We start from the raw sequence: 57,671 nt of genomic DNA on the forward strand, positions 1-57,671 counted from the left end.
CGTGGGCTCGGAGATGTGTATAAGAGACAGCCCCCCGCGCCAGCGCGCCTGGTCTTCATAGGTGCGCGGATACCCTTGGCCGGGACGGGTTTCGACGTTGTTGAACCAGACGTACTCGGTGCCCGCGCGATTTGTCCAAGCCTGCTTGCAGGTCACCGAACAGGTGTGGCAGCCGATGCACTTGTCGAGGTTCATCACCATCGCCAGCTGTGCCATGACTTTCATCAGTAGGTCACCTCTTGGGAGCGCCGACGTACTACCGCCACCTCGTCACGCTGCTTCCCGGTTGGGCCCAGGTAGTTGAACGCGAACGCGTTCTGCGCATAGCCGCCCGCCAGGTGACTGGGCTTGATCAGCAGCCGGGTCAGCGAATTGTGGATCCCACCGCGACGCCCGGTGGTCTCGGTCAGCGGTGTGTCGATGGTGCGCTCCTGGGCGTGGTAGACGAATACGACGCCGTCGGGCAGCCGGTGGCTGACGATCGCTCGGCACACCACCACCCCGTTGCGGTTGACCGCCTCCACCCAATCGTTGTCGCGCACACCGATTTCCGCCGCGTCGCCAATGCTCATCCACATGGTGGGTCCGCCCCGGGACAACGAGAGCATGAGCAGGTTGTCCTGATACTCCGAGTGGATCGACCACTTCGAGTATGGCGTCAGATACCGCACCGTCAGCACGGCGCCGTCAGCCCCCAGCCCCGGCTCACCGAAAAACCGCGACATGTCCAGCGGCGGACGGTAGATCGGCAGCTGCTCGCCGAGCTCTTCGACCCAGTCGTGGTCCAGGTAGAAGTGCATCCGGCCGGTCAGCGTGTGAAACGGCTTGAGTTCCTCGATGTTCACCGTGAACGGGGCATATCGGCGCCCGCCGGTCTCGCTGCCGGACCACTCCGGGCTGGTGATCACCGGCACCGGGCGAGCCTGTGCGTCGGCATAGGTGATGCGGCGTTCCTCGCTGCCTTCGGCCAGCTGCGCCAACCTGCGCCCGGTCCGTCGTTCCAGTTCATGAAATCCGTTGACCGCGAGCCGGCCATTGCTCGTTCCCGACAGCGCCAGGATCACGTCGGCCATCCGCTCGGCGGTGGTGATCGCCGGCCGGCCGGCCGCGGGCCCGGAGTTCAGCACCCCGAATTTGGCCGCGAGCTCGTCGACTTCGCGATCCGGCAAGACGGTGATGCCCTTGGTGGTCAGCCCCAGCCGTTCGGTCAGCGGCCCCAGCGTGGCCCACTTCTCGGCAATGGCGGCGTAGTCCCGCTCGACCACCGCGATGGTACCCATCGTCTTACCCGGCTTGGGCCGCTCTCCTACTGTGCGCCAGTCATATTCGACGCCCGACGGATACGCCATCGCGCCGGGTGTGTCGTGCGCAAGCGCGCCGAGCACGATATCGGTGCGGGTGCCGAGGTGTTTGGCCGCCAGCGTCGAGAAGGCGCTCGCGATCGCCCCGAACGCCTCGTAGTCCGAGCGGGTCTCCCACGGCGGATCGATGGCGGGGCTGAACGCGTGCACATACGGGTGCATGTCGGTGCTCGACAGGTCGGCCTTCTCGTACCAGGTGGCGGCCGGCAGCACCACGTCGGACAGCAACGTGGTGGACGTCATCCGGAAGTCGATCGACATCAACAGGTCGAGCTTGCCTTCACCGATATCGTCGCGCCAGACGATGTCGTTGGGCCGCAACGCTTCTGGCGTCGGCGTTGCCTGCAGGTTCGACGTCGTGCCGAGCAGGTGCGCCAGGAAGTACTCGTTGCCTTTGCTCGACGAGCCGAGCAGGTTGGCACGCCACACGTTGAGCACTCGCGGCCAGTTCGCCGGGTGGTCGGGATCGGCGAGCGCCGGCTTGAGCGCGCCCGTCGCGAGTTGTTCGGCCACGTAGTCCGCGATGTCGCGGCCGGCCGCACGCGCCTCGTCGGCGACGTCCAGGCTGGAGCGGTTGAACTGCGGGTAGAACGGTGTCCAGCCCATCGCGACCGCGGAGGCCAGCACGTCCATGGTGTGCTTGCCGGTGAACCGGCCGCGGCCGGCCGGGCTTGCCAGCGCGTCGGCTCGGTAGCCGTCGTAGCGCCATTGGTCGGTGTGCACGTACCAGTACGACGTGCCCGCCATCTGCCGCGGCGGCCGCGACCAGTCGGTGGCCATCGCCATCGTCGCCCAACCCGTGACCGGGCGGCACTTTTCCTGACCGACATAGTGGGCCCACCCGCCGCCGTTGCGGCCCATCGACCCGGTGAGCAGCAACAACGCCAGCACGGCCCGGTAGGTGGCGTCGCCGTGGAACCACTGACAGATGCCGGCACCCATGATGATCATCGACCGGCCACCGGATTCCTCTGCGTTGCGGGCGAATTCGCGTGCCACGCGAATAACCTGGTCTGCCGATACCCCGGTGATCGGTTCCTGCCAGGCCGGCGTGTACGGGTATGCCGCATCGTCGTAATCAGTGGGCCAGTCTCCCGGCAGCCCGGGCCGGGCCACCCCGTATTGGGCCAGCATCAGGTCGAACACCGTGCAGGTCAGGTTCTCGCCAATGCGGCGCACCGGGACGCCGCGTGTCATCGACTCGCCGCGGCCGTCGGCAGTGTCGAAGCGGGGCAGGATGATTCGCGCGGATTCGCCGGCGCTGCGGTGAGCGACGGTGAGGGCCGGCACGATGTCGCCGAGGTCGAGGTTCCACTTGCCCACGCCGTCGTCGCCGTACCGGAAGCCCAGCGAACCGTGCGGGACCGCGGCCCGGTCCGTGGCGCCGTCCAGCAAGACCGGTCTGAACGCCGCATTCTCGACATCGTGGCCCAGGTCGGCGGCGGTGAGGACCTTGCCCGGCACCAAGTCGTCACCCCGGCTTTCCAGCTTGACCAGAAACGGCAGGTCGGTGAACCGGCGCACATAATCGACGAAGAACGGAATCCGTTGCTTGACAAAGCATTCCGAGAGAATTACGTGTCCCATCGCCATCGCCAGCGCGCCGTCGGTGCCGGCCGCGCACGGCAGCCACTCGTCGGCGAACTTGGTGTTGTCGGCGTAGTCGGGGCTGACGGTGACCACCTTGGTGCCGCGGTAACGCACCTCGGCCATCCAGTGCGCATCCGGCGTGCGGGTGACCGGCACGTTCGAACCCCACATCATCAGGTACGCGGCGTCCCACCAGTCACCGGACTCCGGCACGTCGGTCTGGTCGCCGAACACCTGCGGCGCCGCCACCGGCAGGTCGGCGTACCAGTCGTAGAACGACGTCATCGCCCCGCCGATCAACTCCACGAAACGGGAACCGGCCGCGTGGCTGACCATCGACATCGCCGGGATCGGTGAGAAGCCGGCAACCCGGTCCGGGCCGTAGGTCTTGATGGTGTACACGTGCGCCGCGGCGATCATCTCGGTGGCCTCGGCCCACGTGACTCGCACCAGCCCGCCTTTGCCCCGCGCCCGCTGGTATCGGCGGCGCCGGTCTGGGCCGGACACCACGTCGGCCCACGCCAGCACCGGATCGATCAAGCGCGCCTTGGCTTCCCGGTACATTTCGACGAGCACGCCGCGGGCATACGGGTAACGCACCCGCGTCGGCGAATAGGTGTACCACGAGAACGCGGCACCGCGCGGACAGCCGCGCGGTTCGTATTCGGGGCGGTCGGGGCCGACGGACGGATAGTCGGTCTCCTGGTTCTCCCAGGTGATGATCCCGTCCTTCACGTAGATCTTCCACGAGCAGGACCCGGTGCAGTTGACGCCGTGGGTGGAGCGCACCACTTTGTCGTGGCTCCACCGGTCGCGGTAGAAGACATCACCTTCTCGCCCGCCCTGCCGGGTGACAGTGCGCAGGTCCTCGGAGAACTTCCCCGGCGTGAAGAACCTTCCGCAGCGCTCGAGCAGTTCTTCGATCCGGCCCCCGGGTGGGCTGCTCACGCGGTCGCCTTCCGGCGTTCGGCCGCGGGTTCGGTCGCGTGCAGTCTTAGCGCCGTGTATGCCAGCGCCACCAGCGCGGTCGCGACCAACAGCAGCAGCCCGACGGTGTAGTCGTTCTCGACAGGGTCGTAGGTCGCGCCCATCACCAACGGCGGGAAGTAGCCGCCCAGACCGCCCGCGGCGGCGACGATGCCGGTGATCGTGCCGACAGACTGGGCGGGTGAGCGGCGGGCGACCCAGGCGATCACGCCGCCGGTGCCGGCCCCCAGGAAGATCGCCAGTGTGATGAACGTCAGCGCCGAGAACACGTCCGGCGGTGGCTTGAACGCCGCGATGAACGCCAGCGCCGCGGTACCGGCCAGCGACCCGAGGACGACGTACTTGGGCGCGATGCGGTCGGCGAGCGCGCCGCCGAACGGCCGGGCCAGCACGGCAGCCACCGCGAAGCCGGCCGTGCGGGCGCCCGCGTCGACCGCGGAGAAACCGTAGATGGTCTTGATATAGGTGGGCAGGTAGTTGGCGAACGCGACGAAACCACCGAACACGATGGCGTACAGGAACGACATCTTCCAGGTCACCCGCAGCTTCGCGGCGGCGATCAGCTTCGGTAGCACCGGGCCGGTGTTCGGTGTGAAGTCCGGCGAGTTGCGCATGACCAGCACACACGCCGCGGCGGTGAGCGCCAGCACGACGGCGATGATGAGGTGGGTATTGAACAGACGAACCAGCGCAGGAATCGTGGTGTGAAGAACGCGGACAAGGCGGTGCCCACCATGCCCATGCCGAACACCCCAGTGGCGAACCCACGGCGGGCGGGCGGGTACCACGCGTTGACGAACGAGATCCCGACGGCAAAAACCGTGCCCGCGATCCCGAGGAAAAACCCGAACACCAACAGCAACGGGTAGGAACCCGACTTCCCGGCAAGACCCACGGCCAGCACCGGCGCGATCGACGCCAGCGAGATCGCAATGAACATCGCGCGGCCGCCGAACCGGTCGGTCAACGAGCCGATGACGATCCGACCCAGTGCCCCGACCAGAATGGGTGTCGCCACGAGCAGCGAGGCTTGCGCGCTCGACAGCCGCAACTGCTCGGCGTAGGTCGTTGATAGCGCCCGATCATGTTCCATGCCCAGAAGTTGACGGTCGAGACCCAGGTCGCCAGGGCCAAGTTCGCGTCCTGCCGTGCGCCGGTATCCGGCGCATTCGCCGTAGTCACCGTTTCACCCAATCACCTCATCAACGGGTTCGAAACCAAACCGAAGTAATCGGCGGGCCGGCCGCGGCCCGGTACATATTGTGCTAGGCGCCGGCCCGCACCGCGGACACGAACAGGTTCCGCGGCGCGCTGTCTTGGACCTCCGTCGGCGGGTTGCGGTCGTAGCCGGCCATCAACTGCGCCGACGGCGTCACCGTCACCTCCCAGCCGTGGCGGCGCAGCCAGTCGCCGACGTCGTCGCGCTCCTCGAAGTACCACAGCTCGTCGGTGCTGGGCACCTCGCGCTGCGGGTCGACCTTGGCCATCAGTGCCCGGACGCGGTCCATCCGCTCGCGCCGCTTGGCGCGGAACGCGGGGTCCAGAAAGTCGGGTCCGAGCGCCTCGACAGCGATCCGGCTGCCGATGACGGCGAGGCCCTGAACGCGATTGAACAGCAGATCCTGGGCAACTGCCGGCAAATACGGCATGAGCCCCTCGGCTGACCATGCGCTCGGCGCCGACGCGTCGAAACCGGCCTGCTGCAACGCCTTCGGCCAGCCTTGGCGCAGGTCCACCGGGACGCCGACTCGACGGCAGGTCGGCTCGGCCCCGTGCTCGCGTAGCGTCGCCGTTTTGAACTCCAGCACCTTGGGCTGGTCGAGTTCGTAGACCGTGGTGCCGTCGGGCCACGGCAACCGCCAGCACCGCGAGTCCAGGCCGGCCGCCAGAATCACCGCCTGACCGATGCCCGCTCGGGTCGCGTCCCGGAAGAAGGTGTCGAAAAACGCTGTGCGGCAAGCCATATAGTTGGTCATTGCCTGCATCCGCAGCGACACCTCGGGCTCGGCTTCGAGGACTTCGGCGGGCAGCTGCGACCCCGAATACCAGTTCCACACGCCGTCGCCGGCCGCGTCGAGGAAAATCCGCGCGAACGGATCGCTGATCAGCGGATTCTCGCTCACGGTTTCGGCCGCACGCGCCGCCGCCACGCCCAGCGCCGTCGCGCCCACGCTCTCGGTGATCTCCCAGCTGTCGTTATCGGTTCTGGCGGTTCTGGCCATGCTCGCTTCCTCCCGTCAACACCGACCCTACGTGCCGGTACCCGAGCCGTCGGTCCGGGTCGGGGCACACCGGTTGGCCGTGTGTCAGCAGGCCGTCGGTATGAGGGCCGCGACGTCGCTGTGCAAATGCGCCAGTCCGCTATCGAGAGTCGCCAATTGCCCGTTGCGGCTTCGGGCCAGCTGAGCCAGGTAAGCATCGGTCACCTGTCGGTGGCCGACCACGCCTCCGATCTCGACATCGGCGAAAGAGACGCTGTCGGGCCAGAACTCGTGGCGCGTTGCGGTTTCGACGGCGCTGACCACCTCCCGCGCCGCTGCCGCGGATTGGCCCGTCCGCAGCAAGAATCGAACCAGACTTCCCTGCGTGATGGGGCACGTCGCGAAGCCGGCGTCACGCGTGGACAGCCATGCCGCGGCGGCGTCGTGATGCACGTGCTCGGCGACCACCAGTGCGATCAGCACGTTCGCGTCCAGCAGCGCGATCACGCCTCATCCTCCAACGAGCGCACGTCCTCGGAGGTCACGACTTTGCCGACGCTCACCAGTGGCAACCCGGTCCTGGGATCGGTGGAGATCGCGGCGGTACGGCCGGCTACCAGGCCGCGTCGCATGAGGTCGGCAACGGTTTCACTTAAGGTGCGGCGAGTGTCCCGGGCGATAGCCAGCGCCTGTTTGTGCAGGTCGTCGGGGAGATCAATGGTGGTACGCACACCGAAGCCTACATCATTGCATCACGATGCCGTAATGTAGCCGGCTCCGAGCCGACCAACAACCCGAAGTAGGCCGGCAGGGTTCTCGCGGCGCGGCTCGCCGGCGCATAGGGTGGTCGCCATGGCTGATGCCCTCGCCGGGTCCGAGACCCTGGCAAGAATCCTGACCCAACACGGCCCGTTGGACGCCGACGACATCGCAGCGCGGCTACAGGACGGCGGCGTGGCCGATCCGGATGCCGTGCTGGATCAGGTTCTCGACGAAATAGAGTGTCCGGCAAGGCAATTGGTCGACGAAAGGTGGGTATGGCTGCCGGCCGTGCTGACCGGCCGGGTGTTCACACACCGGGTCGGCGCAGCCGAGCTGGCCCACGACCTGCTCACGGTGACCCCGGATCTGGACCCCATCACCGAGCTCTGCGAGCACGCGCAGTACCGGCGACTCGCCGACGGTTCGCCGGCGCAAGTCATGCTGGCCGAGTTCGATGACACGCTGCTCGAACAGCGAGACATTCCCGACGAGGCGGTCGACCCGCACGAGGCGCTGCTCCTGGCGCCGGGCACATTGGGCGCGTTGAGGGTGGCCGAGGGCGACCTGGTCGGGATACGGCTGACCGACCAGGGTCTCACGGTCGAGCGGGTCTCCGATGCTGGGCCGGGCGGCGAAGTGGGCGCCCGGCTGGCCGCGACGCTCGACCCCGAGGAGCCGCACTATTTCGATGCCGCGGTGTGGACGGTGTGCGCCGAGAACCCGCAGCTGTTCACCGACCCTGTGCCGCCGCTGTCCGAGATCGTCGACGACTATGGTCTCGAGCGCCGCGGCGAATGGCTTGCAACACGCGGATTCGATTTCGACGCTTGGCAATTCGATCAGGGTTGCGCGGCGCTAGCCGAGCGGCATGACCTCGACGCCGAGGACGCGTTCGCGCTGTTCACGCTGATCAGGTTCTACGACCGGATATCTCTGCTGATCGCGGCCGCCGCCGAGGAGGAGTCACCAGAGGAAGTGGTAGCCGCAGCCGTCGGTAGCTTGACGACGCCCGAGTTCGACAACCTCGCCGGTCTTGTCGGGAAGGTAGGGGTCGCGCTCGCCGAACCGCTACTGGCTGAGCTGCTGGTGGCCGAGACGGTCGGCACCGAAAGCGTCGGGGTGGTGGCGCTGGGTTTGTTCGCCGAGGTGCTGGAGTCGACGGTGCCCCGTCCGGCGCGGGTGGCGTGTCGGTGGCTGCGTGCGGTGGCGCTGGAGCGCATCGGCGACATCGAGGCCGCCGAACGCGAACTCCTGGCCGCCGAGTCGATGGATCCGGATTGGCCGTTGCCGTTGTTCGATCTGGCTCGCATCGCCTCCGACCGCGGTGACGTCGAGCGCGGTTTGGCGTTGCTGCGCCGCGCCGGCGCCGAGCCGGACTACCCGCTGGTGGAGCTGCTGGAGCAGTACCGGGCCGAGCCGCGCCGTGACGTCGGCCGAAATGACTTGTGCTGGTGCGGGTCTGGGCGCAAGTACAAGAAATGCCATCTCGGGCGGGAACAGCTGCCGCTGGACGACCGGGCACGCTGGCTGTACGCGAAGGCCATCCAGCATGCGCTGGTGAGCGGCTGGAACGACCTGTTGATCGACGTGGCCGACGAACGCTCCCGCTATGCCGGCGATGATCTCGACGTGCTGACTGCTGCCCTGGGTGATCCGCTGGTGATCGACGCGGTGCTGTTCGAGGGCGGGGCGTTCGAGGAGTTCCTCGAGATCCGCGGGTCGCTGCTGCCCGACGACGAGCGGCTGCTGGCGCAGCAGTGGCTGTTGGTCCAGCGGTCGGTGTTCGAGGTGGAGCGGGTGCAACGCGGCCACAGCGTCACCGTGCGCGACCTGCGCAGCGGCGACACCCACGAGGTGCGGGAGCAGGCGGCTAGCCGCCAGCTCAAGCCGGGACAGCTGGTGTGCGCGCGAGTGCTGCCCGCCGGGGAGACCATGCGATTTTTCGGCGGCGTGGAACCGGTCGCGCTGCACGAGCGCGACCCGCTGATCGAACTGCTGGACACCGAACCCGACGCGGTGACGCTGGTGGCGTACCTGAGCCGCCGGTTCGCGCCGCCGGCGCTGACCAACACCGACGGTGATCCGCTGGCCATCTGTGAGGCCGTCGTGCGCGTCGGCGACCGGGCCGCGATCCAGGCCGCACTCGACGACACCTACCAGCGCGTCGAGGACGAACAGCCGCCGCGCTGGCACGAACATGTCACCGACGATGGGACGCAGCGGATCCGCGCGACCCTGGTGCTCGACGGCGACACGCTGCGGGTAGAGACCAATAGCGAAAGGCGGATGGACCGGGTGCTGGCCGCGGTGGCCGCCCTGGACCCGACGATGAGCGTGCAGGAGGACTCGCGTCGCGCGGTGCGTGATATCCGCGAGCTGGCCGAGTTCGCCAAGCAGCTGCCGGCTACCGAGGAAAGGGCGCCCGATGGGCCCGAGGTGGCCGCGGCTCTCGAGGAGTTCGTTCGCGACTACGAAACCAAATGGCTCGACAGGCCCCTCCCCGCGCTCGAGGGTCGCACCCCGCGGCAGGCCGCCGACGACCCCACCCGACGCGGCGACCTGATCAAACTCCTCGACAGCTTCCCCGCCGCGGCAGGTGCCGGCGCCATGGACGTCAACCGGCTGCGCGCCGCGTTGGGACTGTAGTTCGGGCGGCGTGAGGGCATGTTTCTGCAGAACGGGCCGCGATTCCGGCGGAAACAGCCGCCGGGCGGCGCATGATGGAAGGGTGCGGATTGGAGTCGGCTTCTCCACCGCGCCAGATGCGCGGAAGGCGGCGGTAGCGGCGGCAACGCAGGCATGCGACGAGCTCGCCGATGATGCGCCGTCGCTGGCGGTGCTGCTCGGATCGCGGTCGCACTCCGACCAGGCGGCCGACGTCCTCAACGCGGTGCAGGGGATCGTCGGGTCACCACCGCTGATCGGCTGTGTCGCCCAGGCGGTTGTCGCCGGCCGGCGTGAAATCGAGGACTCGCCCGCAGTGGCGGTGTGGCTGGCGTCGGGCCTGGCCGCCGAAACATTCCAGCTGGACTTCGTCCGCGCCGGCTCGGGTGGACTGCTCACCGGTTACCGGTTCGACCGGACCGCACACGATCTGCACCTGCTGCTGCCCGACCCGTACACCTTCCCGTCGAGTCTGCTCATCGAGCACCTCAACAGCGACCTGCCGGGGACGACCGTGGTGGGCGGTCTGGCCAGTGGTGGACGCGGCCCGGGCGGCACCCGCCTGTTCCGCGACGGCGGCGTGTTCAGCTCCGGGCTGGTCGGGGTGCGCCTGCCCGGTGTGCACGGGATACCAATCGTGTCGCAGGGCTGCCGGCCGATCGGCCGTCCCTACATCGTCACCGGCGCGGACGGGGCGGTGATCACCGAGCTCGGCGGGCGCCCGCCGTTGGTGCGCCTGCGAGAGATCGTCGAGGAGCTGCCGCTGCATGAGCAGGAACTGGTGAGCCGTGGCCTGCAGATCGGCATCGTGGTCGACGAGCACCTGGCGGCTCCGGGGCAGGGCGACTTCTTGATCCGCGGACTGCTGGGCGCCGACCCTTCGACCGGGGCCATCGAGATCGGCGATGTTGTCGAGGTCGGCACCACCGTGCAGTTCCAGGTCCGCGACGCGGCGTCGGCGGATAAGGACCTGCACCTGGCCGTGGAGCGGGCGGCAGCCGAGCTGGGCGGGCGTCCGGCGGGTGCGTTGCTGTTCACCTGCAACGGGCGGGGGCGGCGGATGTTCGGGGTGGCCGACCATGACGCGTCGACGATCGAGGACCTACTGGGCGGGATTCCGTTGGCCGGGTTCTTCGCCGCCGGGGAGATCGGCCCGGTTTTCGGGCGCAACGCGCTGCACGGCTACACGGCCTCGTTGGCGCTGTTCGTCGACTGAGCTGAGCGGGTGTGGGTCACTTTTGTCACATCTGTCACGGACTGCGGGGCACTATGCGTTGTGCCCGGCTATGAGCGACTTTTCAGCGACAGGCCGGCGCTGGGTGCCGTCGGGCTCATTCCGGCAGCGCGGATCGGACGCCGGTATGCCCAAAGTCGTTGCCTTTCCATAACAGTGGCTCACGTAGGTCGGTGGCCAGTGCATTGGCCGCTACCCTTGCCGAAATCTGCGTAGGCCTGACGCGCAAGCCGGACCTGGCGTTCGGTCACCGGTTCCACCACGAACCCGGCTTCGTCGAGCAGCTCGTCCAAACCTCTGCTGATGATCGGGTCACGTAGCGAATCCAGGACGATCCCGCATTCGAGATAGCTTGCCGCAGAAAGCTTTCTCACGTCGGCGGCGGCTATGGCGGTGGCGTAGCGGGCGGCGTCGTCTTCTTCGGTGAGGATCGCAATGATCGCCGCTGGATATCGGCTTATGTCGTCGTGGATGTGAATTGTGGTGTACCTGGGTGGCGCCCGGCTTCGCTGCCGTGTGCCCGCCCGGTTGCTAGGTACGTCGCAGGGCGCGCGGTGGCGCATGTGCATAGCGGACGGATCCGCATCGCCTGTAGGGACAAATCCGCAACGTCCTAGTGGACGGATCCGCAACAGATGACTGGACAGATCCGCAGCGTATCCTGTCCACATGTCCGTCGTCGACCGCGCGATCGTACCCACGGTGCTGGCCGCGCTGGCCGACACGCCGGTCGTCGTCGTCAATGGCGCACGCCAAGTCGGGAAGACGACCCTTGTTGCGCGACTTGACTACCCGGGGTCAAGCCAGGTCGTCTCCCTCGACGACGCCGCCAACCGCGATGCTGCTCGCCACGATCCGCGCGCATTCGTCTCCCGGCCGGTCGACACATTGGTGATCGACGAGGCACAACTGGAACCGGGACTGTTCCGGGCGATCAAGGCCGAGGTTGATCACGATCGCCGACCCGGACGCTTCCTGCTTACCGGTTCGGCACGGCTGCTTTCTGCCCCCGACATGGCCGACGCGCTGGTCGGCCGAGTCGAGATCATCGAACTCTGGCCGTTCTCGCAAGGTGAACTCGCCGGATTCGCCGACAACTTCGTCGATCTGCTGTTCGGCGCGCCACGTGAACTGATCCGCAGCTCCGATATGCGGCGCGCCGATCTGGTCGAACGCGTCGCCACCGGAGGCTTCCCAGAGATCGTTGCTCGCGCGCCGTCGAGACGGCGCGCGTGGTTCGACAACTATCTGACTACGGCGGCGCAGTCGGTCATCCGCGAGCTCTCGGCAATTGAGCGGCTTGCCGAAGTTCCACGATTACTTCGGCTCTGCGCGGCGCGGACTGGTGCCGAACTCAACGTCAGCGCGCTGGCGAACGAAATGTCGATTCCGGCCCGCACTACCGACGGCTATCTGGCCTTGCTGGAAGCGGCCTTCCTCATCCATCGGGTGCCGGCCTGGTCGACCAACCTGACCCGCAAGGTCATCCGCAGACCGAAGCTGGTCTTGTCGGACAGTGGCCTGGCATGTCACCTGCTCGGGGCTACCAGCGCCACGCTGGATCGCCCAGGTGGTCCGCTCGGCCCTCTCCTAGAGACGTTCGTGGCCAACGAGATTCGCAAGCAGCTCACCTGGTCCGACGAGCCGGCCACACTGTGGCATTTTCGCGACCGCGGCGGCGCCGAGGTCGATTTGGTGCTCGAACACCCCGACGGCCGGATCTGCGGCATCGAAGTCAAGGCGACCAGCACCCCACGAGCGGAGGATCTTCGCGGTCTGCGCTATCTGGCCGACAGGTTCGGCGATCGTTTTCAGTTCGGCGTCCTGCTCACCGCGGCACCGGAAGCCACGCCGTTCGGCCCCAACCTTGCGGCGCTACCGGTTAATAGGCTCTGGGCGTCTAGGTGAGGCTCGATGCCCTCGATAACCCGGGCGCATTACGCGAGCCCGGCGCTAGCCCTGTTGTATAGCGGTTGCCGCAACACCGAAGAAAGCCTCGCGATGAGATCTTCGCGAACACCAACGAAGGAAATCTAGCCGTGACCGGTGCGGTCAGGTCCAGGGTTTCGATACGCGCTGCGGGGGCTGGCTGTCCAGCGCTCGCATTAGGCGGTACGGGTGGCAGCCGTTGCCGAGTTGGATGTCGATCCGGCCGTAGGCATCCAGCAGGTCCAATGTGGTTGGCTCCGACACGCACGTGCACAACGGCAAAGCGGCCCAGCGACCACGGCCTCGATACGCTCGGCTAGCCTGTGGGGCTGGGCGGACGGACGTTTATCGGGCCAAACGTTGCGGACACCGCGAACATCCATCCCGTGTCGCACCGTAAGCGGTCGCCAGAGGTGACGAACACTACCGCACGCGTGACTTCGTTGGCGCCCACGCGCATAGCCCGAAGCGATGACCTACGAAAAAGTGACCAACGAACACACTATGTCGTACGTCACAAGTATGGTCACCTCCGTATCAGTACCAGCTTCCTTACGGGAGGTGTCATGGACGCGTTCGGTGTCCTTGACGAAGTCCTGAACGACTACGAGTCCTTCGTCAAGGGCTTCCTTGACATCAAGGACGACAAGATCCGGGCCAAGGTCGAGGGCGACATCGACGACGGTCTGCTATGGCCCGAGCCCTGGTTGGCCCTCAACCCCGCTTTCGAGCCGGGCGGGTCGGTCAGCGACCTGGTCGAACGGGGTGTACTGCATCCTCAGGCTACGGAGATCTTCCGCATCAAGGCCGAGGACGACGCGATCGGCCGAAAGATCACCTTCCACCGTCACCAGACCGACGCCTTCGAGATCGCAAACCGCGGCGAATCGTACGTGCTGACCACGGGCACAGGGTCGGGGAAGTCCATGTCCTACAACGTGCCGATCGTGGACCGGGTGCTGCGGGAGGGATCGGGCAGGGGTGTGCGAGCCATCGTCGTATACCCGATGAACGCGCTGGCCAATAGTCAGCGCAACGAGCTGGAGAAGTTCCTCGGCACGACCAACCAGAAGGTGACATTCGCGCGCTACACCGGGCAGGAGACGTCGAGCGAGCGAGAGACAATCCTGCAGTCTCCACCGGACATCTTGCTGACCAACTACGTCATGCTCGAGCTGATGCTGACCCGTCCGCGTGAGCGCAAGGCACTGATCGCCAGCGCTGAGAACCTGTCGTTCCTCGTCCTCGATGAGCTGCACACCTACCGTGGCCGCCAGGGCGCCGATGTCGCGATGCTGCTGCGCCGGCTCCGCGGCGCGATCGGCGGCAAGAAGCTCCAGTGCATCGGCACCAGCGCCACCCTGGCCGGGCCGGGCGCCAAGGCCGAACAGCGCCAACAGGTCGCCGAACTGGCGACCCGAATCTTCGGTATCGAGATCCCCGCCACCAACATCGTCGGGGAGACCCTCCGGCGAGCGACGTCAGGGCATGCCGACGCAGCTGCGCTCACCGCACGGCTTGCGGCACCGACCCCCACCACTTGGGAAGATTTGCGTACTGACCCGTTGGCCGTATGGGCCGAGGAGGAGTTCGGTCTTCGCGAAGACGACGAGGGAAAACTCAGCCGGCGGCCACCGAGCAAGTTGAGCGAGGCCGCGGCAAAGCTGCACACCGAGACGGGCGTCGACGAGCAGGTGTGCCGCGACAAGCTCCGGGCCCTGCTGCTGGCGGGCTCGCAGGCCCGCGATCCCCAGGGGCGCTCACTCTTCGCGTTCAAGCTGCATCAATTCATCGGCAAAGGCGACACCGTCTACACAACACTGGAGCCACCCGAAACCCGCTATCTCACAACGCAGTACCAGCGAAGCGCGCCGCAGCGCCCGTCGGGTCAGCCGCTATTCCCGCTAGCCTTCTGCCGCGAATGCGGGCAAGAGTTCTTGGTGGTCAACTTCGACCGCAGCCGCCAGAACTTCAGCCCACGCGTCCTGAACGCAGGCGTTGATGACCCGCCTGATGCGACCGGGTTGCTCTACATCACTGAAAATCCGTGGCCGGACCCCACCGACCCAACGCTTCTTGAGCTGGTGCCCGACGACTGGGTGGTCTCGGCCGGTACGGTCCAAGTTCTTGATTCCGCCCGCCTCAACAAGCTCCCCGTATCACTGCGGGTCGATCCGTTCGGCACCATCACCGACGACGGGATGCCGGTGGCCTTCTTCGAACGACTCGACTTCTGCCCCGCCTGCAAGACGAGCTACGAGAGTACTCGGCAATCCGAGTTCTCCCGAGTGGCCAGCCTGGGTACCGAAGGCCGCGCCAGCGCGGTGACGGTCCTTTCGCAGTCCGTCGTGCGGGCCCTGCGCGAAGACGTGGAACTCGACGGCGAAGCACGAAAATTCTTGGCGTTCAGCGACAATCGCCAGGACGCTAGCCTGCAGGCCGGACACTTCAACGACTTCGTCATCGTCGCGTTGATCCGGTCAGCTCTCTATCGCGCGGCTGTCAACCACAACGGCGAGCCACTCACCGACGAGAACCTCGGGCCCAAGGTGCTCGCCGCGCTCGGCGGCAGCAACCTCAAACTGTTCGCCCGCGACGAGGACATCGCCGAAGAACTGGTGCCGCGCAAGAAGATTTCCCGCGCACTGCGCGACGTCGTCACCTACCGCCTATGGGCAGACCTCAAACGCGGATGGCGCATCACCATGCCCAACCTGGAGCAGACCGGCCAATTGTGTCTGGATTACTTCGGTTTGGACCAACTCGCCCAGGACGACACGAAATGGTCCGCTCACGGTGCTCCATTGGCGGACGCAGATCCTAAGATCCGCCGGCAGTCGATGCATGTGCTGCTCGACGAATTGCGCCGAAACCTGTGCATCGAAACCGAGTTCCTCAGCGAGGAGAAGTTCGACGCGATCAGGCGCCAGCCGGGAATGGATCAAAGATCCGTGGGCGATCGCCGATGAGGCCGGAACCTATAGTGGCACCGCGTATCCCGGCGGTCGGCCCAAGAACGTCACGGGCATAGGCGCCGACCTTTACTTGTCGGGCCTTGGTGCTTACGGGCGCTGGCTACGGCGTCCTGGCCGATTCCCCGCGTATGGCCAGAAGCTGAAAGTGGCGGACGCAGACACCACGATCGAGCAGCTACTCGAAACGATGGCCAGCGCCGGCATCTTGGTTCGGGTCAAACTGCCGAGGCGGCGCACCGGTTACCGCATCCATGCCAGCCTGATCGAATGGCGCGCCGGGACCGGTGAGCATCGCGTGCCGGATCCGATTCGCGGCAACCAGACGCAGGGCCGCGTCAACCCGTACTTCCGCCAACTGTATTCCGAGACCGCAAAAGCGTTGGTGGGCTTGGAAGCGCGCGAGCACACCGCGCAGGTCGAACCGGCGCAGCCAGGATATGGTCGCCGGCGCGGTCGCACCGCCAAGGCTGGAGCTGGGTAACCAAGATTTGGTCCGGGCACACGCGCACGCCATCTGGCTGGTGCAGTGCGAGCTCGACCTCAAGGCCAGCATGATCGACCTGCTTGACATCGACCAACCCGGCGAACCGCTGCGCCCGGAGGTCCAGGCTCGCATCACGTCCAAGGCAAACCGCGCGACGGCCATCGACGCGATCACCGCCGTCCTTACCGCCACCAGCGAGGTCACGTCGGCGCCGTGGTTGGACCGATACCTGGGTCGCCGACACCGTCGACCGCGCCCCGGCACGCTTTGACCGAGCCGCCGACCGATGGCGCGGCCTGTACCGGGAGGCACAGGCCGAATTGGACAGCGCCAGTGCAATTCTCAAGACGATCGGGGCTTCGGAAGCATCGAAACACCGAGCCCGGGCCAGGATTTCCGAAGCACGCGCCGCGCTGGACCTCCTCAAAGGACAGGTCGACGACGTAGTTCAGGGCGACTTCTACACCTACCGGTATTTCGCCTCCGAAGGCTTCCTGCCCGGCTACTCGTTCCCGCGGCTTCCGCTGTCGGCGTTCATTCCGGCGGAACGACGGACCCGCAACGGCGAAGGCGATTTCATCCAGCGCCCGCGGTTCTTGGCCATCAGCGAGTTCGGGCCGGACGCGTTCATCTATCACGAAGGCGCGCGCTACCAAGTCGATCGGGTCAGCCTCCCCGCCCGTGCCGACGGCACGGGTGTCAACGTCACCGAGATCAAGCGCTGCGACCGATGCGGCTACCTCCACGAGTGCAACACACCGACCAACGTGGAGTTCTGCCAGCATTGCGGCAGCGGGTCCCTGGACACGATGAGCGAGATGATGCGGTTGCTCGCCGTCAAGACGCGCCGACGGGACCGGATCAGCGCCGACGAAGAAGCGTCAACGCGCCGGCCACGAAATCGTCACCACCCTGCGGTTCGTCCCGCACGGGGTGCGAGCCGGTCGACTCACCAGCAGCATCACCGTTGACGGTCAGGAACTCGGCACCATGACCTACGGCGACACCGCGCTGATCCGACGGATGAACGTCGGCCTGCGCCGCCGCAAGAACAAGGACGTACGCGGCCACGTGCTCGACACCGTGGAGGGCCGGTGGTGCGCCGAATCGGAGCTGGCCAACAACGTGCACGGCGAGGCGCCCCGCTACATCCGCGTCATCCCCTACGTCGAAGACCATCGCAACGCCCTTGTGCTGCACCTGGATCCATCCATCGGCCTTGAGCAGCGCATGGCCGCCATGTACGCCCTCAAGCGCGCCATCGAAGCGGTGTACCAGCTGGAGAGCAGCGAGCTTGCCGTCGAACCGTTGCCCGGCAACACCGGCGATCACGGGTGGTCACGGCTGCTGTTCTTTGAAGCCGCCGAAGGCGGAGCCGGCGTGCTGCGGCGGGTCGCGACCGAGGACGGGCAACTGCGCGACGTGGCGCGGAAGGCGCTGGAGATTCTCCATTTCGACCCCGGCACCGGGCAAGATCAACGCCGGGCACCGTATGCGGTCGAAGACTGTGCGCAAGCGTGTTATGACTGCCTGCTGTCCTACGCCAATCAGTGGGACCACCAACAGCTCGATCGTCATTGCGTGAAAGACTGCTGCAACGCCTCACGTCGGCCGTCGTGGCGGTCGACGCGGGTGGCGAGGAACGCGCCGAGAAACTGGAGCGTCTGAAGAAAGCCTGCGACAGCGATCTGGAGCGGCACTTCCTGGATCTGTTAGAACAGCAAGGGTATCGGCTGCCCGACGACGCACAGCGGATCGTCGACGGCTACTACGTCCGGCCCGACTTTGCCTACCACACCGGAGGAATGGACGTCGCCGTGTTCATCGACGGCCCCGTCCACAACTCCGAGTATCAACAGCAAAAAGACGAACACGCGCGGGCGAAGCTCGAAGACGAGGCCGGCTGGCTGGTTTTGCGGTTCAAGCACACCGACGCCGACGACGGTTGGCTCCAGGCGTTCGCCGAACAGGTGGACGTGTTCGGACCGGGGAAGTTGCACGCATGACCCTCACTGACTATCCGGCCGGCAGCCTCGTCAACGCCCGCGGACGGGACTGGCTGGTATTGCCGGGCTCGCCCTCTGGAGCACTCCTGGTGCGTCCGCTCGGTGGACACGAGGACGAAACCACCGTGCTGCTGCCCGATGTCGACGAGTTCGCGGCGGCACGATTCGAACCTCCTACGGTCGAGGATCGCGGCGACGCCAGCCGGGCCCGCCTGCTGCGGGATGCGCTGCGGCTGTCGTTCCGCGCCAGCGGAGGCCCCTTCAGATCGTTTGCGGGACTGGCGGTGATACCCCGCAACTATCAGCTGGTGCCGCTGATGATGGCGGCCGCCCAGGACACCAGGCGGCTGCTGATCGCCGACGGGGTGGGCATCGGCAAGACGGTCGAGGCCGGGCTGATCGCCGCCGAGCTGCTGGCCACCGGCGACGTACAGCGCATGGTGGTGTTGTGCTCTCCGCAGCTGGCACCGCAGTGGCAGTCAGAGCTGCGCCACAAGTTCGGCATCACCGCCCAACTGCTTTTGCCGTCGACGGTGAACCGGCTGACGCGCAGCGTCCCGTTCAGCTCCAACGTCTATCAGCACTATCCGCATCTGGTGATCGTCGACGAGGCTCACACCTGTGTGCCACACGCGGGCACGGCCAAGTCCGCTCAAACGCAGCTGCGCTATGCGTTGTTGCGCAAACTTGTCGACGATCCCGGCCGCCATTTGCTCCTGTTGACCGCGACCCCGCACAGCGGCGACGACACCGCGTGGCAGTCGCTGATCGGCCTGCTGGACCGCCGCCTGGCGGACCTGCCCACCGACCTGTCCGGACGCGATCGCGAGGACGACCGGAAGCTGCTGGCCAGGTTCATGATTCAGCGCCAAGGCGCCGACATCCGCGACTATCTGGACGAGGACACCCCGTTCCCCAAACGCGAGACCACCGAAACCACCTACAAGCTCACGCCGGCCTACCGCGCATTTCGACGACGTCATGGACTACGTGCGCGGACAAGTCACCGACCCCAAACTCAGCGCCGTCCGGCAACGGGTGCGCTGGTGGTCGGCGATCGCGCTGCTGCGCTGCCTGGCCTCCAGCCCCGCCGCGGCCGAGCAAACGCTGCTCAACCGCTCCGCGGTCGCCGCGGTCGACGACGAAGACGAGGTGGACGTGTTCGCCGAACCCCGGGTCCTCGACTCCGACCTCGATGACACCCTCGAAGGAGAAGACATCACCGTCGGCGCCGACACCGCCGAAACCGACTCACCTGTTGCGCCTGCACGTCGGCGGCTCCGCGAACTGGCGCAGGCCGCGGCGGCGCTCAAGGGTGTGCGATCCGACGCCAAGCTCAAGCGCCTCATTCCGCTGATCAAGGAACTACTCGCCGAGGGCTACCACCCGATTGTCTTCTGCCGCTTCATCCCCACCGCCGACCAGCCTGCAGTGGACCGGGCCGTCGTCGATGGCGATGACCGCCGCCGCCATCCCTTATGTGGACTGGCTCACCATCACCGCCGAGCAAGCTGGACACACCGCCGCGCAGGCAACCGCCGCGGCGATGGCCTTCGAGCAGGCCTTCGCGATGACGGTGCCCCCACCGCTGATCGCCGCCAACCGCGCCCAACTGCTCGCGCTCATCGCCACCAACTTCTTCGGCCAGAACACCGCCGCGATCGCCACCACCGAAGCCCAATACCTGCAGATGTGGGCCCAAGACGCCACCGCAATGGATGACTACACCGTCGCCTCGGCCGCAGCATGGAAACTGACCCCATTCACCTCCCCACAACCCAACACCAACCCGGCGGGCTCTGCGCTCAACACGCCGCGGTCACCCACGCCATCACCAAAGCCCCCGACAACAAAGGCAATTGGATCGGAAAGCTGCTCGAAGACATCGGAGCGGCGTTGACCGCAGTCGGCCTGCCCGAAATCGGGTTGCCGCTCTACGAATTAGGCGTATTCGTCAACACGTTGAAGCTACCCAAGATCCTCAAAGACGACTTCACCGCCCTCGATGCCCTGTTCGCCTGGTACTCAACGATGGGCTCGGTGACCGGCGTCAGTGGCATGACTAACGGGATCATCAATACCGAGAAGAGCCTCGGCTTGATTTCCGGTGTGGCACAACCGGTGGCAGAAACCGTACCCAAAGTCGCTCCGGCCCTGCTGGCCCCTCTGAACTCCATCGCCAAATCACTATCCGGTGCAACAATGCGTGCCGGTGGCGTCCTGGGCGGTCAAGTGTCGGCCACCGCGCGCAGCGCGGGTTCGATCGACCAACTGTCGGTGCCCCCCTCCTGGGCCACACCCCAGGCCACCGTCGCCGCCAAGACATTCCAGGCCGCCACCCCCCTAACCACACTGCCAACCAGCGACGCCGCACCCGCGGCGATGCCCGGCCTACCCGGAATGCCCTCAGCCGCAACAGGGCGCGGCGGCGTCGTACCCCGATACGGACTCAAAATGACCGTAATGTCACGCCCACTGTCCGGAGGCTAGCCGCCGGCCGCTTGCTCTCGATACCGGTGAGACGGTTGTGACGCCACGCCAGGTCAGCTCAGCAATCACCACTACGGCGGCACCACGGCTGCGGCGCAGCGCCCTGGGCAGGAACCCCGCCGGGCCATTCGTTACCGGCAAGAGCCGACATTGGCCGGTACATCCGCAATGGTTAAGTTGTCGACAGGACAGGCACGACCAGCACGACAAGCACGGCGGACAGCGCGGCGCGAAACCAGATCCGAAGGATCGTCGGAAACAGTATGCGAGTTGACGGGCGCGACATCACCGTTTCCGGCAGCTTGCTGCCCCCGGTAATCCGGCGCACCAACGACATCATCCGGCTCACCCTGGCGGCGGTCTTTCTGCCCGCGGTGATCGCGAGCTCACTGTTCACCCGCCCCCAGTGGATCGCGCTGGAGAAATCCATCTCCGAGATCGTCGGCGTCCTGTCCCCCGCCCAGTCCGATCTGGTGTACCTGCTCTACGGCATCGCGATTCTGGCGTTGCCGTTCATGATCCTCATCGGTCTGATCGTGTCCCGGCAATGGAAGTTGCTAGGTGCATATGCGGCCGCGGCGTTCATGGCCTTTCTGCCGTTGTCGATCAACAGCAACCGCATCGCGGCACCACGTTGGCATTTCGACCTGTCCGACAAGCTCACCACGCTGCCCGCCCAGTTCCTCGACGACCCACGCTGGATCGCGATGCTCGCGGCGGTGCTCACCGTCTCGGGCCCGTGGCTACCGGCCCGCTGGCGCCATTGGTGGTGGGCGCTGCTGCTGGCCTTCGTGCCGATCCATCTCGTCATCAGCGCCATCGTCCCGGCCCGGTCGTTACTGGGGCTGGCGGTGGGATGGTTCGTCGGCGCGCTGGTGGTCCTGGTCGTCGGCACCCCCGCGCTCGAGGTGCCGCTGGACGGCGCGGTCCGCGCGCTGGCCAGGCGCGGATTTGTGGCCTCCATGCTCACGGTCGTGCGTCCGGGCGGACCCGGGCCACTGGTGCTGTCGGCCACCTCGACCGATCCCGAGTCCCGGGCAGCGGTCGAGTTGTACGGCCCGCATCAACGCAGCGGCGGTGCGCTGCGACAACTGTGGTGGAAGCTGCGGCTACGCGGCTCCGAGACCGCACCCTTACAACCTTCCATGCGCCGCGCCGTCGAGCACCGCGCCCTGATGGCCATCGCCATCGGACAAGCGGGTGTGGCCAATACGTCGACGATCGCGTTGTCCGACCTGGAACGCGGCTGGACCTTGTATGCGCACCAGCCCGTTCGCGGGATCCCCCTCGACGAGTGGACAAGCCGGACTCCGGTTGCCCAGGTGTGGAAATCGCTGCGCATTCTGCACGACCATCAGATCTCCCACGGAGACCTGCGCTGCAACGCGATCACGGTTGACGAGGGCACCGTGCTGTTCGGCGGGTTCGGCGCCGCCGAATACGGGGCCACCGACGCCCAACTGCAATCCGACATCGCCCAGCTCCTGGTGACGACGACGGCGCTGTACGACGCACAGTCCACGGTGACGGCGGCGATCGACGCCTTCGGCGCCGACACCATCCTGACGGCCTCCCGCCGGCTCACCAAATCCGCAGTGCCCAAACGGATCCGCGAATCGGTAGCCAACGCCAAGACCGTCATCGCCAACGCCCGCTCGGAGGTGATGCGCCAAACCGGCGCCGATCAAATCGAAACCCAGACCATCACCCGGTTCAGCCGCAGCCAATTCATCCAACTGGTGCTGATCGGCGCGCTGGTCTATGTCGCATACCCGTTCATCAGCACCGTGCCGACCTTCTTCTCTCAGCTCAAACATGCCAACTGGTCGTGGGCGCTGCTCGGCCTGGCGGTGTCGGCGCTGACCTATGTGGGCGCGGCGGCGGCATTGTGGACCTGCGCCGACGGCCAGGTGAGCTTCGTGAAGCTGTCGATTGTCCAGGTGGCCAACACCTTTGCCGCAACCACCACGCCCGCCGGCGTGGGCGGGCTCGCGCTCAGCACCCGCTTCCTGCAGAAGAGCGGCCTGACCGCACTGCGCGCCACCGCGGCGGTGGCGCTGCAGCAATCGGTCCAGGTGATCGTCCACCTGGCGTTGCTGATCTTGTTCAGCGCCGTCGCGGGCACGTCGGCGGACCTCTCCCACTTCGTCCCGACCGCCACCGTGCTGTATCTGATCGGCGGTGTGGCGCTGGGCATTATCGGCACGTTTCTGTTCGTGCCCAATCTGCGACGGTGGCTCTCGACGGAAGTGCGTCCCAAACTCAAGGAAGTGTCGAGCGACCTGGCCGCGCTCGCCCGCGAACCGCGACGCTTAGCGGTAATCCTCTTAGGTTGTGCCGGAACAACTCTCGGTGCGGCGTTGGCGTTGTGGGCCAGCATCGAAGCCTTCGGCGGCGGGACGACCTTCGTCACCGTCACCGTGGTGACCATGGTCGGGGGGACGCTCGCCTCAGCCGCGCCCACTCCGGGCGGCGTCGGCGCCGTCGAGGCGGCGCTGATCGGTGGGCTGGCCGCCTTCGGGGTTCCGGCGGCCATCGGAGTCCCCTCGGTGCTGCTCTATCGGGTGCTCACCTGCTGGTTCCCGGTGTTTCTCGGCTGGCCGATCATGCGCTGGCTCACCAAGAACGAGATGATCTGAGCGACCCGCACCCGACCCAGGGCCCGGCCCGCCAGGCAGACGACCAGCCAGATCGTGACGAGGTGCTTTGTCCGGGTGATCGATCCATGGTCGCACGCCTCCGCAACGGCGGCTTGCCTATTCGGACGACGACTCCGTATCCATGACCACGACGAGCACCACCGAACCCCGGTTGCTTTCACCCACCGTGGTGGTCAGATACACCAAGTAGTACTCCTCGGGCACCGCCTGCGACACCGTGATCGCCACGTTCACCGATGCCGAGCCATCGTCGGCGAATCGCCCGGATGTCGGCGCCATGGTGATCCCGCCGACTGTGGACATGCCGGTGATCGTGTAGTCGCCGGCGCCGTCGATCATCCGCTGCGCGTCGAGCGTGACGGCCCCCGTGGTCCCCGGCGCGATCGTGACGACGGGCCGCGGAACATTGACCGTCACCGCCGAACTGCCGGCACCGAACGACGGCGGCGCGGAGGACGGGGCGGTGCCCCAGACCTTGTCGGGCTTGGCCGCGAGCGAGAATGCGACGGCACCGCCGGTGCGGATGATCGACTCCGGCAGAAACGTCTTGTCGGTGGGCCGTCCGTCGATGGTCAGGCCACTGATGTACTTCATCCGGCCGGGCGCGGATGCGCCGGGCGCGGAGATCCGGATGGATTTGCCTGCCGGAAGCGCGATTACGGCACGATCGAACAACGGTGTGTTCACGGTGAGGATCGAGGTGCCGGGAGTGCTCGGATACAGTCCGAGTGCCGCCCAGACGTACCAACTGGACATCGCACCGAGATCGTCGTTGCCCGGCGCCCCGTCGGGCGTGGCCGAGAACAGCCCGCGCACCCGGTCGACGGTGCGCTGGGTCTTCCACGGTTGTCCGAGATAGTTGTACAGCCACGGCACCGCGAAACCCGGCTCGTTGCCGGCCCACAGATAAGGCTGGTTGGGGCCCACGTTGAGCTTCTTGGTGAAGCGATCGAGCCGGTCGGCCACCGCCTTGCGGCCACCCAGGGCGGTCACCAGGCCGGCGACGTTGTGCGGCACCCACCAGAGGTATTGCTCGGCGTTGCCCTCGTCGAATCCGTCCTGACCGAAGCCATCCGGTGTTTCCACAAACCCCGGTCCGTAGCGGAAGAACCCGGTCGCGCTGCGCGGCGAGATATAGCGGGTGCTGGGGTTGAAGAGGTTCTGCCAGTATTGGGCCCGGCTCTGGAATTCGGCGGCGGTGGCGGTGTCGCCGAGCGCCGCGGCGAACCGGGAGATGGTGAAGTCGTCGACCGACCATTCCAGCGTGATCGAAGCCCCGGCAATCCGGCCGTCGGTGCGAAACTCCGCCGTCTGGGGCCCGTAACCCAGCTGCAGGTAGGTGGCGATTCCCGGGCGCTCCACATAGCCGCCCAGCCCGGCACCGCCCTCAGTCGCGCCCCGCACCATATAGCGAAGCGCCGTGTCGACGTCAAAGTCCTTGCCGCCGAACATATATAAGTTTACGATCAGCGGCACCGCGTTGTCCCCCGTCATCATGCCGGTTGCCGAATTCGCTAGGGCCCAGCGCGGATACGACCCGCTCTGCTCGGCATCGTTGACCAGCGATTGCGCCATGTCGCCGGCGCGCTCCGGGAAGAGCAGGCCCTGCAGGGGAGCCAGACTGCGGTAGGTGTCCCAGTCGGAGAAGTTGGCATATTGGGTATGTCCTTGGGTAACAGTGTGGATCAGACCGTCGAACCCGAGGTAGCGACCGTCCGCGTCGTTGAATGTGTTGGGGTGCAACAGTGACCGGTAGAGGCAGCTGTAAAAGGTCGTCACCTCACCGGGATCCCGCCCGGCCACTGCGATGCGGGACAGGGCGTTGTTCCATTCGGTCGCGGCGGCCGCGCGAACGTCGTCGAAGCTTGCGCCACCCTCGGCGGCGAGGTTTGCCCGGGCTCCGTCGATGCTCACGTAGGAGATCGCGGTCCGCACTTCGAGCACCGAGCCGGCCGGAAACTCCAGGTACCCCCCGCTGTACCGAGACTGCGCCCGGCGGGCACCGGCGTACACCGCATAGCCGTCCCAGGTGCCGTAGGAGGTGAACGGCCTGCTGAACTGCATGGCGAAGTACACCGTGTAGGTGTTTTTCCTGCCGCAGAAGCCTCCGCTGGTGGCCCAACCGGTGATGGTGGTGTTGTCCTCACCGATCTCGATGGCCGCGCGGGAGTTTCCGGCGAGTGAAGCGCCCGAGCGCACCCGAAACGACGCCGGACGGCCATCGCGAGGGTAGCTGAACCGGCCGAAGCCGGTGCGGGTGGTGGCGGTGAGTTCGGCGGTCACCCCGGTCGCGGGGAACCGCACCGTGTAATAGCCGGGCACCCCGACCTCGGTGTCGTCGTGCGCGATCCGCTCCGCGGCCCGCCAGGGCTGCGCGCCGATTGCGGTCGTAGTCGGCAACATCGAAATGTCGCCGAAGGCAGCACAACCCACCGAGGCGTGGGTCATGCTGAACCCGGTGGAACGCGAATTCTGGTACTGGTAGCCGGCGTAAGTGTAGGTGGTGTCCGGTGAGTACTGCACCATGCCGAACGGCACCGACGCGCCGGGGAAATTGTTGATCTCCCCGACGATCTCGCCGCCGGAACCGGTGCCGACGAGCGTGTCGACGTGGTCGACCGGATTGGCGACGAAGGCCGGTTCACCGTCGTAGGCCGTGGGCGTAGCCGCAAGCAACGGCACGAAAAGGCCCAGCACCGCGACAAGTGCCACCAGGGCCCGCATCGACCTCCGTGACCGCATAGCTGTCTCTTACTGCACGCAATGCCCTCCCGTGGCAGTTTCGAGGCGATTGACACCGACAACCGGCCGCAGACTTCCACCGGTGCAACCGGTATGCGTCAAAGTCGTGCAGTGATACCGGCTGCGTTGCGCGCGGGTTCGGCTAGTCTCAGTGCCGACGTCGCCGGTGCAGGTACCGGGACCAAGATTCGGGAGATGCAACATATGAAGCACCTGACCGCGATAGTCGCAGTCGCAACCGTGAGCCTGGCACTGACCGGTTGCGGCTCAAAGACCGAAACCAAGACCTCCACGTCGACGACGTCGACGACGAGTTCCACGTCGACAACATCCGCGTCCTCGACCAGCTCATCACCGGGAGCGCAGGCCAAGAAGACCATCGCCGACTATGTCACCGAGAACCACATCAGCGAAACCCCGGTCCATCTCGGTGATCCCGGCTCACCGACCATCAATTTGCCGATGCCCAACGGTTGGCAGACAGCCAACGACAGCAGCACCTCCTACGGCGCCATCGTCTACAGTCAGCCGGCCGACCCCAAGGACCCGCCCACAATCTCGGCGCTCGTCTCCAAACTCACCGGCAACGTGGACCCGGCGAAGATCATCGAGTATGCCCCCGGCGAGCTGCAGAACCTGCCCGGATACCAGGGTTCAGGTAACGGGTCCGCGTCCACGCTCAGCGGCTTCAATGCCTGGCAGCTGGGCGGCACCTACGTGCGGGACGGCAAGACCCGCGCCGTCGCGCAGAAGACGGTGGTGATCCCCAGTCAGGATGGCGTGTACGTGCTTCAGCTCAACGCCGACTCACTGGAAAGCGAGCAGGGCCCGTTGATGGATGCGACCAACGTCATCGACGAGCAGACCACCATCACGCAGTAGCACAGGCAACTTGGGCCAGCGGATGGTCAACCGCGGTGGCAACCGGTGCCGATGTATTACCGGGGTCGCGACATGACCCTTACCCATAAAGGCATGCGTATCAGCGAAAGCGATTGGGCCATTTTCCTCCAGCACGCCGACGCGACGCTGAAGAGATGTGAAGTCCCGCAAGCCGAGTACGACAAACTCGTCGCGTTCGTCCAGAGCACAAAAGGGGAAATCGTCGAAGTGTGAACCCAGGCTCAGCGACACCGACCGCGCTGGATAGCGGGCCAGGGAATACCTCACGTTTTCCGCCCGTATCGCCGGCACGCCATTAAGCTGACTGTCGCCTTGATGACCGTCAGGCGACCGCGGTAATGAATCGACGGGAGGCAGAAATGTCATTTATGCTCGCGACGCCGGAGATGGTAACCACGGCAGCACAAGATTTGACGGCCGTGCATTGAGGTTCCCCCCAAACCGTAGAGGCATCGACAATGAGGAGCACGATGCCAGAGAAGCGGATGAAGTACGACCGGGAGTTCCGTGAGGGGGCTGTCCGGATCGTCGAGGAGACGGGGAAACCGATCGCTCAGGTCGCGCGCGACCTGGGTGTCAACGAGGGGACGCTGGGTAACTGGGTCGCCCAGGCCCGCGCCAAGCGCGACGGCGACGGTGAGTTGAGCGGCGATGATGTCGCCGAGCTCAAGCGGCTGCGTGCCGAGGTCGCTGAATTGAGGATGGAGCGTGATGTCCTCAAGCGATGCGTGGTCCTGTGGGTGAAGGAGGCGACGGCACGATCGGGATGGTCAGCCCCATCAACTACGAGAACGCTGCGGCCACCAACCGGGAAGCCGCATAGAGGAAACCTCCACGATTTGGGGGGAACCACACATTCCACATTGGGCGAGGCGAGCGCGGCCGCTGCCGGCCCGACGACAGCATTGGTGGCTGCGGCCGAGGACGAGGTATCGACCGGGATTGCGGCGCTGTTCGGCGCCTTCGGCCAGGAATATCAATTGCTCAGCTCCCAAGCGCAGGCATTCCATGAGCAGTTCGTCAACTTGTTAAACGCGAGCGCCGTTGCCTACCAAAGCGCCGAAGCCGCCAACGCAGGGCAAATTCTGCTAACCGCGGTGAATGCGCCCGCCGAGGCACTACTCGGGCAGCCATTGATCGCAGCCGGCACCGGAGCGGCCGTCAGCCAGAACGCGGGCTCATCCGCTGCCGCCGCATCCAGCATCACCGGCTCGCTCATCGCCGACACCGCCACCAACCTGCAACGCATCGGCAATACCTGGGCTAACAAGACGGCACCTACCCTGCTGCAGGCGGTCACCCATTACCCGCAGCTGATCTCCACGTCGCTGGCGACCGGAAACCCGCTGCCATTGCTGGCCATACCCGTACAGCTCGCCCAGAGCAGCACCGCGGTGTATCAGGCATTCAGCAGCCCGGTATCGCTGTCGACGGCGTCTTTCAGTCCGTCGGGCCTGTCACTCGGGTTCAATCTCGGGCTGCCGGAACTCCTGGCACTCAACGCTTTAGGCGCACCGGTCAACGCAGCGATGGCGGGCGGAACAAGCGCCACATCATTTATGGGCGCTTTGTCCACCGGGAACGTCGCGGGAGCGGCAACCGCACTCCTCAGTGCTCCCAACAACATCGTCGACGCCTTCCTCAATGGCCACCAGGAGCTATCGATGCAGCTACTCCTGCCAGGACTGACCGTGACGGCCGACATTCCGGTTAGCGGGCTTCTCGGTCCGCTCGAACCGTTCACCGCGACGGCGACGCTGCCCGGTCTTCCGCTACTCAATGCACTGACCATCACCGGACCACCCCTCGGCGGTCTCGTTTCTACCCTGGTGGAATATGTGCCGGAACTGCTTGTGACGACACTGGTTCCCTAAGTCGCTGCCGCGCCACCGGAGCCAGCCACCCGGCGGCGGAGTGCCACCTGACATCGGTCCAGGCAAACTCCCACTACGAACCCGCATGCCCTACGGTTATGACATGACAGAACAGTCGTACGCGGTGGACGTCGGACACCCGCCTTCGGCCCTACTTCGGGCCGTCAACCCGATCCTTGGCTTCCTCCTGGGCACTCCGCTGGCGGGCCCGATGCGCAAACAGCTGATGGTGCTGAACTTCACGGGGCGAAAGACCGGACGGCAGTTTTCACTTCCGTTGAGCGCCCACGTGATCGACAACGAGCTGTACGCGTTGACTGGCGCCGGGTGGAAGCAGAACTTCCGCGGTGGCGCCCCCGCGCAGGTCGTCTACGACGGTAAGAAGACCGCCATGCGGGGCGAACTCATCCGGGACCGCGAGGTGGTAACCGATCTTTTCCTGCGCTGCGCCCAGTCCTATGGCCCCAAGCGGGCCCAACGGATGATGGGGCTGAAATTCCGCGACCCGCGGATCCCGACCCCCGAGGAGTTCGCCGAGGCGGTCGACCGGTTGAAGCTCGTCGCCGTCAAATTGACCCCGGCCAGCTAGTACCGAACCGGTTGTGCGCCAGAGCCTTCGGCGTCCCTTCGCCGTCGATTCATCCGGCATCGGCAGACAGCCGGTCGAGGAGTCTTTCGACCAGGCGGACCAGCCGCGCATGATGTGAACCGGCCCAATAGATCCGGCCGCAATCCAGGCAGCGGTTGAATTCCTGGTAGTAGCGGCGGGTCAGCGGTTCGAGACGGTCCAGCACCTCGTCCTTGGAAACCGCGACCAGCCTGCCGTTGCATCGCACACATCGGGTGAACGGCGCCAGCCGTTGTCGCAAGTCCAGTCGCCGGATGACCTCGAGCGTCTGCTCCTCGGGATTCTGGGAGTGGACGAACAACCCATGGGTGACGGCACGGCGCTTCAACAGACCGCGGTCGCGAGTCAACAGGATCCGCTGCTGCGCCACGCTGACGTCAACCAGCGTCGGGTCATCGGCGGCGCTTGACCACCACACGTCCAACCCGAGCAGTCGAAGCAGCCGCGCCAGCCGGCCGAGATTCACGTCGACGACGAACCGCGGATTACGCAACGGCACGGGACGCAGCCGGGTCGTCGACTCGATGTCGAGCGCTTCGAACATCGGGTAGGCGGCAATGCGGTCGCCCGAGGCCGGGCGGTGGCTGAAATCCGCGGGGTAACCGTTCACCAGGATGAGGTCCACCTCGGTATGCGGAATTCCCATCGCTTCCAGGACATCCTTGACCGTCTGGTGGCTACGGAACGGTCGGCGCACGGTCAGACCGCGCGACTCCGGGTCGACGAAGTCGTTGAGCTCGGCATAGGCCCGCACATCCACGTAACCGACCACTCCTCATGTTCTACCGTGCGGCGGTGCCCGGCCGGACGGCTTGCGCATCACCGTGTTGGTCGGTACACCGAAGTGCGGTGTTCCGATTGACTGTGGGCGGCGGTGGTTCGGCGTGGTCGCTGATGTGGTGATGGTGCTGCTGGGCGGCGACGTCATGCTCGGCCGTGGTGTCGATCAGATCCTGGCGCACCCCGGCCACCCGGAATTGCGTGAACGGTACCTGCGGGATGCGACGGGGTATGTCCGCCTGGCCGAGCGGGTGAACGGGCCGATTCCGCGTCCCGTCGATTGGCAGTGGCCGTGGGGTGAGGTGCTGGATGTCCTCGACGACGTCGGCACCGACGTCCGCGTGGTCAACCTGGAGACGACGATCACCACCGGCAGCGAATTCGCAGACCACAAGCCGGTGTGTTACCGGATGCATCCGGACAACGTGGCGGCGCTGACGGCGTTGCGACCGGACGCGTGCGCGCTGGCCAACAACCACATTCTCGACTTCGGCTACCAGGGGCTGACCGACACCGTCGCGGCCCTCGCCGCGGCCGGCATCGGGGGCGCCGGGGCGGGCCCCGACCTGCCGACCGCCCGCCGCCCGGCGGTGGTCACGGTCGGCGACCGGCACCGGGTGATCATCGGCTCGGTCGCCACCACATCCAGCGGAGTCCCCGAATCCTGGGCCGCGCAACACAACCGGCCCGGTGTCTGGCTGGTTCGTGATCCGTCGCAACGCGAGGCCGCCGACGACGTCGCGGCACAGGTGCTGGCCGGCAAAGGCGAGGGCAAAGGCGATGGTGTCACCGTCGTCTCGGTGCACTGGGGATCCAATTGGGGCTACGAGGTAGCACCGGCTGAAATCGCGTTCGCACACCGACTGATCGACGCCGGCGTCGACATCGTGCACGGTCACTCCTCGCATCATCCCCGGCCGATCGAGATCTACCGCGGCAAACCGGTCATGTACGGGTGCGGTGACGTCATCGACGACTACGAGGGCATCGGCGGGCACGAGGCGTTCCGTGCCGAGCTCAGACTGCTGTATCTGGCGGCCACCGATCCTGGGACGGGAAAACTGTTCTCGCTGAAGATGCTTCCGCTGCGGGTCAAGCGGATGCGCCTGCACCGCGCCTCCTCGGCCGACACCGAATGGTTACGCCGCACCATCGAGCACGTCAGCCGCCGGTTCGGGATTCGGGTCACGGCCGGGCCCGACGGTCTGCTCGAGGTGTCCTCACCCGACACCCATTCCGCGCTGGCGATGCGGGGCTGAGGCCGCACCACTGCCGAGGCGTCAGCACCCGCCGGATAGGGTCGTCGGCGTCATTGACCAAACCAGGAGTTGCCATGCGAGTCGGCGTCCCGACCGAGACCAAGAACAACGAGTTCCGCGTCGCGATCACCCCAGCCGGCGTCAGGGAACTGACCCGTCGGGGCCATCAGGTCACCATCCAGGCCGGCGCCGGTGAGGGATCGTCGATTCCCGACGCGGACTATGTCGCTGCCGGCGCTGGGATCGCCGACGCCGCCGAACAAGTATGGGCCGAAGCAGAGCTACTGCTGAAGGTCAAGGAGCCCATCGAGATCGAGTACGGGCTGCTGCGTCGCGGGCAGATCCTGTTCACCTACCTGCACCTTGCCGCGTCGTTGCCGTGCACCGAAGCGCTGCTGCGTTCGGAGGTGACGTCGATCGCCTACGAGACGGTTCAGACCGTCGCGGGCGAGCTGCCGTTATTGGCCCCGATGAGTGAGGTCGCCGGTCGGCTGGCCGCCCAGGTAGGGGCCTACCATCTGATGAAGCCGGCCGGCGGACGCGGCATCGTGATGGGTGGGGTGCCCGGTACCGGGCCGGCGGATGTCGTCGTGATCGGCGCCGGCACCGTGGGCTACAACGCGGCGCGAGTGGCCGCCGGGATGGGCGCACACGTCACGGTTCTCGACGTGAATATCGAACGGCTGCGCCGGCTCGACGCCGAGTTCGGCGGCCGGATCCGCACCCGGTATTCCACCGGCCTGGAACTCGAGGGCGCGGTCAAGCGGGCCGACCTGGTGATCGGCGCGGTCTTGGTGCCCGGGCACAAGGCACCCAGACTGGTGTCGAATTCGCTTGTGGCGCAGATGAAACCGGGAGCAGTGCTGCTCGATGTCTCGATCGACCAGGGCGGTTGCTTCGAGGACTCCCGGCCTACCACCCACGACGAGCCCACGTTTCGCGTGCACGACACGGTGTTCTACTGCGTGGCCAACATGCCCGGCGCGGTGCCGCGGACATCCACGTTCGCGCTGACCAACGCGACGATGCCCTATGTGCTCGAGCTGGCGGACCAGGGCTGGCAGGCCGCATGCCGGTCCGACGCCGCGCTGGCTAACGGCCTGTCCACCCACGAGGGTTTGCTGCTCAGCGACGAGGTGGGCGCCGACCTGGGGTTGCCGTTCACCGATCCGGTGCAGCTGTTGAGCTGACCGGCCGGGGGATTCGGCCGGTCGGGCTGCCGCCGGGTGCCCTTGGGCCCCACGTTGATGGGCCTTATGACTCTGCCCACACCACGACACAACTGGTCACTATCGAGAGCATCACCAATAAGGGAGTCCACGGTGGAACTACGACAGACCGACCACGCGCGCGGTGCTCGCCGCGGTGGTCAGCGAAGGCTCGGCGCCGCCGAGGGGGTGTTGGTCGCTCTGCGTCATTGCAGCCTCGATGAGGCCTTCACCGACATCGTGCAAACGGCCAAGCAGCACAACGTAGCCCCGATGGAATTGGCCCACGCGCTCGTCGCGATCGCCGAGAACGACGTGACCTATGACGTTGACGACGCGGTGGTCGCCGCCGTGAGCCGCGCCTGGGGCGACCTGTTGGCCAGGCCCGGCCACGATAGGTCCGGCGGACGCGCGCCGCAATCACACTAGCCGATGCCGGCGGCGCCATTGGCCTGCGAAATTCATTGGACACCAATGATGTTCGAGGTTCTGATCCACAGGCGTGGACGTTGCGAGTCGAGGGGCAAGGGGTAACCGGACAGCCATGGCGATCCGTCAGGATATCGGGGCGCTGTTCACCGACCTGTATCAGGTGGCGATGGCGCAGGCCTACTGGACCCAAGCAATGTCGGGCACAGCGGTTTTCGAGACGTTCTTCCGCAAGCTCCCGCCGAGCCGGTCGTATATCGTGGCCGCCGGCCTAGCCGACGTAATCGACTTCCTCGAATCGTTTCGGTTCGACGGGCAGGACCTGGACTACCTGCGCGGCCTGGGCCAGTTCTCCGACGAGTTCCTGGGGTGGCTCGCCGGCCTGCGCTTCACCGGAGAGGTCTGGGCGGTGCCGGAAGGAACCGTGGTCTTTCCCAACGAGCCGATTGTCGCGGTGATCGCGCCGATCATCGAAGCGCAGCTCGTCGAAACCTTTGTGCTGAACCAGATTCACCTGCAAAGTGTGCTCGCGAGCAAGGCCGCCCGGGTGGTCGGCGCCGCGCGCGGACGGCCGGTGGTGGACTTCGGCGCCCGGCGCGCTCACGGTGCCGATGCGGCCCTGAAGGTCGCGCGCACCAGCTACCTTGCCGGTGCGGCGGGCACGTCGAATCTGCTGGCGGCCCGCCACTACGGGATTCCCGCGTTCGGCACCATGGCCCACAGCTATGTGCAGGCCTTCGACAACGAGATCGACGCCTTCGACACCTTCGCCCGGCTCTACCCCGGCACCACGCTGCTCGTCGACACCTACGACACGCTCCGCGGCGTCGATCGCGTCATCGAGCTGGCGCGACGACTCGGCGATCGCTTCGACGTGCGGGCGGTCCGGTTGGATTCGGGCGACCTCGGCGCACTGTCGACGGCGGCGCGCGCACGGCTGGACGCCGCGGGTCTCAACCGGGTCGAGATCTTCGCCTCGTCGGGCCTCGACGAGCACCGCATCGCCGCGCTGGTGGCTGCAGGCTGCCCGATCGACGGCTTCGGCGTGGGCACCAAGTTGGTCGTCGCCGCCGATGCGCCTGCCCTCGACATGGCCTACAAGCTGGTGGAATACAACGGCATCGGCCGCACGAAGTTCTCCAGCGGCAAGGTGATCTACCCGGGACGCAAACAGGTGTTCCGCCGCCTCGAGAACGGCAGGTTCCGCGGGGACACGCTCGGCCGGCACGACGAAAAGCCGCCCGGTAAGCCGTTATTGGTGCCCATGATGATCGATGGTCGGCGGATCTCGCAGCAGGTACCCACACTCGAGGCCGCACGCGACTGGGCACGCCGGCAGGTCGGCGCGCTGCCGCCGGAGCTTCGTTCCCTCGAGGACACCGGCTACTCGTATCCGGTCGCCGTCAGCGACGCGGTGGTAAGCGAACTCGAGCGGATCCGGCAGGGCGATACGGCGAAGCAAGGCCCGCAGCTCCGGTGATCGCGACCGGCGTGGGTGGCGGCAGCGCGACATCGAAGAGCTCGCCAGCTTACGGGCGTCAGCGACGTCCTTTTGCCAGGAATCCGCGGAGCCGGTCCAGTGGCCAGGTATTGATCACCTCGTCGGCCGCTGCCCAGCCGCGCTGCGCCACGGCGATCCCGTAGCGGAGGTAGTCCAAATGCGGCACGGCGTGGGCGTCGGTGTCGATAGCGAAGACCACGCCATGTTCACGCGCGCGGCGCACCAGCTCGTCGCTGAGGTCGAGCCGGTCGGGAAAGGCGTTGATTTCCAGCGCGGTCTGGGTGCGCGCGGCAGCTGCAAACACCGCATCGACGTCAACATCGATGGGCGGACGCCGGCCCAGCAGCCGGGTGGTCGGATGGCCGATGATGTTGACATAGGGGTGCTCGATCGCGGTGAGCAGGCGCCGGGTCATCTGGTCGCGAGTCTGGTCGAAATCGGAGTGCACCGAAGCGACGAGAACGTCGAAGCCGGCCAGGAACTCGTCATCCCAGTCCAGCGAGCCGTCGGCGGCGATGTTGAGTTCGGAGCCGTGCAACACCGCGATTCGGTGGCGGCGAGCCGACCCCGCCAGCTCGCGTCGCTGTTGCAGCACCTTGTCCCGGGTCATCCGCTGCATCGCCAGCAGCGGGGCGTGATCGGTGATGGCGCAGTACCGATATCCGTGGCGCGACGCGGCGGCGACCATGTCATCCAGGGCGGCCAGCCCGTCGGTGAGGTTGGTATGCACATGCAGGTCGCCGGCGATGTCGTCCAGCTGAACCAGGACGGGCAGATGGCCGTCCAGCGCAGCTTCGATTTCCCCGCGGTCTTCGCGCAAAACCGGTGGGATCCATGGCAACCCGAGTTCGGTGTAAATCTCGGCTTCGTCGGTCGATGCCAATAATTCGTCGTCCTCGACGCGGAACAGCCCGTACTCGGACAGTTTCAGCCCGGCCCGCACCGCCAGTTCACGGACACGGATGTTGTGAGCTTTCGACCCGGTGAAGTACTGCAGCGCCGCACCCCAGACCTTGGCGGGCACTACCCGCAGGTCCACCTGCACACCCTTGGTGGTCACCACCGACGATTTGGTGGGGCCGTGGGCCAACACGTGATCCACCAACGGCATGCTGCAGAAGTGGTCCATGACCGTCTTCGGGTCCTCGTCTGCGGCCACCAACAAGTCGATGTCGCCGACGGTGTCGCGCATTCGCCGCAGTGATCCGGCGTAGTCGACTCGGCTCACCTGCGGCAACGCGGCCAGCTGCGCGACCAGATCCTCGGCGATATCGAGAGCGATCGCCAGCGGCATGCGTCCGCCGACTTCCTGCATCCGCTGGATCGCATGAGCCAGGTTGCGTTCGCTGGTCTCGCCCCAACCTTTGAGGTCGCGCAGCCGTTCGTCGTGCAATGCGGCCAACAGCTCCGGCATCGACGAAATGCCCAGCTCCACATAGACCTGGTGGGCCCGCTTGGGTCCAAGTCCGGGAATCCCCAGCAAAGCACGCAGACCCGCCGGCAGCGCAGCGTGCAGCTCATCCAGAGCCGTGATGCGGCCGGTTTCGCGGAACTCGAGCAGCTTGTCGGCGGTGTGCGCACCGACCGCCGGGATCGCCATCAAACCCTTCCGGTCGAGCGTATCCAAATCGAGCGGGTAACCGGCGACCGATCGAGCCGCTTTCTCGTACGCACGCACTCGATATGGATCACCACCGGAGATGGCAATCAAATCCGCCAACTCTTGCAGCGCTTCGGCCGCAATGTCATTCGAACGCATCCGCGGTCCCCGCCTCACATACCTCCTCGAGGAGGCCAACCAGATACAGAATCGACTCCCCATGCCCGCTCGTCAGCGGGCGAAAGGCCCCGTTTTCGGGACTTCCGGCCACAGATCTATGGGACCTCCGACCCCGGGTCCCGGCCAGGCGCCAATAGCGTCAGACTTACCCATCGGCGCGGCCCGCACAACCGACGCCCCACAACCGACGCCCCAGTCTGAACCGTTCCGGGCCCAACGTCGTCGCTGCGAAGGCCCAATGGCCCTAGAACAGTGCGATCGCCATCCCTAGATTTCGGACTGCCGCAACGTCGAAAACCTGGTGTTACCGAAGTCACAGGAGGAATACCATGAGCACCGCCAAAGACATCATGCACACCGGAGCCACCTGTGTCGGCGAACACGAGACCCTCGCCGCTGCCGCCCGGCACATGCGTGATCTGGGTGTGGGCGCCCTGCCGATCTGCGGGGACGACGACCGCCTGCACGGGATGATCACCGACCGTGACATTGTCGTCAAATGCGTTGCCGCCGGTCATGATCCGAACACGATGACCGCCGGCGAACTGGCCCAGGGCAGCACCTATCACGTCGAAGCCGACGCCAGCATCGAAGCAATGCTCAACGTGATGGAAGAGCATCAGGTACGACGGCTGCCGGTCATCGAGGATTACCGGTTGGTGGGCATCGTCTGCGAAGCCGACATCGCCCGGCATTTACCGGAACACGCCATCGCCCAATTCGTTAAGGCGATCTGCGCGCAGCAAGCAATCACCAGCCGCTGACCCTCGAACCAAGTGGAAAGCAAGCCATGAGTGTTCATCGAAGACGGGAAGTTGCCCGCCCGTGAACCGATGGTGGACACAGTGAAGCCCGGGAAGTGAGGAGCATATGGTTGCCCACCCGCAGTGCGCACGATGCAAACAGCCGATTGAAGCCGGATGGCTCTACATCACCGCACATCGCCGCGGCCAAGCCGCAACGTCCGAGGACAGCGCGGCCCTCATTCATGTGCCCGGCGAATGTCCACGGCCTGGAGAACACGTTCCGCGAAGCTAGCCAGTCACCCCGATCGTCGAACAAGCGCGCCGAAGGGCCCTGAAGCAGTCGCACCCGAACGCTAATGTGTTGTCCGACAGCGCTTCTGGAGGAGTGATGAAACGGCGGCGCCGCCTCGGCGACATGTCATCATTACAGCAATCGGTGATTCATAGAGAGGGCAACACCAATGGATGAGCACGCCACGCAACGACAGAAGCCGCAGAAGAAGGCCACCGCCAAGAAGGTCGCGGCCGTGAAGGCCACCGCCAAGGCCGTAAAGCATCCCGCAGCAACAAAGGCCGTCAAGCGCCCCGAAGCTACCAAGGCCGGGCAGAACTCGGTGGCGAAGACAGCAGTAGAACGCGGTGCGAGGATCCTGGTCCTTACCGATGATCCCCGCAGGAGCGTCGTGATTGTGCCCGGTTGCCACATCGATTCCATGCGCCAAGAAGGCGACGCGTACTTCTTCGAGGACGGCAATGCGCTGGTTGGGATGATCGTCGAGGGCGGCACTGTTGAGTATCACCGTGCCGATCGCACATATGTCGTGCGGCTCACCGACGGAAGACATACGGCTAAGTCAGCTTCCGAAGGTTCACCTGCGCGTGGGTCTACCCCGCTAGCAGATCAGCGGTGAAATGTTTCGGGTGGACTTCATGCGCAGCTGTAGTTCTGCCCGGCTACGCCGGCGGCTGCAGCAGCACCCGGATTTCGCTCGGGAGCTGATCCAGAGCCTTGGCCACCTGGGCTGGTGGGAGGAAATGCAGTAGGGCGGCGGTAACCGCACCAGCCGCCTTGTCGACGTCCCTGAGGGAGATGTTCGCCTCACGGGCAAACCGGGCAATGTAGGCCTCAGCGTTGTACTTCACCGGGACGCCGCTGGGATCCCAGCCCGCGTAGAAGACGCCCCTGATCAGGTCCGGCAGTTGGGCCGCAAAGTGCGCGGCCGCCTCCACTGGAAGCCGATCCCGAAGTGTATGCAGCCATGCCCGCAGCACTCCATAGGCGAACTCGCGATCATCGGTGTCGAATTCATTGGCCACTTCGTTAACCCACGTATGCGCAACATGCATCGCATGGTCTAGCGCCGAAACCTTCGTATTAGCGGCCATGGCTACCTCCTCGTGTCTGCCTCCAGCACACATCGGCTGCCATTCCACACGCCAGAGGCCGAAAGTCACCACTAACGCCGCAAAAAGCCGGTGGGACGACAACATGTCACCGATCTCAGCAGTCGTTCGTCGCTGCCGGCTGCGCGACGCCGCCGGTCCCGAAGGGACCGTGGTCAGTCACCCAAGGGACCTAATTCCATTCCGCTGGGCGTTAGATCGCGACACACTCGGCAGATGAGGCCATTTGAGGATCGCAGCGACGCCGGACGGCAGTTAGCACAGCGTCTCGAGCATCTGTACGGCCGAGGCGCCCAGGGCGTCGTTGTCCTCGGCCTGCCGCGCGGCGGGGTGCCGGTGGCCTTCGAGGTCGCCAAGGCGCTGCAGGCACCACTCGACGTCCTCGTGGTGCGCAAGCTCGGCGTGCCGTTCCAACCAGAATTGGCCTTTGGAGCCATCGGGGAAGATGGCGTGCGGGTGCTGAACGACAGCGTGGTACATGCGGCAAACCTCGATGATGACGACATGGAAGCCGTCGAACGTACGCAACGGATCGAATTGCGACGTCGCGCGGAACGCTTCCGCGGCGGACGTGACCGGATCCCACTGACCGGGCGGATCGCGGTTATTGTCGATGACGGAGTCGCGACCGGCGCGACGGCTAAGGCGGGCTGCCAGGTCGCCCGCGCGCACGGGGCCAGCACAGTGATCCTGGCCGTTCCCATCGGCCCCGACGACCTCGTCGCGCGGTTCGCCGGATATGCCGACGAGGTGGTGTGCCTGCAAACCCCGCCGCTGTTCTTCGCCGTCGGACAGGGTTACCGCAACTTCGCCCAGACCTCGGACGACGAGGTGATCGCGCTACTCGAGCGCGCCCGGAACGACTTTGCCTCGGCGGCGGCGATCGATGCCGTCGACCCACCCCTGCGGGACGAGGAAGTCCAGGTGCTCGCAGGCTCCGTGTCGGTGGCCGGACACTTGACCATCCCCGAAACGCCGAGGGGAATAGTAGTTTTCGCACACGGAAGTGGAAGCAGCCGGCACAGTCCGCGCAATCGGTACGTCGCAGATGTCTTGAACGGCGCCCGACTTGGCACGCTGCTGTTCGATTTGCTCACGCCCGCAGAAGAACGCAACCGCGCCAACGTCTTCGACATCGAGCTGTTGGCGTCCCGACTCGTCGCCGTGACCGGTTGGCTGGCCACCCAGTCCGACACCGCCGCCCTGCCGGTCGGCTACTTCGGCGCGAGCACCGGAGCGGGCGCGGCGCTGGTTGCGGCCACCGATCCGCGAGTAACGGTGCGGGCGGTGGTGTCCCGCGGCGGTCGGCCCGATCTCGCGGGTCGCTCGCTGGCGAACGTTACGGTCCCGACCCTGCTGATCGTGGGTGGACGCGATCACGTGGTCCTCGAGCTGAACCGGCAGGCGCAAGCGGTGATCCCGGGGCCGTGTGAGCTCGCGGTGGTTCCCGGCGCGACGCACCTGTTCGAAGAACCGGGCACCCTAGAACGGGTCGCGAACTTGGCGTGCGACTGGTTCATCGACCACCTGAGCCGGGCCGTCACCACCGGGTAGGTGGTAAAGACCATGGCGCACAACAAAGCAGGGCATCGAAGCGTCCCGCACACGGCGGATCTCCGGATCGAGGCGTGGGCGCCCACCCGCGACGGGTGTATCAGGCAAGCGGTGCTGGGCACGGTGGAGAGTTTTCTGGACACCTCCTCGGCCACGGCACCACAGACTCGGCGTCGCCGGGTGACCGCGAATAGCGACGACAACCTGCTGGTCGCCGCGCTGGAGGAGGTCATCTACCTGTTGGACACCACCGGCCAGGCCCCGGTCGACGTGAGACTGAGCGAAGCGGACGGCGGTGTCGACATGACGCTGGAGATGGTCGATGCCGGTGCGGTTCCTCAGGTGGGAGCGGTCCCAAAGGCAGTGTCGCTCAATGAGCTTCGCCTGGTACGCGGCGAGCATGGCTGGCGATGCTCGGTAACTCTGGACGTCTGACAGGTAAGCCTGATGAAGCTGATCGAAGAGACTCCATACCGGTTGCGGATCGAACAAGAGGGCGCCATGCGGGTGCCGGGGATCGTGTTCGCCTCCCGCGAGCTGCTGCCAGACGCGAGCGGTGACATGGCGCTGGCTCAGGTGGCCAACGTGGCGACCCTGCAGGGCATCGTCCGAGCCTCTTTTGCGATGCCCGACGTGCACTGGGGATACGGTTTCCCGATCGGCGGCGTGGCCGCGACGGATATCGAAGACGGCGGCGTCGTCTCCCCGGGCGGCGTCGGATTCGACATTTCCTGCGGAGTCCGCCTGTTGGTGAGCCCGGGGCTGGACCGGGCCCGGCTGCAGCCACGGATCCGGTCGGTCATGGACCGCCTCGACGTGGCGATACCGCGCGGGGTCGGCACCAAGGGTGTGTGGCGCCTGCCGGACCGCCGCGCGCTGGAGCAGGTACTCACCGGCGGCGCCCGCTTCGCGGTAGAGCAGGGCCACGGAGTCGCCCGGGACTTGCAGCGCTGTGAAGACGGCGGCGTGCTCGATGGCGCCGATGCGGCCACCGTCAGTGACCGGGCGATCGAACGCGGCCTCGGGCAGATTGGCAGCCTGGGTTCCGGCAACCACTTCCTCGAGGTGCAGGCCGTCGATCGCATCTACGACGACGTCGCCGCGGCCACCATGGGGCTGGCCGAAGGCAGGGTCTGCGTCATGATCCACACCGGCTCCCGGGGCCTGGGGCATCAGATCTGCACCGATCACGTCCGACAGATGGAAAATGCCATGGGCCGCTTCGGCATTGAGGTGCCCGACCGACAGCTGGCATGCGTTCCGGTCGATTCCCCCGAGGGTCGGGCGTACCTGGCCGCGATGGCAGCCGCGGCCAATTACGGACGCGCCAACCGTCAACTGTTGACCGAGGCAGCCCGTCGGGTGTTCGAACAGGAAACCGCCACGACGCTGGACGTGCTGTACGACGTGTCGCACAACCTGGCCAAGCTCGAAGAGCATCCCGTCAACGGCCGGTTGCGCACCGTCTGTGTGCACCGCAAGGGCGCGACGCGCTCGCTGCCACCGCACCATGCCGACCTACCCCCCGACCTGTCCGCGGTCGGCCAGCCGGTGCTGATCCCGGGCACCATGGGCACTGCCTCCTACGTCTTGACGGGAGTGCCGGACAACCCGGCGTTCTTCTCGACGGCGCACGGAGCCGGCCGAGTGCAGAGTCGCCATCAGGCGGCCCGCCACACCGACGCCGACGCGCTACGCAGAAGCCTGGAACGGGCCGGCATCCTCGTCCGCGGCAGCTCGTGGCGGGGGCTGGCCGAAGAGAAGCCCGAGGCATACAAGGACATCGACACCGTCATCGAGACCAGCGACCGCGCCGGGCTGGCGCGGAAGGTCGCGCGGCTGGTGCCGCTGGGAGTCGTTAAAGGCTAACCGCACAAGGAGGGCACAAGACCATGCGAACCGTCTACCATGAGCGGCTCACCGACCTGGCTGATCAGCTGGCTCGGCTCTGCGGCCTGACCGCGGCCGCGATGGAGTGTGCGACGCGGGCGCTGTTGCAGGCCGACGCCGCGGCTGCGCAGCAGGTCATCAGCGACCATGACCACATGGCGGCGCTGCGAAAACATGCCGAAGAAAGCGCCTTCAGCTTGCTGGCGCTGCAGCAGCCGGTGGCCGGTGAGCTGCGCAGCATCGTCGGCTCCATTCAGGTCGTCGCCGACCTGGACCGGATGGACGCGCTAGCGGTGCACGTCGCCAAGATCGTCCGGCGGCGCCAGCCCGACCACGTGCTGCCCACCGAAGTTGAGCATCATTTCGCCGAAATGGGCAGGGCGGCAGTAGAGCTGGCACATTGCGCGCAGGAAGTGGTGATGACCCGTAATACCGATATGGCAGCCCACATTCGCGAACAAGACGACGAGATCGATGAGCTGCACCGACAGCTCTTGACCACGCTGATGGATCGCGACTGGAAGCACGGGGTCAGCAGTGCTGTCGACATCGCGTTGCTGGGCCGCTTCTACGAGCGCTTCGCCGACCACGCCGTCGAGATCGGCAGACGGGTGGTCTTCGAAGCGACCGGCGCACTGCTTCCCGAACAGGAAATCGGAACGTATTAGGCCTCGTAGTCTTGGGCTAGCCTGCCGGGGTGATCAACCCGTAGTGACCGTCGTAGCGGTGATACAGGACGCTGGCGCGGCCCTGGGCGGCGTCGATGAAGAACAGGAACGGCAGCCCGAGTAGGCTCAGCCGCTCGGTGGCTTCCTCGAGGGTCAGGCATGGCGCCGGCTGCGCGCTGATGGTCATGTCGAGCTCGAACGGACTGAGCTGATCGGCAGGCACCGGGGCCACCAGCGCGAGGCGGTAGCCCGTCGGACCACCGCGGTAAAGGACGCCCGCAGTGGCGGTGCCCTTCTCGGTGAACAGGTGAAAGTCGTAGTCGAGCAGGTTCATTTCGAGCGCCGCCTCGTCGACTGTGCAGGGCGCCATGGTGAACGACTTGCGCCGGAGGACGCGGCGTTCGTCGGCGGGACGGGGAAAGTAGCTCGGCCGGTGACTGGGCTCGGATACATGGCGCCACTCGTGCGGACCGGCTGCCGGTTGCTCGCCCCGCCGCGACTCCCAATGTTCGGCGATCCGCTCCAACCGATGCCGTAGCCGCGCCTCGAGCAGATCGATCGCTTCCTGCGCGGTCTCCCCCTCAACTTGGGCGCGGACCAAGCGGCCATCGACATCCAGATTGGCCTGCGCGACTACGGGTCTGTCCACCGCCCGATCGCGATGCTCGGTGAGCCGGACGCGGGCGTGCAGCACCCGTTTGTGGGTGAGCCGCCCGAGCTGGCCGATCTTGCTGCGCGCATAATCCGCCGCACCGGGAAGCTCGCCGTGTGTTGTCACGTCGACGTCGATAACTGGTGGCAATTCTGTTTCGTGGCGCATGCCTTCTTATTACGCCGCGAATCTGCATACGGGCCAGGGCCGAAAGTCATTCGCCCCGCCGACACAAAGTCAGAACTCGCAGGACCGTCCGGCGCAGCCGCCGCTGAACTCGGTGCCGGCCTGAGCCAGCACCGGTTCCGGCGCGGCGTAGGACAGCACCTGTCCGTGCCGGCTGCCGTAGCGATAGACCGTGATGCCCTTGACTTTGGCCCGCCACGCCGACAGATAGACGGCCCGGACGTCGTCGACGGTTGCGGCGGCGGGCAGGTTGACCGTCTTGGACACCGCGGCGTCGACGTGGCGCTGGACCGCGGCCTGCATCCGCAGGTGCCACTGCGGCGCGATCTCGGCCGCGGTGGGAAATGCCGCCCGCACCTCGGCGGGCAGCCGGGGGTAGCCGCGGACTCCGCCGCGCTGCGCGATCTCGGCGACCAGCTCGTCACGGTAGAAGCCCTGATCGCGGGCCAGCCGGTCGAAGCACGGGTTCACCTCGAGCAGATGCCTGCCGACGATGGCGCGGGTGAAGGCGATGGCGAACATCGGCTCGATCCCGGCGGTGGTGCCGGCGATCAGTGAGATGGTGCCGGTCGGGGCGACAGAGGTGACCTGCGCGTTGCGCCGTGGCTCGGAACGGGCCAGCCGGCTGTCGACGAACGCCGGGAAGGAGCCCCGGTCCTCGGCCAGCCGCCTCGACGCCAGGTGTGCGTGCCGCTGGATGCGGCGCATGACCTGGCCGGCCAGCCGCACGCCCTCGTCACTGTCGTACGGAATGCCCAGTGTGGCAAGCAGTTCCGCCAAACCCATGATCCCCAGCCCGATCTTGCGGCTGGCACGGGCCGCTTCGGCCAGTTCGGGAAAGGGATAGCGGCTGACGTCGATGACGTCGTCGAGGAACCGCACCGCCACTTCGGTGACCGCACCGAGCCGGTCCCAGTCGAGGTGTCCGTTGGTGATCATCCGGGCCAGGTTGACCGAGCCCAGGTTGCAGGACTCGTACGGCAGCAGCGGCACCTCTCCACACGGGTTGGTCGCCTCGATCCGGCCGCGTGCCGGCACCGGATTGGCCCGGTTGATCGTGTCGAGGAACACCAGTCCGGGGTCGCCGCAGGCGTGCGCGGCCTGGCAGATCGCGTCGAACAGTTGGACGGCAGGCATGCGTGCGACCGTCTTTCCGGTGCGCGGGTTGACCAGTCGGTGTGCGCCGCCGCGCTCGACGGCGCGCAGGAACGCGTCATTGACGCCGACCGACAGGTTGAAATGGGTGAGGTGGCTGGGTGATTCGGCCTTGGCGGTGATGAAGTCGCAGATATCGGGGTGCGACGCATCGAGCACCGCCATGCAGGCGCCACGGCGTCGACCGCCCATCGAGACGACACTCGCTGCGGTGTCGTAAAGCCGCAGGAACGAGACCGGTCCGCTGGCCGTGCCGCCGGTGGTGGCCACCCGATCCCCGGCGGGCCGCACGCGGCTGAACGCATAGCCGGTGCCGCCGCCGGCGCGCTGCACCTCGGCGGCCTGTCCCAGGGTCGCAAAGATCGATCGCAGCGAATCCTCAACCGGCAGAACGAAACAGCCGGCGAGCAGCCCCAAGTCGGTGCCGGCGTTCATCAGGGTGGGCGAATTCGGCAGAAATTCGAGGTTGCGCAACAACGTCGCAAACCGCTCGGCCCACTGCGCCGACGAGCCGGTCCGGTACTCGTCCTCGGCGGCGGCGACACAACGTGCCGTCCGGTCCATCATCTCGCCCGTCGACTCGGTGAGCCGGCCCCACGCGTCGCGCAGCAGATAACGTTCTCGCAGCACCGTCACGGCCGCCAAACTCAGCTTCAGCTCGTCACGCACCCCGAGCAACGCCTTGGCCGCACGCAGTTCGGCGCGGCGCTGCCGGTAGATGATGTACGCGCGGGCAACGTCGTCAAGACCTGCCTCTCCCAACCGCGCCTCGACGAAGTCCTGAATGCGCTCAACGGATGCGATGCGCGGACCCAAGGTGTCGGCGACGGCCCTGGCCACCGTGGCCGGCATGTCGGGGTCGTCGTACGCCACCTCACGGGCGGCCCGCGCCACCGCGGCCTCGATCCGTGCGATGTCGAACGGCACCAACGTTGCGTCTCGGCGCCGAACTTGTGCCGGCCATCGGGCCGCCGTGGCCGACTCCATCGCCCGAGCCGATGCTGCCTACGTGCTCTTGCCGTGCATGATCGCCGACTGCACCGCCCCGAACCGATGCAGCGCGCGCTCGTCGGCCGCCTTCTGCTCCGCTGCGGTGACGACGACGGCGTCCGGACCGGGGACCACCGTCGCCACGTGATCGGTATCGAGCCATCGCACAACGTAGGGCGGTGAACCATCGGCTGAATGGACCTCGGTAATCAACCCCCGACGGTCGGGTCGGTCGATCGTCGTGCCCTTGATCACCAGCCAGTCTCCGACATTTGCCTTCATCAACATCCACCTTCCTCGGACGAGTCCAATCGTCCGCTCATCCGGCGCGCTGGCGGGAGGGCAGTAGGCCACTAGCTCCGGTGGCCGAAAGTCCCTCGGCCGCCGTTCCGGTTCTGCCGGCTCGGTGCCGGCTCGGTGCCGGCTCGGTGGCGGCATCATTGCCATTTCAGATCGTCGTCCAGCTCGTCGCCCTGGTTGTGTTGCTGATCCGCAGGCCGGGTATCGATCGTCACCTCCTGCCAGTACGAGGGACTGTAGAGATGAATATCGTTGCCGCTGAGGACCTTCAGCACGCCGCCGGTGAGCACTTCATAGGCGGCCCCGTCCGGGAACTCGGCATCGTCGTCGCGGTCTCGGATCTGTATCCACATTTTCATACTGCGAGCGTTCCTTCGGCATCGATAGATCAAGATTCTTGACGCTACCGCGGTCGCCTGCCAGGTCCGCTACTGCGAGCGACGTCAGCGGTCCCAACAGACTCTGCCATTACTCCCTCAACGCCCGCGAGGCCCTACTGCGACGCGGGCTTCAGCACACTGAATACGGCCCCCTGCGGGTCGGACAAGACGGCCGAGCGTCCCACCGTCGGAATATCGAACGGCGCTGCGATCACCTGACCGCCTTCCGCCGCCGCCTTTGCTGCCGTGGCGTCGGCGTCGTCGACAAGGAAGTACACGAGCCAATGGTTGGGTATCCCGGGCATCGGCGGCTCCATGCAGCCGCCGACATCCGCGCCGCCGGCCTTGAGCACCCGGTAGTGCTGGCCGGGGGCCATCTCCATCGTTGTGTGTGTCAGACCCAGCACGGCTGGTAGAACGCCAGCGCGGAATCCGGCTTGTCCGTGATCAGTTCGTTCCACATGACCGCGCCGGGCTCGTTGACCAGCGTCGCGCCGATATGCCGGTTGGCCCGCCACAACCGCACCACGGCGCCGGTCGGATCGGCGACGAAGGCCATCCGGCCCGCGTCGCCGACGTCGAAGGCCGGCATCAGCACCTGTCCGCCCGCGGGGGCCACCATTCCGACCGCCGCGTCGACGTCGTCCACGGCGATGTAGGTGTTCCACATCGGTGGCCTGCCCTCGGGTGCGCCTGGCGGCATCGGCGCGATGGCGGCCACCGTTTCGCCGTTCAACGTGGCCATCGAATAGACGCCACCTCCGCCGGGCATCGGATTGTCGTCGTAACTCCAGCTGAACAGCGACGAGTAAAACTGCTTGGCCGCAGACTGATCGGTGGTCTGCAGGTCGACCCAGTTCCTCTCGGGCATGATGTGAACTTTCGTTAGTTGGCGGATCCGTGGGCTAGGGCCGGGTCACGGCCGGTGAAGGCGATCAATCGATCAAGGACCGGGGCAAGGGCTTCGGCCGCCACCGGCGCGGCGAAACCGCCGCTGCTGCGGGAGGCGGGGGTAATTATCTTGACGGCCAGCCCCAGCACGAACTGCGACAACTCCTCGGACACGACCACTTGCCGGTCCGTGGCAATCGCGAAATCCCAAGCATGAACTAGAAATTCGAGACAAAGGATGCAACGGCGAAGCCGGTCTGGCCGAGTGAGCAGCGCGAAGGTCTCGTCGGGATCCAACGGCACGACGACGACCTTTTCGTACGACCAAGCCCACCGGCGAAGCTCGCGAGATATTGTGAGGTCGCCGTCCGGGTGACTGGAATCCGAGATGCGAGCTGGGTGACGGTGCGTTTCACCAGGTGCCAACGGTTGGCGCAGCCGACGCCGGATCGGCTCTGCCGCGACTTCCACCAAGTCGAGCACACGCCAATACGTCAGCCGCTGCTGACTATTAGCGTGCGCTCGCGGGGTCTCAACCCGGACCCGCGCCGGCAGCGGCATGGGTCCGGCTGACCAGCGGCTGTTGGTAGCCGGCGTCGCGCGCCGCGTTTTGCACCGCTCGCCCGACGCCCCCCACCCGGCCATTCGGTACCAGGGCGATCACGCAGCCGCCGAATCCGCCGCCGGTCATCCGGGCACCCAGCGCACCGCTGCGCATCGCGGTGTCGGCGATCAAATCAAGATGTTCGGTGGTGATGTCGAAGTCGTCGCGCATGGACGCATGCGAGGCAGTGAGCAGGCGGCCTGCCTCGGCGAAATCCGAAACAGCCAGCGCGGCAACGAAATCCAGCACCCGCTGGTTTTCGGTGAGCACATGGCGGGCGCGCCGGGCGTCCACCGGGTCACCGATCGCGGCCAGCGCCGAGAGATCGTCGATGTCGCGCAATGACGAGACCTGCAGAACCGCGGCTGCCCGCTCACATGACGCGCGGCGTTGCGCGTATTCACCGGCGGCGTGACGATGCCGGGCCCGGGAGTCGATCAGCAACAGTGTGATCCCGGAAGCGTCGGGGTCGAAGGGCACCGGCCGGATGGCGAGATCACGGAAGTCGATCAGCAGCGCCGTCGACGGCTCGCCGAACAGCGCGGCCAATTGGTCGAGTAAACCCGTTGGCGCGCCGACGTAGTCGTTTTCGGCCCGCTGCGCGAGGCGGGCCTGCTCGATGCGGTCGATGCGGACACCGGCCGCGGAGGTGATCGCGCCCAGGACCGCGCATTCCAGCGCCGCAGAGGACGAGAGCCCGGACCCGATCTCGACGTCGCTGCTGATCGACATCGTCCCACCGGGTACCGGATGGCCGGCGCCGCGCAGCGCCCAGATCACCCCGGCCACATAACCGGCCCAGCCGGCCACCCCACCGGGGGCGGTGTCCAGCGGTATACGCACCGAGTCGTCCATGCGGTCGCTGGCCACCGTGATCGCGTCGCCACGGTCGGGCGCGAAACTCACCACCGTGCGCTGCGGCAGCGCGATCGGCAACGCCCAGCCGAGGTTGTAGTCGGTGTGCTCGCCGATCAGGTTGATCCGCCCCGGCGCGGCATAGCGGACCGTCACGTAAGTTCTCGCAGCCGCTCGGCGACGCTTTCCGGCGTCACGTCGCTGATGAACGCATCCATCGCCGACTCGGAGCCCGCCAGATATTTCAGCGCGGTGGCGCTGCGGCGGATCGACATCAGCTCGACGTGAAAGTAGCCGTCCGGCTGCGCGTCGGTGTATTGGTGCAGCGCCGAAATGTACGGCAGCGGACCGGAATACATGCGGTCAAAGCGGCGCAGCACGTCGAGATAGAGCTGTGCGAATCCGTCCAGCTCGTTGGCGTCTAGTTCGATGAGGTTGGGCACGAACCGGTTCGGGTAGATGTGTACCTCGACGGGCCAGCGCGCGGCGAACGGTACGAACGCGGTGAACAGGTCACTGCGGGCGACGATACGACGGCCGTCGGCCAGCTCACGGGCTAGCACTTCTTGAAACAGGTTGTTACCGTGGCGTATTCGATGCTCGCGTGCCTGATGCAGCATCATCGCCGTCCGCGGCGTCAGATACGGGTAACCGTAGATCTGACCGTGCGGATGGGTCAGCGTCACACCGATCTCCTCGCCCCGATTCTCGAAGCAGAACACCTGCTCGATGCCCGGCTGACTCAACAGTTCACCGGTGCGATGCCGCCACGCCTCGACGACGAGGCGGGCGTGCGGCGCTTCGAGGCCGGCGAACGACCCGGTGTGGTTGCCGGAGAAGCAGATCACCTCGCAGCGGCCATGGCCCGGCGCCGAGGCGAAGCCGTCGCCGACCGGTGAGAGTCCGCCGGCGCCGGACAGGCTCGGGAACCGGTTCTCGAAGACGACGACGTCGTAGTCGCGCGCGGGCACCTCGCTGGTCAACCCCGTCGGACCCGGACACAGCGGGCACTGATCGGGCGGCGGCTTGTAGGTGCGGTCTTGACGCAATGCCGCGATGATCACCCACTGACCGGTAGACCGGTCGAACCGCAACTCCGAATGCTGCCCGGCCCGCGGCGGCAGCGGCCGACGATCGGGAACCGGTTGCGGAAGGTGACCGGGCAACGCGAAGAACAAGATGTCACGGCCATCGGCCAGCTTCGCCCGCGTCGGCGCCGTCACGTTTCGAACATTAACCGACCCGTGCCGTGGCCGCGCTCGCTCAGTCGAGTGTGGCGAGCCAATCGGCTATCGCTTGCCCAATCTCGTGCGGGCTGTCCTCCTGAATGAAGTGACTGCCACGCACCGTCACCTCGGTGAGATTGGCCCAGCTGCGACAGAATTCGCGCTGCGGTCCCGTGAGAATGGCTCCGGGGTCGGCGTTGACGAAAAGCTTCGGAAAGTGAGTTGCGGGCAGCCACTGGGCGTAGCCGGCAACGATCTGGTGGACGTCGGCGGGCTCGCCTTCGATCGGGATCTCGCGCGGCCAGGTGAGGGTCGGCCGGCGGTGTTCCGGCTCGGTGAACGGGCGTCGGTATTCGTCATGCTCCGCGGGTGTGAGGCTGCGCAGAATCGCGCCGGGCAGAACCGCCTCGACAAACAGGTTCTTCTCGATCACCATCTGTTCTCCCGCATCGGAGCGAAACCCCTGAAAGATTTCGGTCACGGCCTCCGGCCACTCGGCCCAGGTGAGTGGCCGGACGATCGCTTCCATGAAAGCGATGCCGCTGACGCGGTCGCGGTGGCGGTTGGCCCAGTCGAAGCCGAGGGCTGAGCCCCAGTCATGGACAACCAGGACGACATCGTCGCCGAGGTCGAGCTGATCAAGAAGTCCGTCGAGGTAGTGGCGGTGCTGGGTGAAGCGGTAACTGCCCGGACCGGTGTCGTCGAGTTTGTCCGAGTCGCCGTGGCCGATGAGATCGGGCACGAGGCAGCGACCGCGATCGAAAACGTGCGGAATGACGTTGCGCCACAAGTACGACGACGTCGGGTTGCCATGAAGGAACACGACCGGTCGGCCCTCCCCGGTCTCGTGGTAGGCCATCCGCTTGCCGTCGACGATCAGGTACCGCTTGCTGAGTGGGGTGGGATCGATCGCAGTCATCGGGGCCTCCTGGCGTACTTCTTCGAAGAACCGGCAGGTTGTTTGCTGACGGCGATCTTAGCCGGGTGGCGGCAAACGGGCTTCAGGCGCGGCCCGTGATCGAATTGTGCTACAGGGCACAATTGCAGTATGCAAGTAGCGATCAGCGGTGCCGGGGTGGCAGGTGCGGCGCTCGCGTACTGGCTGCATCGCACCGGCCATACCCCGACGCTGGTCGAACAGGCGCCGAAATTCCGCACCGGCGGCTACATAATCGACTTCTGGGGCGTCGGCTATCAGGTGGCCAAACGCATGGGCATCGAAGACCCGGTCCGTGCTGCCGGATACCAGATCGAACGCCTGCGCTCGGTCGGCTCCAACGGCAAGATCAAAACCGACGTGGATGTCGACGTCTTTCGCCACATTCTCGGTGACGATTTCACCAGCCTGCCGCGCGGCGATCTGGCCGCCGCAATCTACGCCACGATCGATGGCAAGGTCGAAACGATATTCGACGACAGCATCACTGCCATCGATCAGCACAAGGGCGGTGTCCGTCTGGCCTTCTGCACAAGCCCCCCAAGGGATTTCGACCTGGTCATTGGTGCCGACGGACTGCATTCCAATGTACGTGGACTGGCCTTCGGCCCGGAGCGCAACTACGAGCGTTACCTCGGCTGCAAGGTCGCAGCCTGGGTCGTGGGCGGCTACCGGCCACGCGACGACCTGAGCTACGTCACCTATAACATTCCCGGCAGACAGGTGGGCCGTTTCGCACTGCGCGGCGACCGCACGATGTTCTTGTTCATCTTCCGCGCCCCGCGCTGCGAGGGCGGTGCGGCGCCAAAAGACCAGCTGCGCTATGCGTTCGGCGGAGCCGGCTGGGAATGCCGAGAGATCCTGGCCACGCTCGACGATGTCGACGACCTCTACTTCGACGTTGTGAGTCAGATCCGGATGGACAGCTGGTCTCGCGATCGGGTGCTGCTGATCGGTGATGCGGCCGGATGCATCTCCCTGCTCGGCGGCGAGGGCACCGGCTTGGCGATGACCGAGGCGTACGTGCTGGCCGGGGAGCTCGAGCGCGCCGGGGGCGACCATCGCCGGGCCTTCGAAGCCTACGAGGTGCGGCTGCGTCCTTTCGTCGAAAGCAAGCAAGCCGGAGCGACCAAGTTCATCGGGTACTTCGCAACCCGGACCCGATTCGGCCTGTGGTTGCGCAATATGGCGATGCGCACGATGAACTTCGGGCCGCTGGCAACGTTTTTCGCGGGCAGCGTGCGCGACGACTTCGAATTGCCTGACTATGGCATCTAGTGCCGCTGCTGGCGTAGTCGGGGTTGGGTGTCGCGCGCTGGTAGCCTGGTCACTTACTGTAAGTCACTTGAGTCACTGGGAGTTGGGGGGTAGGCGTTGTGCCCGGCTATGAGCGACAAATCCGTTGTGTTACTGGGGTTGTCGCGCAACCCTTGCCTGGATGGCAGTACCAGCCAAGACGCCATCGACGCAGCGCAACGCCATACCGCGGCAGACGCAAATCACACACAGGTCAGCGAACATCCCTCACCAGATCGGCACCACCAACGGCTTCAGCTCACGCCGCTGGCGCCGTGACTCGCCAGCAGTGCCGCGGCCCGCGGTACCGCCGGCACGTCATTGATCGCCCGGACGCGGATGCGCGCGCCGCGATGCGGCACCACGATGACGTGTTTGAGCTTCTGCCGTTCACCGGACGCGGTGGTGGTCGTCAACACGGCCCGCCGCAAGATCTCCCGCAGGACCACCCGCATCTCGACCATGGCGAAGGTAGCGCCAAGGCAGCGCCGGTTGCCGCCGCCGAAGGGGAACCACGTGACTGGACTCAATGTCGCGCCGAGCATGCGATCCGGATCGAACCGGTCCGGCTCGCGGTACAGCGCGGCGCTGCCGTGCACCAGACCAATCCCCGGCGCAACCAGGGTTCCCGCTGGCAGTCGATAACCAGCCAGGTCCACCGGCCTGGTCAGAACCCGGCCCACGTCGAACACCACCGAGCGGATCCGCAGCGTCTCCTTTGCCAGCGCATCCAGATACTCGTCGCCGGCCGGGTCACCCGCCGCGCTGGCATCGGCGGCCCGTACCGCCTTGGCCAGAACGGGCGGGTGGCGCGTCAGGCGCTCCAGCGCCCACGACAACGCGGTCGCCGTGGTGTCGTGGCCGGCCACCAGCAACGTCATCAACTGGTCGCGAAGCTCGGCGTCGGTCAGCGGACCCGTGTCGTCGGCTGCGGCGCGGACCAGCATCGCCAGCGCGTCGGTGCGTGTGGCGAGGTCGGGGTGAGCGCGTCGATCGGCGATCTCGGCGTAGAGCAGCTGGTCCGCTGCTGCGATGCGGCGACGCAGCCGTCGCCACCAGCGATGGCGCAGCAGGTCGGGCTTGGCCAGTGCCAGCGAGTCCCACGGACCCACGCTGAGTAGCCGGGGCATGACGTCGCGCAGCGCAGCCAGCCGGGCCGGGTCGCTGGCACCGATCACTGTCTGCAGGATCACCTCGAGGGTGATCTCGGACATCTTGGGCGCCACCGCGAAATCGCGTCCCACGGGCCAGGTGGCAATGTTGTCCGCGGCGATCTCGGCCATCAGCCGGGCCTGCTGCGTGACCGCGTCGCGGTGGAACGGCGGCAGCATCATGCGGCGGCGGCGATCCCGGTGCATGTCGTCGTCGATCACCAGCAGCGAGCTGTCGCCGAGCAGCCCCCGCAATATCGAATTTGCCTCGCCGGCGTGAAAGACGCTCGGGTCACCGGCGAACACGGTCTTGATGTCGGCCGGATCAGCCAGATAGACGATCGTCCCCACCCCGGCCACCCGCAGGGTGAAGACGCCGCCATAGCGGCGGTGACACGCGGCCACGAAATGCGAGCCGTCGGTCAACATCAACAAGGCCTGCACCCACCGGGGCAGCCGAGGTCCGCGCGGCAGTGACCCGGAATCGCCCATCGGTACAAGTCTAGGTCGGCGCCGCCGCCGGCCACGTGCCGCCACGTTCGCAGGGTTCGGCCTGAGTGCGCGGTGGCGGTGCCTCCGGTTCCCGGTACCGCCGCAAACGTTCGCGGCCCGGCCGCGAAACGCCAGAGACCAAGTGGTTCACAGAGTTCCGTAGTCGATGCCGCTTCATCGCCAAGTATCGCCCGCGGCCAAGTTGGCGGCAACAGCATCCATGCCGTAGGGCTCCACGGTATGAGATGTTCGCAATCATTCCACGACCGAAGCCGAATTCCCTGTCTACGCCGATCCGGGGTCGGAGAACCGATGACTACGCAAGAAACTTTGAGCGCGAGCGGCGCGCACAATGCTCTCGCCGGCCCGAAATGCTTGAGTGTTGCGTTCGACGGGCATGATGGGCAGGGTCGCAGCCTGACGCAACACCATGATGGCGAGGGCAGGAGAAGTTCGGCACGGTACCACTAGGAGATTCGCCGATGTTTCCACGCCAGTGACCCTCATCAGCCGTTGGTGGCCAATGATTCCACCGGGGTTCGCCATCCTCATACAGTTCAGCAAGTCCAGGTCTGCCGAACCCGCCACCGACGACCAGTTGATGCTAATTGCCGCAATGTCGCCCAGTCGCGTGGACAGCGCGTCAATGAGGTCGGGAAGCTCCTGCGCTATCGAGGCCTTGTGCGGCCACCATCCCCCGTCCAATGGTGCGCCCAGGTCGGTCGCTAAGGTAAGCCGCACCGGGCTGGCCACGCGGCGTCCGCGTACGGTTGCGTTCACGGAGCGTCCGTGGTTGCCAACGCCACCGCGCGTATAGCCCGGGCGGTGACACCAGGCTGCGCGGCCCACTCCCGGCCGCAGGGCATCAACGAAACCGCCACTGCCAGTGCGCTATTCCGGCATTGCGCACGGAGTTCCATCGCGATCCCTTCGTCTAGGTGTAGGTGCGACCCGACACACGCATGTCAGGGATCGACAAACGAAGCCAATCAATGATCGTCACGTCCGCTGTGGTGACACCCGAGGATCCGGTTGGCAAATAAACGTTCACCGGAGACGCTACACCCCGCGGAGCATCGAATCGCAAAATATTTGAAATATATTGAGCGAAGGGCTAATTCGTCAGCGACCAGGCGGGCGTGCGCTCATGGTACCGGCTACCGCCATCCAACGTGCTACCTTGAGGGTGGATGTCGTTTCCGTGCATCCATTCTAAAAGAAAGAAGTTGGAAAAGGTATGACACAGGGAACTGTGAAGTGGTTCAACAGCGACAAAGGCTTCGGTTTCATCGCTCCTGACGGCGGTGCAGAGGATGTATTCGTTCACTACACAGAAATACTCGGAAGCGGTTATCGGTCGCTTGAGGAGAACCAGCGGGTTCAATTCGAGGTCGGCCAAGGCGCCAAAGGACCCCAAGCGACGGGAGTGACACCCGTCTAAGAGACCGCTTCGTCAGGTGGGCCGGCAGGCAGTGTCTCGCCGGCCCACCGCTCGGTTACCTACTAGCCTTTATCCGCTCGAGCGGCGTACGCTCTTGAAACCGGGACCAGCCAGGCCCCATACGAAGGGGTCGGTCGTGTCCGATAAGTCTCCCCGCCAATCGCTGGGCAAGAAATCCAGCCAGACACTCAAGCAGAAACGCGCCGCCAAGCGCGCCAAAGCGGAACACACAGCCGCCAGGGACGACATACCGAAGCCGAAACGCCACTGAGATAATAGGTTTCGTTGGCATGGCACTTCCATCTCGCGATCGGCTTGCCTGAATAAGTTGGCCTGCAATGCTTTTGTTGCACGTCATAGTCAGCGTGCCGGGATGCAATATAGCCTAACGCTGCCAACAAGCGGGTGCGCGCCGGCTGCCGACTGCGAGTAGTATCTGACCATCGGCGGTTCCTCGCACGCGACCATCTGAGATTGCGTCATCACCGATAAATCGGTTCGGCCGGATCGCGGCCAAGATGGGAGCGTCGGATGACGCGAAAACGAAACTCAACCATAATCGGTTCCCGGTACACGCCGCCGGAGAACACCCCCCGCTTGCGCTTGAAACCCAAGGCGCCCACTACCGGCTACGTCGACGGGGCATGGTGGCCGCACTGCGACGATCTTCCAATTGAATTGCCGGATCTGCTAGCAGTACTTTCCGTACGGCTCGGACCCATCGACCGCGTGACATACCACCTCGCCGAGTGGGCGGAAGCGCCGACGAAGCTGCGTATCGGTCAACGAATTGTGAAGCTGTCCGGTTACTACCGGCAGCCGGCGAATACCATCGAAGTGTTCGGTGTCAACCAAAAGATCATCCTGCTGGTCGTTCCCCATCACACCGACCCGCACCACGCACATGACTCTATGATGGCCGCTGCCACCCCGAATAACGGCTCGACAACCGATTGCCTACTCCATGACTAACACGCGGGACAGGCAACAGATTTTCTTCGGTTACGTTGTTATTCAACTGATTCGTGTAGACATTGCACCGCGCCGCTACGCGCTCTAATCGCCGGTTTTCGGCACTCGTCATCATGGGCGGGAGCGCAATTGGCGTGGGAGCGGCAACACGTCTGCAGTTAGTCTTCTGTTGAGACACGCCCAGTTCAGTGCCGCTGCCTACTGCGCCTGCCTGTCAGGGGTGTGCCCTGGGTGTCGTCGCCCGCGGCGGTGAGGGCGAGCGCGATCATCACGTCTGCGTAGGTAACGAAGAGCCCGATCCAGTACGCCCACTTCATGGCCGGATCCGGCTGCGACACGAAGTACATGACCAGAAAAATCGGCCCTACAATGCCGAACACGAACATCATCAGCTGGATGACGACGTACCGCCGCAAGGTTGCCACTCTGCAATCTCCCCTCCGGCCGGGTGGCGGGTCGGCTTACCTTACCGCTCTTATCCGGGTGAGTGGTCGTGGTCTGGATCTTCGTGCGCCCGAGCGGCTTTCTCCCGGGCAGCGGTCGCGGCGGGCGAATGTTCGAGGTAGTCCATCGCCATTTGCGTCGACGCCTCGGTGCTCGGGTGATGGCTGGGCCGCATGTAGCGGAGCGGCACCGTCACGAGAATCCGCCACGGTCCCGGCAACTTGTACTCGCGGGCCCGCGCGCAGCCAATCCCGCCACCGCCACTTCGCGTCTATGGTCGGGTCGCTGGCCATCAGGTAACGGGCTCCGGCGATCCACCAAGACACGAACAACGGCGCCGTCATCAACATCGAGAATGCTCTGATCACGTAGTTCCCGCAGATGTTCTGGTAGATGTCGAACACCAACGAACGGTGCTCGATCTCCTCGGCCCCGTGCCAGCGCAGCAGGTCCAGCATGACGGGGTCGGTTCCGGCGTAGTCCAAACCTCGGTTTTGGATCACCCACTGGCCGAGCACCGCGGTGAAGTGTTCCAGCGCCGCCACGTCGGCCACCCGGCGGTAAAGCCACCAACGTTGTAACGGCTCGGGCCAGTTGGTGCGTTGGTTTCCCAGCTTGGCCAGCCACTTTTCCAGCCGCTGGGTGTAGGGCTTGGTGTCGATGCCTTGCTCGGCGAGGTGGTCGAGGACGACCTGGTGCGCCCAGGCATGCCAGGACTCCTGCTGGATGAACGGCTTGATCGCGGCTTCGAGTTCGGAGTCGTCGACCAAGGGCGCCGCCTCGTCGACGACCCGGATGAACCACCGTTCGCCCGCCGGGAGCAACAAATGCAGCTCGTTGAGCATGTGTGTGCTGAACGGGTCGTCGGGAACCCAGTGCAACGGGGTGTGCGACCAGTCGAAGCGGACCTTGCGGCGGTGTGTCGGGTATCCGTCGTGCCGAATTTCCTCGACAGCAGTCATCAGGTGCCGCGCCAGGCGCTGTAGCCAA

General features: G+C 65.9%; 48 protein-coding genes and 7 pseudogenes (1 of these 55 cut by a window edge). 30 read left to right on the forward strand and 25 right to left on the reverse strand.

Going from position 1 to position 57,671, the window contains the following annotated elements; genetic code table 11:
• The 6 genes and pseudogenes from narY to CDN38_RS09565 form a co-directional block, all read right to left on the reverse strand.
• Positions 1-225: pseudogene (gene narY / locus CDN38_RS33525) on the reverse strand (nitrate reductase subunit beta); the annotation flags it as partial.
• On the reverse strand, positions 225-3,899 hold the full coding sequence (locus CDN38_RS09545) for a nitrate reductase subunit alpha (RefSeq protein ID WP_099318914.1): 3,675 nt from the start codon (positions 3,897-3,899) through the stop codon (positions 225-227). The gene CDN38_RS09545 and the pseudogene narY, both read right to left, overlap by 1 nt.
• A pseudogene (locus tag CDN38_RS09550) lies at positions 3,896-5,024 on the reverse strand (MFS transporter). Before CDN38_RS09550 ends, CDN38_RS09545 begins: the two are co-directional and overlap by 4 nt.
• A 179-nt stretch (positions 5,025-5,203) precedes the next feature.
• Positions 5,204-6,160, reverse strand: coding sequence for a class I SAM-dependent methyltransferase (locus CDN38_RS09555; protein WP_075513126.1), 957 nt, complete (start codon positions 6,158-6,160; stop codon positions 5,204-5,206).
• Between the two features lie 84 nt (positions 6,161-6,244).
• Entirely contained in the window at positions 6,245-6,646 is a 402-nt protein-coding gene (locus CDN38_RS09560; RefSeq protein ID WP_075513127.1) for a TA system VapC family ribonuclease toxin, read from the reverse strand.
• Positions 6,643-6,870 (reverse strand): antitoxin, encoded by a 228-nt coding sequence (locus CDN38_RS09565; RefSeq protein WP_075513128.1) that lies wholly within the window; start codon positions 6,868-6,870, stop codon positions 6,643-6,645. Before CDN38_RS09565 ends, CDN38_RS09560 begins: the two co-directional genes overlap by 4 nt.
• A gap of 121 nt (positions 6,871-6,991) precedes the next feature.
• Between CDN38_RS09565 and CDN38_RS09570 the strand changes: the two genes are divergently transcribed.
• A complete protein-coding gene (locus CDN38_RS09570) occupies positions 6,992-9,547 on the forward strand; it encodes an SEC-C domain-containing protein (protein WP_075513129.1) in 2,556 nt (851 codons plus the stop codon).
• A gap of 82 nt (positions 9,548-9,629) precedes the next feature.
• Entirely contained in the window at positions 9,630-10,781 is a 1,152-nt protein-coding gene (locus CDN38_RS09575) for an FIST signal transduction protein (protein WP_075513130.1), read from the forward strand.
• Between the two features lie 115 nt (positions 10,782-10,896).
• Here the strand turns inward: CDN38_RS09575 and CDN38_RS09580 are convergent.
• Positions 10,897-11,260 (reverse strand): annotated as a pseudogene (locus CDN38_RS09580) (PIN domain-containing protein).
• 208 nt (positions 11,261-11,468) lie between these two features.
• Between CDN38_RS09580 and CDN38_RS09585 the strand changes: the two are divergent.
• The 11 genes and pseudogenes from CDN38_RS09585 to CDN38_RS09610 all read left to right on the forward strand — a co-directional run bounded on the left by CDN38_RS09585 (position 11,469) and on the right by CDN38_RS09610 (position 23,322).
• The gene (locus CDN38_RS09585; RefSeq protein ID WP_075513131.1) at positions 11,469-12,707 is read left to right on the forward strand and encodes an ATP-binding protein; all 1,239 of its coding nucleotides are present in this window, start codon (positions 11,469-11,471) and stop codon (positions 12,705-12,707) included.
• Between the two features lie 587 nt (positions 12,708-13,294).
• The gene (locus CDN38_RS30620) at positions 13,295-15,697 is read left to right on the forward strand and encodes a DEAD/DEAH box helicase (protein ID WP_233026827.1); all 2,403 of its coding nucleotides are present in this window, start codon (positions 13,295-13,297) and stop codon (positions 15,695-15,697) included.
• Between the two features lie 151 nt (positions 15,698-15,848).
• Complete coding sequence (locus CDN38_RS30625; protein ID WP_233026828.1) at positions 15,849-16,184, forward strand: hypothetical protein; 336 nt, start codon at positions 15,849-15,851, stop codon at positions 16,182-16,184.
• Between the two features lie 40 nt (positions 16,185-16,224).
• On the forward strand, positions 16,225-16,458 hold the full coding sequence (locus tag CDN38_RS30630) for a hypothetical protein (RefSeq protein ID WP_233026829.1): 234 nt from the start codon (positions 16,225-16,227) through the stop codon (positions 16,456-16,458).
• A gap of 49 nt (positions 16,459-16,507) precedes the next feature.
• The gene (locus tag CDN38_RS30635; RefSeq protein WP_233026830.1) at positions 16,508-17,158 is read left to right on the forward strand and encodes a hypothetical protein; all 651 of its coding nucleotides are present in this window, start codon (positions 16,508-16,510) and stop codon (positions 17,156-17,158) included.
• Entirely contained in the window at positions 17,121-17,855 is a 735-nt protein-coding gene (locus tag CDN38_RS30640; protein WP_233026831.1) for a DUF1998 domain-containing protein, read from the forward strand. The genes CDN38_RS30635 and CDN38_RS30640 overlap by 38 nt, the downstream gene beginning before the upstream one ends.
• Positions 17,804-18,193, forward strand: a complete 390-nt coding sequence (locus tag CDN38_RS30645; protein ID WP_233026832.1) for a DUF559 domain-containing protein — start codon at positions 17,804-17,806, stop codon at positions 18,191-18,193. Before CDN38_RS30640 ends, CDN38_RS30645 begins: the two co-directional genes overlap by 52 nt.
• A complete protein-coding gene (locus CDN38_RS09595; RefSeq protein ID WP_233026833.1) occupies positions 18,190-19,392 on the forward strand; it encodes a DEAD/DEAH box helicase family protein in 1,203 nt (400 codons plus the stop codon). The genes CDN38_RS30645 and CDN38_RS09595 overlap by 4 nt, the downstream gene beginning before the upstream one ends.
• A gap of 224 nt (positions 19,393-19,616) precedes the next feature.
• Positions 19,617-20,110, forward strand: a pseudogene (locus CDN38_RS09600) (PPE family protein); the annotation flags it as partial.
• A 285-nt stretch (positions 20,111-20,395) separates the two neighbouring features.
• Positions 20,396-20,683: a PE/PPE C-terminal domain-containing protein gene (locus CDN38_RS32955; protein WP_438502290.1), complete on the forward strand. Its 288-nt coding sequence runs from the start codon at positions 20,396-20,398 to the stop codon at positions 20,681-20,683.
• Positions 20,684-20,946: 263 nt separating this feature from the next.
• Positions 20,947-23,322, forward strand: a complete 2,376-nt coding sequence (locus CDN38_RS09610) for a lysylphosphatidylglycerol synthase transmembrane domain-containing protein (RefSeq protein ID WP_075513133.1) — start codon at positions 20,947-20,949, stop codon at positions 23,320-23,322.
• 117 nt (positions 23,323-23,439) lie between these two features.
• On the opposite strand, the gene CDN38_RS09615 is transcribed toward CDN38_RS09610, so the two are convergent.
• Positions 23,440-26,085 carry a GH92 family glycosyl hydrolase gene (locus tag CDN38_RS09615; protein ID WP_075513134.1) on the reverse strand — a complete coding sequence of 882 codons (2,646 nt, stop codon included), beginning with the start codon at positions 26,083-26,085 and terminating at the stop codon, positions 23,440-23,442.
• Between the two features lie 204 nt (positions 26,086-26,289).
• Here CDN38_RS09615 and lpqN point away from each other — a divergent pair, with 204 nt between their 5' ends.
• The 4 genes from lpqN to CDN38_RS09635 all read left to right on the forward strand — a co-directional run bounded on the left by lpqN (position 26,290) and on the right by CDN38_RS09635 (position 29,451).
• Positions 26,290-26,967 carry an envelope biogenesis lipoprotein LpqN gene (gene lpqN / locus CDN38_RS09620; RefSeq protein WP_075513136.1) on the forward strand — a complete coding sequence of 226 codons (678 nt, stop codon included), beginning with the start codon at positions 26,290-26,292 and terminating at the stop codon, positions 26,965-26,967.
• A 93-nt stretch (positions 26,968-27,060) separates the two neighbouring features.
• A complete protein-coding gene (locus CDN38_RS09625) occupies positions 27,061-27,201 on the forward strand; it encodes a globin family protein (RefSeq protein WP_161951701.1) in 141 nt (46 codons plus the stop codon).
• A gap of 257 nt (positions 27,202-27,458) precedes the next feature.
• Positions 27,459-28,862, forward strand: coding sequence for a PE domain-containing protein (locus CDN38_RS31740; RefSeq protein ID WP_180276312.1), 1,404 nt, complete (start codon positions 27,459-27,461; stop codon positions 28,860-28,862).
• 103 nt (positions 28,863-28,965) lie between these two features.
• The gene (locus tag CDN38_RS09635) at positions 28,966-29,451 is read left to right on the forward strand and encodes a hypothetical protein (protein WP_075511814.1); all 486 of its coding nucleotides are present in this window, start codon (positions 28,966-28,968) and stop codon (positions 29,449-29,451) included.
• A 49-nt stretch (positions 29,452-29,500) separates the two neighbouring features.
• Here the strand turns inward: CDN38_RS09635 and CDN38_RS09640 are convergent, their stop codons facing one another.
• Complete coding sequence (locus CDN38_RS09640) at positions 29,501-30,262, reverse strand: Mut7-C RNAse domain-containing protein (protein WP_075511783.1); 762 nt, start codon at positions 30,260-30,262, stop codon at positions 29,501-29,503.
• Positions 30,263-30,392: 130 nt separating this feature from the next.
• Here CDN38_RS09640 and CDN38_RS09645 point away from each other — a divergent pair, with 130 nt between their 5' ends.
• From CDN38_RS09645 to CDN38_RS09660, 4 genes are all read left to right on the forward strand, one after another.
• Entirely contained in the window at positions 30,393-31,529 is a 1,137-nt protein-coding gene (locus tag CDN38_RS09645) for a CapA family protein (RefSeq protein WP_099319362.1), read from the forward strand.
• Positions 31,530-31,603: 74 nt separating this feature from the next.
• On the forward strand, positions 31,604-32,719 hold the full coding sequence (ald, locus tag CDN38_RS09650; protein WP_075511784.1) for an alanine dehydrogenase: 1,116 nt from the start codon (positions 31,604-31,606) through the stop codon (positions 32,717-32,719).
• A 132-nt stretch (positions 32,720-32,851) separates the two neighbouring features.
• Positions 32,852-33,166 carry an ANTAR domain-containing protein gene (locus CDN38_RS09655; protein WP_075511785.1) on the forward strand — a complete coding sequence of 105 codons (315 nt, stop codon included), beginning with the start codon at positions 32,852-32,854 and terminating at the stop codon, positions 33,164-33,166.
• A gap of 115 nt (positions 33,167-33,281) precedes the next feature.
• A complete protein-coding gene (locus tag CDN38_RS09660; RefSeq protein ID WP_075511786.1) occupies positions 33,282-34,646 on the forward strand; it encodes a nicotinate phosphoribosyltransferase in 1,365 nt (454 codons plus the stop codon).
• A 58-nt stretch (positions 34,647-34,704) separates the two neighbouring features.
• Here CDN38_RS09660 and polX read toward each other — a convergent pair whose 3' ends face one another.
• A complete protein-coding gene (gene polX, locus CDN38_RS09665) occupies positions 34,705-36,426 on the reverse strand; it encodes a DNA polymerase/3'-5' exonuclease PolX (protein WP_099318916.1) in 1,722 nt (573 codons plus the stop codon).
• A 350-nt stretch (positions 36,427-36,776) separates the two neighbouring features.
• Between polX and CDN38_RS09670 the strand changes: the two genes are divergently transcribed.
• Positions 36,777-37,211, forward strand: coding sequence for a CBS domain-containing protein (locus CDN38_RS09670; protein WP_075511788.1), 435 nt, complete (start codon positions 36,777-36,779; stop codon positions 37,209-37,211).
• A 443-nt stretch (positions 37,212-37,654) separates the two neighbouring features.
• On the forward strand, positions 37,655-38,104 hold the full coding sequence (locus tag CDN38_RS09675) for a hypothetical protein (RefSeq protein WP_408633010.1): 450 nt from the start codon (positions 37,655-37,657) through the stop codon (positions 38,102-38,104).
• Positions 38,105-38,147: 43 nt separating this feature from the next.
• On the opposite strand, the gene CDN38_RS09680 is transcribed toward CDN38_RS09675, so the two are convergent.
• Positions 38,148-38,579 carry a DUF2267 domain-containing protein gene (locus CDN38_RS09680; protein ID WP_075511817.1) on the reverse strand — a complete coding sequence of 144 codons (432 nt, stop codon included), beginning with the start codon at positions 38,577-38,579 and terminating at the stop codon, positions 38,148-38,150.
• Between the two features lie 234 nt (positions 38,580-38,813).
• Between CDN38_RS09680 and CDN38_RS09685 the strand changes: the two are divergent.
• From CDN38_RS09685 to phoU, 4 genes and pseudogenes are all read left to right on the forward strand, one after another.
• Positions 38,814-40,158: pseudogene (locus tag CDN38_RS09685) on the forward strand (phosphoribosyltransferase family protein).
• A 5-nt stretch (positions 40,159-40,163) separates the two neighbouring features.
• Positions 40,164-40,586 (forward strand): archease, encoded by a 423-nt coding sequence (locus CDN38_RS09690; protein ID WP_075511818.1) that lies wholly within the window; start codon positions 40,164-40,166, stop codon positions 40,584-40,586.
• Between the two features lie 12 nt (positions 40,587-40,598).
• Positions 40,599-42,020 carry an RtcB family protein gene (locus CDN38_RS09695; RefSeq protein ID WP_075511790.1) on the forward strand — a complete coding sequence of 474 codons (1,422 nt, stop codon included), beginning with the start codon at positions 40,599-40,601 and terminating at the stop codon, positions 42,018-42,020.
• 23 nt (positions 42,021-42,043) lie between these two features.
• Positions 42,044-42,709: a phosphate signaling complex protein PhoU gene (gene phoU, locus CDN38_RS09700; RefSeq protein WP_075511791.1), complete on the forward strand. Its 666-nt coding sequence runs from the start codon at positions 42,044-42,046 to the stop codon at positions 42,707-42,709.
• Between the two features lie 16 nt (positions 42,710-42,725).
• On the opposite strand, the gene CDN38_RS09705 is transcribed toward phoU, so the two are convergent.
• From CDN38_RS09705 to CDN38_RS09745, 9 genes and pseudogenes are all read right to left on the reverse strand, one after another.
• The gene (locus tag CDN38_RS09705) at positions 42,726-43,529 is read right to left on the reverse strand and encodes a ribosome hibernation promotion factor (protein ID WP_075511792.1); all 804 of its coding nucleotides are present in this window, start codon (positions 43,527-43,529) and stop codon (positions 42,726-42,728) included.
• A 69-nt stretch (positions 43,530-43,598) separates the two neighbouring features.
• Positions 43,599-45,689: an adenosylcobalamin-dependent ribonucleoside-diphosphate reductase gene (locus CDN38_RS09710; protein ID WP_075511793.1), complete on the reverse strand. Its 2,091-nt coding sequence runs from the start codon at positions 45,687-45,689 to the stop codon at positions 43,599-43,601.
• 18 nt (positions 45,690-45,707) lie between these two features.
• Entirely contained in the window at positions 45,708-45,974 is a 267-nt protein-coding gene (locus CDN38_RS09715; RefSeq protein ID WP_075511819.1) for a DUF1918 domain-containing protein, read from the reverse strand.
• Between the two features lie 155 nt (positions 45,975-46,129).
• A complete protein-coding gene (locus CDN38_RS09720; RefSeq protein WP_075511794.1) occupies positions 46,130-46,351 on the reverse strand; it encodes a hypothetical protein in 222 nt (73 codons plus the stop codon).
• Positions 46,352-46,485: 134 nt separating this feature from the next.
• A pseudogene (locus tag CDN38_RS09725) lies at positions 46,486-47,243 on the reverse strand (VOC family protein).
• A gap of 14 nt (positions 47,244-47,257) precedes the next feature.
• A pseudogene (locus CDN38_RS09730) lies at positions 47,258-47,503 on the reverse strand (DinB family protein); the annotation flags it as partial.
• Positions 47,504-47,795: 292 nt separating this feature from the next.
• Positions 47,796-48,878 (reverse strand): galactokinase, encoded by a 1,083-nt coding sequence (locus CDN38_RS09735; protein ID WP_075511796.1) that lies wholly within the window; start codon positions 48,876-48,878, stop codon positions 47,796-47,798.
• Positions 48,875-49,945: a galactose-1-phosphate uridylyltransferase gene (gene galT / locus CDN38_RS09740; protein WP_075511797.1), complete on the reverse strand. Its 1,071-nt coding sequence runs from the start codon at positions 49,943-49,945 to the stop codon at positions 48,875-48,877. The genes CDN38_RS09735 and galT overlap by 4 nt, the downstream gene beginning before the upstream one ends.
• A 40-nt stretch (positions 49,946-49,985) precedes the next feature.
• Positions 49,986-50,867, reverse strand: coding sequence for a haloalkane dehalogenase (locus tag CDN38_RS09745; protein WP_075511798.1), 882 nt, complete (start codon positions 50,865-50,867; stop codon positions 49,986-49,988).
• A 129-nt stretch (positions 50,868-50,996) separates the two neighbouring features.
• Here CDN38_RS09745 and CDN38_RS09750 point away from each other — a divergent pair, with 129 nt between their 5' ends.
• Positions 50,997-52,163 carry an FAD-binding domain gene (locus CDN38_RS09750; RefSeq protein ID WP_099318917.1) on the forward strand — a complete coding sequence of 389 codons (1,167 nt, stop codon included), beginning with the start codon at positions 50,997-50,999 and terminating at the stop codon, positions 52,161-52,163.
• 272 nt (positions 52,164-52,435) lie between these two features.
• Here CDN38_RS09750 and CDN38_RS09755 read toward each other — a convergent pair whose 3' ends face one another.
• Complete coding sequence (locus tag CDN38_RS09755; RefSeq protein ID WP_075511800.1) at positions 52,436-53,824, reverse strand: cytochrome P450; 1,389 nt, start codon at positions 53,822-53,824, stop codon at positions 52,436-52,438.
• Between the two features lie 285 nt (positions 53,825-54,109).
• Positions 54,110-54,604, reverse strand: coding sequence for a DUF5994 family protein (locus tag CDN38_RS09760; RefSeq protein WP_244307464.1), 495 nt, complete (start codon positions 54,602-54,604; stop codon positions 54,110-54,112).
• A 457-nt stretch (positions 54,605-55,061) separates the two neighbouring features.
• Between CDN38_RS09760 and CDN38_RS09765 the strand changes: the two genes are divergently transcribed.
• Complete coding sequence (locus CDN38_RS09765) at positions 55,062-55,265, forward strand: cold-shock protein (RefSeq protein ID WP_036412397.1); 204 nt, start codon at positions 55,062-55,064, stop codon at positions 55,263-55,265.
• A gap of 531 nt (positions 55,266-55,796) precedes the next feature.
• On the forward strand, positions 55,797-56,237 hold the full coding sequence (locus CDN38_RS09775; RefSeq protein ID WP_075511801.1) for a DUF5994 family protein: 441 nt from the start codon (positions 55,797-55,799) through the stop codon (positions 56,235-56,237).
• Between the two features lie 185 nt (positions 56,238-56,422).
• Here CDN38_RS09775 and CDN38_RS09780 read toward each other — a convergent pair whose 3' ends face one another.
• The 3 genes in view from CDN38_RS09780 to CDN38_RS09790 are tightly spaced (at most 36 nt apart) and all read right to left on the reverse strand, a layout consistent with a single transcriptional unit that may run on beyond the window.
• Complete coding sequence (locus tag CDN38_RS09780) at positions 56,423-56,662, reverse strand: hypothetical protein (protein ID WP_075511802.1); 240 nt, start codon at positions 56,660-56,662, stop codon at positions 56,423-56,425.
• A 36-nt stretch (positions 56,663-56,698) separates the two neighbouring features.
• On the reverse strand, positions 56,699-57,643 hold the full coding sequence (locus CDN38_RS09785) for a metal-dependent hydrolase (protein WP_408633011.1): 945 nt from the start codon (positions 57,641-57,643) through the stop codon (positions 56,699-56,701).
• Positions 57,643-57,671 carry the 3' portion of a DUF998 domain-containing protein gene (locus tag CDN38_RS09790; protein WP_075511803.1) on the reverse strand. The gene runs 469 nt beyond the window's last position, so 29 of the gene's 498 nt are visible here — the last part of the coding sequence; its start codon lies off the right edge, out of view — the gene reads right to left on this strand; the stop codon is at positions 57,643-57,645. Before CDN38_RS09790 ends, CDN38_RS09785 begins: the two co-directional genes overlap by 1 nt.

Source organism: Mycobacterium ostraviense, assembly GCF_002705925.1.
GTDB lineage: Bacteria > Actinomycetota > Actinomycetes > Mycobacteriales > Mycobacteriaceae > Mycobacterium > Mycobacterium ostraviense.

Excerpts from the sequence above, each read along its gene's own strand:
- CDN38_RS09555 (WP_075513126.1), bottom strand. The coding sequence starts at position 6,160 with ATGGCCAGAACCGCCAGAACCGATAACGACAGCTGGGAGATCACCGAG.
- CDN38_RS09570 (WP_075513129.1), top strand. The coding sequence starts at position 6,992 with ATGGCTGATGCCCTCGCCGGGTCCGAGACCCTGGCAAGAATCCTGACC.
- CDN38_RS09585 (WP_075513131.1), top strand. The coding sequence starts at position 11,469 with ATGTCCGTCGTCGACCGCGCGATCGTACCCACGGTGCTGGCCGCGCTG.
- CDN38_RS30620 (WP_233026827.1), top strand. The coding sequence starts at position 13,295 with ATGGACGCGTTCGGTGTCCTTGACGAAGTCCTGAACGACTACGAGTCC.
- CDN38_RS09595 (WP_233026833.1), top strand. The coding sequence starts at position 18,190 with ATGACCCTCACTGACTATCCGGCCGGCAGCCTCGTCAACGCCCGCGGA.
- CDN38_RS32955 (WP_438502290.1), top strand. The coding sequence starts at position 20,396 with ATGCGTGCCGGTGGCGTCCTGGGCGGTCAAGTGTCGGCCACCGCGCGC.
- CDN38_RS09610 (WP_075513133.1), top strand. The coding sequence starts at position 20,947 with ATGCGAGTTGACGGGCGCGACATCACCGTTTCCGGCAGCTTGCTGCCC.
- CDN38_RS09615 (WP_075513134.1), bottom strand. The coding sequence starts at position 26,085 with ATGCGGTCACGGAGGTCGATGCGGGCCCTGGTGGCACTTGTCGCGGTG.
- lpqN (WP_075513136.1), top strand. The coding sequence starts at position 26,290 with ATGAAGCACCTGACCGCGATAGTCGCAGTCGCAACCGTGAGCCTGGCA.
- CDN38_RS09625 (WP_161951701.1), top strand. The coding sequence starts at position 27,061 with ATGCGTATCAGCGAAAGCGATTGGGCCATTTTCCTCCAGCACGCCGAC.
- CDN38_RS31740 (WP_180276312.1), top strand. The coding sequence starts at position 27,459 with ATGCCAGAGAAGCGGATGAAGTACGACCGGGAGTTCCGTGAGGGGGCT.
- CDN38_RS09635 (WP_075511814.1), top strand. The coding sequence starts at position 28,966 with ATGACAGAACAGTCGTACGCGGTGGACGTCGGACACCCGCCTTCGGCC.
- CDN38_RS09645 (WP_099319362.1), top strand. The coding sequence starts at position 30,393 with ATGGTGCTGCTGGGCGGCGACGTCATGCTCGGCCGTGGTGTCGATCAG.
- ald (WP_075511784.1), top strand. The coding sequence starts at position 31,604 with ATGCGAGTCGGCGTCCCGACCGAGACCAAGAACAACGAGTTCCGCGTC.
- CDN38_RS09660 (WP_075511786.1), top strand. The coding sequence starts at position 33,282 with ATGGCGATCCGTCAGGATATCGGGGCGCTGTTCACCGACCTGTATCAG.
- polX (WP_099318916.1), bottom strand. The coding sequence starts at position 36,426 with ATGCGTTCGAATGACATTGCGGCCGAAGCGCTGCAAGAGTTGGCGGAT.
- CDN38_RS09670 (WP_075511788.1), top strand. The coding sequence starts at position 36,777 with ATGAGCACCGCCAAAGACATCATGCACACCGGAGCCACCTGTGTCGGC.
- CDN38_RS09675 (WP_408633010.1), top strand. The coding sequence starts at position 37,655 with ATGGATGAGCACGCCACGCAACGACAGAAGCCGCAGAAGAAGGCCACC.
- CDN38_RS09680 (WP_075511817.1), bottom strand. The coding sequence starts at position 38,579 with ATGGCCGCTAATACGAAGGTTTCGGCGCTAGACCATGCGATGCATGTT.
- CDN38_RS09690 (WP_075511818.1), top strand. The coding sequence starts at position 40,164 with ATGGCGCACAACAAAGCAGGGCATCGAAGCGTCCCGCACACGGCGGAT.
- CDN38_RS09695 (WP_075511790.1), top strand. The coding sequence starts at position 40,599 with ATGAAGCTGATCGAAGAGACTCCATACCGGTTGCGGATCGAACAAGAG.
- phoU (WP_075511791.1), top strand. The coding sequence starts at position 42,044 with ATGCGAACCGTCTACCATGAGCGGCTCACCGACCTGGCTGATCAGCTG.
- CDN38_RS09705 (WP_075511792.1), bottom strand. The coding sequence starts at position 43,529 with ATGCGCCACGAAACAGAATTGCCACCAGTTATCGACGTCGACGTGACA.
- CDN38_RS09710 (WP_075511793.1), bottom strand. The coding sequence starts at position 45,689 with ATGGAGTCGGCCACGGCGGCCCGATGGCCGGCACAAGTTCGGCGCCGA.
- CDN38_RS09715 (WP_075511819.1), bottom strand. The coding sequence starts at position 45,974 with ATGAAGGCAAATGTCGGAGACTGGCTGGTGATCAAGGGCACGACGATC.
- CDN38_RS09720 (WP_075511794.1), bottom strand. The coding sequence starts at position 46,351 with ATGAAAATGTGGATACAGATCCGAGACCGCGACGACGATGCCGAGTTC.
- CDN38_RS09745 (WP_075511798.1), bottom strand. The coding sequence starts at position 50,867 with ATGACTGCGATCGATCCCACCCCACTCAGCAAGCGGTACCTGATCGTC.
- CDN38_RS09750 (WP_099318917.1), top strand. The coding sequence starts at position 50,997 with ATGCAAGTAGCGATCAGCGGTGCCGGGGTGGCAGGTGCGGCGCTCGCG.
- CDN38_RS09755 (WP_075511800.1), bottom strand. The coding sequence starts at position 53,824 with ATGGGCGATTCCGGGTCACTGCCGCGCGGACCTCGGCTGCCCCGGTGG.
- CDN38_RS09765 (WP_036412397.1), top strand. The coding sequence starts at position 55,062 with ATGACACAGGGAACTGTGAAGTGGTTCAACAGCGACAAAGGCTTCGGT.
- CDN38_RS09775 (WP_075511801.1), top strand. The coding sequence starts at position 55,797 with ATGACGCGAAAACGAAACTCAACCATAATCGGTTCCCGGTACACGCCG.
- CDN38_RS09785 (WP_408633011.1), bottom strand. The coding sequence starts at position 57,643 with ATGACTGCTGTCGAGGAAATTCGGCACGACGGATACCCGACACACCGC.